This window comes from Burkholderia sp. BCC0405 (genome assembly GCF_902833075.1).
Taxonomy (GTDB): domain Bacteria; phylum Pseudomonadota; class Gammaproteobacteria; order Burkholderiales; family Burkholderiaceae; genus Burkholderia.
Genome location: NZ_CADFEO010000017.1, coordinates 57672 through 111754 on the forward strand (window position 1 = coordinate 57672; position 54083 = coordinate 111754).

Consider the following 54083-nt stretch of genomic DNA (forward strand, 5'->3'; position numbering starts at 1 on the left):
CTGGAACAGCGGAGGCGCCTGCGTCTCCCACGTGGCCGCCTGGTTCGCCGTGTTGGCGAGCGTCGCGCGCTGTCCGGCATCCAGATACGGATCGAGCAGGCCGTGCGTGAGGAATGCGTTCGCCGCGCGCAGCGCGGCCGGCACGAGCACCGCGTTCACGTCGTACGGGTAGACGCCGCCGCCGAGTCCGTCGGTGCTGTCGCGCCAGTTGCCGACGATCTCGCCGGGCCGCAGGTGGATCAGGTTCGCGACCGACGGCTGCTGCGCGAACGGCTGCGCGGTCGTCGCGACGTGCAGCAGGTTGACGACCAGGCGGCTGCCGTTGGTCTGCCCGTCGCTGCCGCGCTGCGCGAGATACGCGGCCGCGCGGGCCTGGCCGCGCGTATCGTCGATCAGCCACGCGGCAGCGATCGGCGCGAGCAGGTAGTCACTGTCGATCATCTTGTAGTCGTAGGTTGGCGTCGAATCGTTCGGCCGCCCGTTCTTCTGGTTGTCGACGAGCGCGAATTCGCCGATACCTTCCTCGTGCGCGACCTTGCCGTCGGTCGACAGCCGGCTCAGCACCGACGACAGGCCGGCCTCGATCGCCGCGGGTTCGAGCACGGGCATCAGCATGCGCACCGAGATCAGCGTGTCGCGACCGAAGTAGGTGTCGTACTGCCACGAGCCGGCCAGCAGCTTGTCGTGGAAGCTCAGGAACTCGAGCACGTCCTGGCTCACCGGGTCGGGGTTGACGGACGGCGCGAGCAGGTCGGCACGCGTGATCGGCGACAACGGCGTCTCGCCCGACAGCGCATCGACATGCAGCCGCAGCTTGTGCGAGCCCGCCGGTGCGCTCAGGACGAGCTTGCCGCCCCCTGCCGGCACGATGCTGCCGCCGTCGCGCAGTGTAATGCACAGCGAATAGCCGGGCGCGCCGTCGATCCGGTCGCGTTGCCATTGCGCGGCGCTGCCCTGGACCGTCGGCGCGGTGAGGATCTGCTGCGGAACCGTTGCGCCGCCGTTGAAGTCGCGCAGGAAGCGCACGTTGCTGAGCACGCCCTGGCGGATCGTCAGCGTGTTGGTGTCCACCGACACGTCGGCACCGATACCGTACAGCGGGCGGCCGTGTGTGTCGGGCGCCGATAGCGCGGACGGCGGCGTGTCGAGGCTCCAGTTCACCGGCTGCGCGGTGTCGTCGAACCACAGCCCCGTGCCGCTGTTGCCGGCGGGGAAGACCACGAGCAGGCGCGGCTTCGTCGACGAGCGCACCAGAAGGTGCGCGGCGACCTTGTCCTGCCGGTAGAACGCGTTGATCTGGCCACCGGCGTCCATGCGGAACGACAGCGCAGCCTGGTTCGATGGCGGGCTGGCCGGCTGGATGTCATCGTCGTTGCAGGCGGCGAGCAGGCCGGCGCAGACGAATCCCGTGCACAGCGATTTCGCGAAGCGATGCATGTCACGTCCCTCCTGATAACTGGCGTTTTTATGAGAATTATCGAATGAGCGGGTGCTCGGTCTGCTTCGCCCGGCATTGTGGAATTCCTGGAAATCATGGAATTAATCCGGGCGTGCTTCTGGGATGAATTGAATGGGAAATAACCCGTTGTCGGTTAATTCCGGAATTGAAAACAAATAGGAGGCGCCGCCCCGGCCAGGCATGAAAGACTTCTCTGCTGGCGTCCCGGTGCAGTGCCGCCGTTGGCGTGTATGCGGCGTTAAAAAAACGTAAGCCGCCGTAGGGGATTCTAAAGTTCGGATAAAGTCGAAGTCAATAATGATTTTTTGGTTTTCGAATAATGTTCTGAAGCGAGGTTGCAATTATTGCTTGCCGGGTCGGTAAAATATGCGAATTCATGAGGGAGTGGAGGTATGCCGATTATCGAGTTCGGTGAAAATCGATTGGCAATCGATGTTCGTATTGTCGATTGATTTCGAACCGGGATTGAATCGTGACGGTTCGTCTGTCGCCGTGTCTCGGGCGATGCAAACGGAAGGCGCGGAATGCGATGGCTTCGGCGATACGGAGCGGCGAGCAACCGGCGTTCCTGCGACCGGGCCGGGGGTGATCCCGAGAACCGGATTCCATGCGATCGCGCCAACCGCATCGGCAAGTTTGGTAGGCTGGGGGCCCGCCTCCGTTTACCGAATTGACGCCGTCGGTCATCGATGCGATTCGATATCCGTCATTGGCGGGGCTGACGATTTTGCGACAGAGCGACTCTTCATCGATGGTCGATGGTGGTTGACGTCGCCTTCACTCCGGAGAATGCGCCGTGCTGCACTTGCCCGACGATTCAGTGGTCGTATTGGTTGATTTTCAGACGCGGCTGATGCCGGTGATCCACGAAGGGATATCCGTCGTCACGCAGGCTGTCCGACTTGCCCGTATTGCGCAGATAGTCGGGGTGCCGGTGATGGGTACCGAGCAGAGCCCCGTCCAGTTGGGCCGGAACGTCCCGGACATCCAGGCGCTGTGCTCGAACACGATCGTCAAGGACCATTTCGACGCGTGTGCCGAGGGACTGGTCGATGCATTGCCGGCCGGGCGCAATAGCGTCATCGTCGCTGGTTGTGAGGCGCACGTGTGCGTGTTGCAAACGGCGTTCGGGCTGTTGCGAAGCGGCCGCAACGTCACGGTGGTCAGCGATGCAGTGGGGTCGCGCAAGAGGATCGACCGGGACGCAGGGATCGCTCGGCTCGCGGCGGCGGGGGCGCACATCGCGACGGTCGAGATGATCGGGTTCGAGTGGCTGGGGTCCAGCCGGCATCCGCGTTTTCGCGATGTGCTGCGCCTGATCAAGTGAGTCGCGGCGCCCCGCGCGCTGACGGAAGCAGCGTTCCTGGAACCGGCAGGTTGGGTAGGTTTGCTGCCGGTGGTCGCGGGCGGGATCCTCGCGTCGGCGGGCGACACGGAGAAAATCGGGCATCGTTGCCGCTGGCAGGAAATGATGCCCGTTTCGATCCTTGCCTTTCAGCGCCCGGGCGCGCTGTCCGGCACGCGAGTGAATGGCGGGGCGGAGGAGCATGCGTGATCGGCTGGGGTTTCAGCCGGAATGGCGGATCAACGCGAACTGAAGCGAACGAAGGGATTAGACATATTCAGTTCTTGCAATCCCGCCGATAACCAGATTGAACCGTCTCGTGCCAGGGGTGTCCGTTTCATATTTTCCGCCCTCACGCATCCTCCCGAGGGCGGGATTCTTTGCATGTAGGGCGGGTCCGGCAAAGCGACTTTGTTCCCAAATATTGATCGGCTATATTGAAGATGCCTCGGGGGCGGAGCACAGGACGGGCACAAAATGAAATACACGAACAATGCGAACGCAGACCCCATCTGGGGAGTAGTCGCTGGTCTTATCTTGACTGCGGTTGGGCTAGGCATGGGTATCTTTCCCAAGCTCCTGGACAGCACCGGCTCGCTTAACGATTTCGTCTCGTCCGGCGTTACGATGGTTGGCGTTTTTCTGATTGTTTACGCCATCCGCGAGACGCGGCGAAAGCATCAGCGCTGAAGGCTGGCGCTGCGTGTTTCGACCAGTAGGCCGTCGATAATCTCGCCCGCAGAACGGCCGGCGCGCAACGAGCCACGTGCCTCCGAAATACGACATGAATATTGCCTATGGGCGTAGGCCAGCACGATGATTTTCTTCGCAGGAACACTTGCGTGCAATTTTGCGAGCGCAGTCTGATTGAAACGGCCAAGCTGAACGGCATTGATCCTGAAGCATGCCCGCACCGGGTGCCGGAACGCATTGCCGAGTATCCTGTCAACCGAATCGAAGACCTGCTTCCCTGAAACATCGAGATGCAACCTGCTCTGCAAGAGGCCGCGTGAGATGACGGTACGAAAAACGACTTCCCGTTCATCGGGACAACTGCTGCAACTGAAAATCGAGCTGTTGAGAATTAAGCCACCGATCTGGCGCCGAGTCGTGGTGCCGGAAACGATAACGCTCGCCAAATTGCATCGAGTGATCCAAGCCGCTCTGGGCTGGACCGACAGTCACCTGCATGAGTTCGAGATTGCGGGGGAGCGCTACGGCATCCCCGATCCGGAGTTCGGCTTCGACGAGCCGGTGATCTCCGAAGCCCGGGCGAGGCTGGGAAAATGCCTGGGCGGTGCCGCGGCACTGAGTTACCTCTACGACTTCGGCGACGACTGGGAGCACAAGATCACGGTCGAAAAGGTTCTGCCGGCAGATACCTGCCTGTATCCCTTGTACCTCGGTGGTGCCAACGCGTGCCCTCCCGAAGATGTCGGGGGGCCTTACGGATACGATGCATTCCTCGAGGTGATCGCCGACTCCACGCACCCCGAGCATGAACACATGCTCGACTGGCACGGCGGGCCTTTCGATCCCACCGCAATCGACCACGACCTCATTCAGACCCGCCTTCAGCGCATCAAGCTCTGAGCGTCAAGACGGCCTTCGTTGGACGATTACTTCTCTCGACAGTTGGAGCCGCCACAAAACTCGGGGCGGTTCAAACTTCGCTCGGAACGGAAGTTTCAGAGATTGGCTAGCAACCGTAACTGATGCTGAGTCTCGGTCCCCATGACAAGTACATAGAATCGCGCCTCGCGACGCTCGGGCGCTGAAAGGTTTTGTGCGTCGGAAAACGTGTTCCATTCGTCACCGTCGATGCGCTCAAGTTTGCCATGGGTCCGTGCAAAGGCAAGCAACAACCGACTGGCATCGCGTCGGATAACGATGCGGTCCACATTCAGTACGTAAGGGCGCCAGCCGTCCAGAAGCACCACGTAGTGAGGTACGTAACTTCGGTCGACCATCATCGTCGGCGTTGCCATTCCTCGAGATCTGGTTAGCAAATCAGACTCCTTCCAACGTGGCCATCCGCATGGGGTTTTCAGTGTGGAAGAATGGTTCCGTCAGCTATGTTCGCATCGCTCGTCAACCATACTGTGACGTTAGCCATTCTTCTGCCCATTTTTTTGCGTATGCAACTGCATCGTCACGACTGTAGAAGGCAGCCAAATCGCTGCTATTGTGTACTTCTTGCTCCGTGCCGTTCATCAGCGTTGTGGTAATCCGCACATGCGCGACATACTGAACATCGGCTCTGCGCGGTGTCGAATCGATCCGGAATCGTGTCGAATTGAAGCGCATTTTTCCTCCAAATCCTGTATTTCTGTGACCGAGTCAACGACTGACGATTTCTTCTCGTTAGCTTGCTGCCGTTGCTCGAGTGCTCGCCCCATGAGGGGACGGTTACTATCAGACACGCTCACGAAGATACTGGATGCACTTTAGTCGTAGACCTAATCGATTTGCGGGCGCACCTCGCGGGTGGACTGTCGAGTCATATGCCACACCAGGGCGCTGTTCAGAAGGCGCGTCGCTATCCACCGGGTGGACGGACTTCGCTATCTGAAGAGCAGCATGACCTATCCAGACACGATCACGCCACTCGCATTTCGCTCGATGGACGATTAGCCATGCCTGCAATGATTCAACTAGCTGATGGGGCGACAGCCACTGACGAGTTTTCCTTTGGGTGACGAGTTGCAGCGCAACAAGGAAACAGAGCAAATCAACATACCTGGTTGCGACGCGCATGGTTGGTCTTCTGGCTTTCAATGTTCGTGAACGCGTCGGCGTGAGCTCATCCTCGGATACTGAGCGCCTTCTCTATTGCGGCGATCAATTTGAATGCGTCGTCCCGACCGATCAGAAAACCCCGGCTGGTGTACTCGCACCCGAATGCATAGAAGCTAGGTAACAGTGTCACCATGTCTTTCTGCTGATTGAAATCGACTTCGCATTTAGTCAGCGGAAAAAACGGAGGCGCCTCGGTCGGCATGTTGTACACGATGCTCTCCTAGTACATTTTCCGGGGCGGCAACATGCGTTTCGCACGCAAGCGCTGCCTGGCAACGGCGCTGGCCTTTTTTCGCTTGCGTTCCGTCGTGGGCTTTTCATAGCCGGTGCGGCTGCGCAACTCGCGAATCAACCCGGTTTTCTCGATGCCACGCCGGAATCGCCGCAGCGCGACATCGATCGGTTCGTTGAGCTTCAGAGTAATTGTCGTCATGTAGATCCTGTTTTGAAAGGTTCGAGCGTACAGCTAGCCGAGCCGTGTCATGACGGCGCTCGCTATCCCGTCGGATTCGAATTCCGAATATCCGGCCCCGATCGATAGTGCACGTATAGCCACGAACATTTGCAGTTCATGTGGATGGCACATCGCTGAATCGGCGATTCTGGCGGGCACGACGGTGTCGATCCGGGTGACCTCATGTCGTCCGATCAAGCCGAGTAGTTCGTCGATGATCATTTCGCCCTCCAAACGACCGGGAAATTGTGTTGCGCTGAGGAGTCGCTTCAGCGTGCGCTGGAAAAGAAACCCTGTTTGTCGCGATTGTCGTCGATGATGTTCTCGGCATAGCGCACCGAGGCACGACGGGCGTCGCCGGCGCTGTCAAACGGCGAGGTGTCGCGCAACCTGAAAGTCTGGCTCTGTGTCAGCGTATCGGTGGTCCCGCGAAGGCAAATCTTGACGGCCGCGTCGAACCCGGCGTCGTAGTTATGCGGGCTGCCATTCGGCGCCAGCACATGAGGGTAAATCAATGGATAAATCTCGAATCCACGGTAGACGTGCATGCTCATGACAAACTCCTGGCGTTCGGCCACGACGAGTCGCATGGGCGAACACATCCAGCCGGTATCCCTGTTGCGGAGCAGGCTGGTTGGTGAAGGGGACTACGTTGCAGCGCGAAGGAGGGGCGTTGCAGCAAGAGGGCGGACGGAGGGGCGAAAGATCAGAGGACTGGTGATCTCCCTGATGAACCCATCATACGCGCATCGTTTGATGCACGTATGATTTATTTTGGGGTACGTACAAGAACGTGTCGGCATGCGGTGCGACAGGCGTGCGATATCGGCTTGCGAGTGGCAGGCGGTGACGTTGTCACGTGTCGACTCGATGACGCCCGCGATCGGGCTAGCGTCGAACGAATTGCTTTCCCGTCGAAGCGGTCGGCGCCTGGTCGTCTCTGTGCCGGAAATTGATGCGGCCTTCGGTCAGATCGTAGACGGACAACTCCGGCCTTACGTCGACAACGCCGTCCAGTTCCAAGCGTTCTTCTTTTGCCGTGCCGATGTCTTCCGTCAGAGCGATTGTCTGCATTCGAAGGCAGGTCCGCTGTTATAACCGGCTCAATTCGCTATTGCGGCGCAAGCGGGCGCCTCTTCGGGCGCGAGTTCGTGCCAGAGGGCGGCTTGGGCGGTACCCAGTTCAATGCGGTGCCCAGCTTGGGCAGGATCACGGCCTGCTTGGCGCGCGGAGGGGCCTTGTTACTGCGAGGCTGGCTTCGGGTCATGCGGATTCTCCTGATGTGCGGCTTGCGCGGGGCGGTGAGCATGACTCGCCCGATCGCATTCGTGCGGCTGAATACGCGCGCTACGAGCGATGTTTGCATATCGACCCTATGCACTGAGTTGACGGCCGGATGTGAGACGGATGGTCGAGCCTGGGCTGCGTCGAGTCGCGTTGCATCTACGATCGAGGGTATAGCAATTGAAGCGGCAGTGAGGTGCCGCTTCGTGAGCAGGACGGATGGCGTCGGGCGATTACAGCGGGGTAATGTTCGATGCTTGCAGACCCTTGGGGCCGTTCTTTGTCTCGTAGCTGACTTTCTGACCTTCCGCGAGGGTCTTGAAGCCGTCGCCGCGAATTTCCGAGAAGTGGGCGAACAGATCGTCGCCGCCGCTGTCGGGGGTGATGAAGCCGAAGCCCTTGCTGTCGTTGAACCACTTGACGGTACCGGTATCCATGGCAGATCTCCTGAAAATGGGCGAGCACATGCGCCTCGAATGGACGACGAAAAGAAATCAAGGAGGGAGAGGACAACGAATACCGCAGGTTGCGGTCGATGATGAGCAGCAATCGCGCTTCTTGAATACTTCAGCGACCGACAGTACGCGTCGTCAAGAAATGTGTCAAGCGCTTTTGGCCGGGGCGGAGCCCGCTACTTTTCTCGGCTGGCGACTGATCGCGGGCTGGAGTGCACGTCGCGCAGTGCGACGAGATGCAAACCGTCGAGTAACCGGGACTCATTTGCCAAAATCGATGCAGGCGTCATGCACCGACCGACGTTGATCAATTGTTCGAATTGCGAATGATTTCGAAACTGCAGGCATCGTCTGCGTGCCGTGCGTCCGTCTCGGAGGCTGACGGTTGGATATTCGCCGATCGCGAAGAGATTCTCCTTCCCGGCGATTCTGTACTTGTATCGCCAGAGCTTGGAGCCGGGCGGCTTCACCAACAGATACAGTCCATTGCCGTCGGTAAGTTTGGTAGGCTTGTTGCCTGCCTTCGCTTGTCGGATCTGGATGTGGCAAGTGGCACGGTGAAAAAGGGGGTATCGTCTTTTGACGGTCGAAATGATACCCCCCTTTTTTCTCGGCTGGACACGATTTCCGGCGAACGCGAGCGAACGGTGGAAGGGCCTGAAACGCCCGACTGGCAAGCGGTTGCGGCAGATTGCCGAACCATCACGAACAGGAGCGAACGAAGTGATCAGACATATTGTCATGTGGAAGTTGAAGGAATCGGCCGAAGGCGCGACGCGTGCACAGAACGCGCTGAAGCTGAAGGAAAAGCTCGAAGGCTGCCGCGACCTCGTGCCAGGCACGCTGCAGATCGACGTCGGCGTGGCGACGCCGGGCCTCGATGCGACCGCCGACATCGTGCTGGTATCCGATTTCGCGGACAAGGCCGCGCTCGATGCGTACCAGGTGCATCCGGTTCACCAGGAAGTGAAGAAATTCGTCGTCGCGGTGGCCGAATCGCGCGAGTGCGTCGACTACATCGTCGACACCGCACGATGAGCGATGCGGCAACCCCGACGGACGTCCCGTCGATCGAAAGCCCGTTCGTCGACCTGCTCGGTGTGCAGCTCGTGTCCGCGAAGGACGGTGCGAGCGAGCTCGTGTTGCCGCTCGAAGAGCGGCACATGAACACGTGGAGCATCGCGCACGGCGGCGTGACGATGACGCTCGCGGACATCGCGCTCGCGATGGCTGCACGCAGCCTGACCGATGACGGTGTCGGCGTCGTGACGGTCGAGATGAAGGTGAACTTCATGCAGCCGGGTCGCGGCGAGTTGCGCGCTTACGGGCGCGTGATGCATCGCTCGACGACGATGGCCTACTGCGAGGGCGAAGTGCGCGACAGCGACGGCAATTTCGTTGCGAAGGCGCTCGGCACGTTCAAGTACATGCGGCGGCTCGCGGTGGGCCGCGACATCAAGCGGCAACGCTCGCGCACGGCGCCTGACGCCCAGCCCGGCCCGAGCGACGCGTAAGCGCCCGGATGCACGGCCCTGCCTCTTCACAGGCAGGGCCGTCCTGTTTTGCGAGGCGTCTTGGCGCACCGGAATGTCGATACGCACGGCGCGTGACGCTTGCCTGACGCGCGCATGGCATCATGCACGCTTGTCCGTTCACGGTGCCCCGCAGGCGCCGTCCTAACCGATGCCGCTGAATCCGAAGATCGCCCAGGTGCTCGACATGATCGAGCGTGCGAAACGTCCGTCCTATCACCACCAGACGCCGCAGCAGGCGCGCGCCGCGTACGAGAAAAGCGCGCCGATCCTCGACGTCGCGCCGGCGCCGATGCATTCGGTCGAGGAATGCGTCGTGCCGACGCGCGACGGCCGCACGATCGGTGCACGGCTGTACCTGCCGGTCGCGCCGAGCCTCGCGGAGCCGCTGCCCGCGCTCGTCTACTACCATGGTGGCGGCTTCACGGTCGGCAGTGTCGATACGCACGACGCGCTCTGCCGGATGTTCGCGCACGATGCGCAATGCGCGGTGCTGTCGGTCGGCTACCGGCTCGGGCCGGAACACCGGTTCCCGACCGCGGTGAACGATGCCGACGACGCGTTGCAATGGCTGCATCACGAGGCCGCCACGCTAGGTATCGACGCCGAACGGTTGGCCGTCGGCGGCGACAGCGCGGGTGGCACGCTCGCGACCGTATGCGCGGTGCTCGCACGCGACGCAGGCATTCGCCTGGCGCTGCAGATGCTGATCTATCCGGGCGTGATGGGCTACCAGGACACCGAATCGCATGCGCGGCTCGCGAGCGGATACTTGCTGACGCAGGACACGATCCAGTGGTTCTTCACGCAATACGTGCGCGATCGGGCGGACCGCGACGACTGGCGTTTCGCGCCGCTCGACGGCATGCGCGATGCGCCGTCGTTCTCGGGCGTCGCGCCGGCGTGGATCGCGACGGCCGAATACGATCCGCTGAGCGACGAAGGCGCCGCGTATGCGGACAAGTTGCGCGCAGCGGGCAACGCGGTCACGCTGGTCTGCTATCCGGGGATGATCCACGAATTCTTCAAGATGGCCGGCTACGTGCCCGAGGTACGGGCCGCGCATGCCGATGCCGTCGCGGCGCTGAAGGCCGCATTCGACGACGTTTGATGGCGATGGTTGAGCGGCGTACGCGCCGCATGGGAGCTGCGATGACGGACGGCGTGGTGGAAACCGGCGACTGGACGGTACTGGGCGGCGACGCCGCGCGGATTCGCGACGCGGTGTTCGTGCGCGAGCAGCAGATTCCGCCGGAATGGGAGCTCGATGAAGACGATCCGCTGTCGCTCCATGCGGTGGCGTATCGGGTCGATGCGGCGACCGGTATACGCCGCGCGGTCGCGACGGGGCGGCTGCTGCCGTCCGGCACGATCGGGCGCGTCGCGGTGTTGGCCGACGCACGCGGGCAGGGCGTCGGGTCGGCCGTGCTCGACGCACTGCTGGAGGCGGCGCGGCGGCGCGGCGAAATCGTCGTGCGGCTCTACGCGCAGGATTCGGCCGTGTCGTTCTACTTGCGGCACGGCTTCGCGGCGGTCGGTGAACCGTTCGTCGAAGCCGGCGTGCCGCACGTCGAGATGGCGCGCGCGCCGTAGCACGGCGCCTGTTCGCGCGCTCAGCGCGGCTGTGTCGCGTCGAGGTCGAACGTGAATGCGCGCTCGAACGTGCCCGGGCGGACGGTTCGGTGCGAGCCGTCGTCGTCGCAGCGTTCCTTGATCTCGACCGTCAGCCGCACGCCTTCCTTCATCGTGACACGCAGCGCGGTCGTGCCGCGCGTCCCGTATTCGGGGGTCTCGATGAACGCGGCCGACAGCGCACGCTCGCGCTCGATCGGAATACCCGTGTGCGGAAGTGCATCGTCGTCCGCGACATGCGGGTCGCGCATCAGCGCGATCAGCTCGTCGAGCGTCGGGGTTGGATTGTCGGTGAGCAGCGTGCCGAGTTCCGCGCGCTTGCGCATCACTTTCGGCCAGGGCGTATCGAGCCGCGCATTCGACAGCGCATGCACGCCGGGCGCGATCGCGACGGGCGCGGCGACACCGCTTTCGCCCTCGGGCGCGCGATTGCAGAACCACGCGAGTTCACGCCGCCGCCAGTCGCCGACGAGCAGGTTGAAGCCGTTGTAGACGGCCGCATGCTCGGCGAGCTGCCCGAGGTAGTCGAGCGGCGCGGCGGACGGCCCGCCGAGGAAATCGGACACGAGCTTGCCGCGGGTCGGCGCGCCGGCGCGAATGTCGAACGGTGCGCGGTAGTTCGTCAGCGCGGCGAAACGGCCGTCGCGCGATACGCCGAGCCACGTGCCGCCTGCTTCGAGATCACGGCCGGCAAGCACGCCCGGTACATCTTCCCACCACGAGAGCGGCGCGCTCGTCCGACGAAAGAACTCGTCGCGATTGGCGGTGAGGGTAAAGACGGGACCGGCGGCGGCATCGGGCTGCCAGTCGAAGGCAATCAGACACATCGGGCGAATCTCTCGCAGGAAACGTCGGGCGCCGGCTGCGACTCGCAAGCCGGCGCGCGAACGGGTTGTCGGTGCATCACGCTTCCGTCGGCCAGGCGTACGGCAGCGTATCGAACGCAAGCACCGGGCCGTCGGCCGAACCGAGGTGCACCGTGCCGTTGTCGAGCGCGGCGAGCTTGATCTCGACGAGCGCGTCGACGCCACCCGCGGGCGCGGCCGCCGCGTTGACGATCATCCCGCACGGCTGGCCGGGATCGTCGCTGTGGAACAGCTCGATGCCGGCATGCACGGTATCGGTCTCGCCGGCGAGGTGCGCGAGCGCGGTGCGGCGCTTGATCGTGCCGCGGTACTGGCTGCGCGCGACGATTTCCTGGCCCGGGTAGCACCCCTTGCGAAAGTTAACGGCGCCGATCACGTCGAAGTTGACCATCTGCGGCACGAACTGTTCGACGGCAGGCTGCGTGATGCGCGGTTCGCCCGCGCGGATGTCGAGCCAGTCCCAGACGGCCGGCGACACGACCGGGAGCGTGCCGCCGAGCGCGGCGATGCGCGCGTCGACTTCCGCGCGCGGGCCGATCCACAGATAGCGCTTGCGGCCGGCTGCATCGGGCACGCGGATCAGCGTGCCGGCGGGGCCGTCGACCTTCACGTGCACGCCGTCCGGCAGCGCGTCGAAGATGCCCGACAGCGCGTCGCGCACGTCGCCCGCGAAACCGACCACCGCGAGCGCGTCGCTCGCATCCGTCAGCTTCGCTTTTGCGCGCAGCACGAACATCGACAGCCGCTTCTGCACGGCGGGCTGCACGTCCTTCGACACCAGCAGGCGCACGCCGTGGCCGGCGCGCCACGTGAGGAACGAGCCGAGGAGGCGCCCCTTCGGCGAGCAGTAGCCGGACAGCCGCGCGCTCGCGGCGTCGAGATGTTCGATGTCGTTGGTGAGCTGGCTGTGCAGGAACGTCGCGGCATCGTCGCCGGCCACGTCGATCACGCCGAACTGCGGCAGCGGCATGCAGGCGCCCGGCGCGTCGAAATCGGCGGCGGACGGGCGGGGGAAAACGGGGAGCGAGGCGGGTGCGGCCTGGACTGCCGGTGAAGCGAACGGTGTGCTCATGGAATGAGGGAACAGTCAACCCTGACTTTGACGGAGGCGAGCAAGTATTATATGGGTCTTACCTGAGTCACGTTTCCATGTCCCTACTGAAGAAATGCGCCGCGACGATCGCGGCGCTGGCCGTCGTTGTGGCCGCTGCCGGCGCGGGCGGCGGATATTACTGGGCAACCCGGCCCTTGCTGCTGGGTTCGGCATCGCTCGACGTCACGATCAAGCCGCGCAGCAGCGTGAAGAGCGTCGCGCTGCAACTGAAGCGCGGCGGCGTGCCGGTCGAGCCGCTCGGCTTCGTCGCGATGACGCGCGTGCTCGGGCTGTCGAGCCGGCTCAAATCCGGCAACTACGAATTCAAGACCGGCATCACGCCTTACGAGGTGCTGCAGAAGATCGCGCGCGGCGACGTGAACGAGTATGTCGCGACGGTCATCGAAGGCTGGACCTTCAAGCGGATGCGCGCGGAACTCGACTCGAACCCCGATCTTGCGCACTCGACGGCCGGCATGAGCGACGCCGAACTGCTGCGCGCGATCGGCGCGTCGGACAGCGCGGTGCAGCGCGGCAGCGGCGAGGGGCTGTTCTTCCCCGATACCTATCTGTTCGACAAGGGCACGAGCGACCTGAACATCTACCGGCGCGCGTACCATCTGATGCAGACGCGTCTCGACGAGGCCTGGGCCGCGCGCGTGCCGGGCCTGCCGTACAAGACACCTTACGAAGCGCTGACGATCGCGTCGATCATCGAGAAGGAAACCGGCCATGCGGCCGACCGCGCGTTCGTCGCGGCGGTGTTCGCGAACCGGCTGCGCATCGGCATGCCGCTGCAAACCGATCCGTCGGTGATCTACGGGCTCGGCGATCTGTACGACGGCCGCCTGCGCAAGCGCGACCTGCAGGCCGACACTCCTTACAATACCTACACCCGACGCGGGCTGCCGCCTACTCCAATCGCGTTGCCCGGCGTGGCCGCGCTGCAGGCGGCGATCAATCCGGCACAGACGAGCGCGCTTTATTTCGTCGCGAAAGGCGACGGCACGAGCGTGTTCTCCGACACGCTCGGCGACCACAACAAGGCCGTGGACAAATACATACGAGGGCAATAATGGCGAGCGGTAAATTCATCACGTTCGAAGGCATCGACGGGGCGGGGAAGACCACCCACCTGCAATGGTTTTGCGAACGCCTCCAGGGCAAGCTGGCCGCGGCCGGCAGGCAGGTCGTCGTCACCCGTGAGCCGGGCGGCACGCAGCTCGGCGAGAAACTGCGCGAGATCCTGCTGAACCAGCCGATGGATCTCGAGACGGAAGCGCTGCTGATGTTCGCCGCGCGCCGCGAGCACCTGGCGCTCGTGATCGAGCCGGCGCTCGCGCGCGGCGACTGGGTCGTGTCCGATCGCTTCACCGATGCGACGTTCGCGTACCAGGGCGGCGGCCGAGGGCTGCCGCGCGACAAGCTCGAGACGCTCGAGCGCTGGGTGCAGGGCGGTTTCCAGCCCGACCTGACGGTGCTGTTCGACGTCGCGCCGCAGGTTGCGAGCGAGCGCCGCGGCGCCGCGCGCATGCCCGACAAGTTCGAAAGCGAGTCCGACGCGTTCTTCAAGCGCACGCGCAGCGAATATCTGCGACGCGCGGAAGAGGCGCCGCACCGCTTCGCGATTGTCGACGCGACGCAGACGATTCCCGAGATCCGCCAGCAGCTCGAACGCGTACTCGCCGCGCTGTAATTCGCAAGGAGCGCCCCCCATGATCTATCCGTGGCAGACCGACGACTGGACCCGCCTGCAGCAGCTGCGTGCGCAATGGCCGCACGCGCTGCTGCTGCATGGGCAGGCCGGGATCGGCAAGCTGCAGTTCGCGCAGCATCTCGCGCAGGGCTTCCTGTGCGAATCGCCGCAGCCGAACGGCGAGCCGTGCGGCACCTGCGCGGCCTGCACCTGGTTCTCGCAGGGCAACCATCCGGACTACCGGATCGTGCTGCCCGAGGCGCTGGCGGGCGAGGCGCCGGGCGCCGCGGACGACGCGAAGGCGGCCGACGCGGACGAAGGCGGCAAGAAGACGCGGGCGCCGAGCAAGGAAATCAAGATCGAGCAGGTACGCGCGCTGCTCGACTTCTGCGGGGTCGGTTCGCATCGCGGCGGCGCGCGCGTCGTCGTGCTGTATCCGGCCGAGGCACTCAACGTCGCCGCGTCGAACGCGCTGCTGAAAACGTTGGAGGAACCGCCGTCCGGCGTCGTGTTCCTGCTCGTGTCGGCGCGCATCGACCGCCTGCTGCCGACCATCATCAGCCGCTGCCGGCAGTGGCCGATGATGGTGCCGGCGCCGGACGCGGCCGCGGCCTGGCTCGCCGCGCAGGGCGTCGATCATGCGCCTGCGCTGCTCGCCGAGGCCGGCGGCGCGCCGCTCGCCGCGCTGGCGCTCGCGAGCGACGAGAATCGCCCGCTGCGCGACTACACGCTCGGGCAGCTCGCGGCCGGTGCGGCTTGCGACCCGTTCGCGTGTGGCGAGACGCTGCAGAAGCTGCCGGTGCCGCTGGTGCTTGGGTGGCTGCAGCGCTGGCTGTACGATCTGCTCGCCCAGCGGATGGCGGGCACGCCGCGCTACTTCCCGATGCACGCGGCGGCGCTCGCGCGCTGCGCGGAAGCGGTCGATGCGAACGCGTTCGCCCGCTTCATGAAGGCCGTGACGCGGCAGCGGACGGTCGAGAACCATCCGCTCAACGCGCGGCTTGTATTCGAGGAATTATTTCTCGGCTATCGGGAAATTTTCGCGTGATCCGGCATTGTTTCGCGTGAGTTGTGAAGCGATGACCGGCTCACACCGCGACGCGACCGTGGCGGCCGGTCCGCGAACGCCATCCGTTGCCGCATGCCGGCGCGCGCATGAGCGCCCGCCTTACGTATTCAGGAAACACGATGTTCGTCGATTCTCACTGTCACATCAATTTCAAGGGCCTGGCTGACCGCCTGCCGGCTGTTCTCGAGAACATGCGCGAGCACGACGTCACGCACGCGCTGTGCGTGTCCGTCGATTTCGAGACGCTGCCGGAGGTCCTTGCAATCGCGGACGCGCACGACAACGTCTATGCGTCGGTCGGCGTGCATCCCGATCACGAGGACGCGCGCGAGCCGACGCTCGCGGAGCTTGTCGAGCTGGCCGCGCACCCGAAGGTCGTCGCGATCGGCGAAACGGGCCTCGACTACTACCGTCTCGAAGGCCGCTCGATCGACGATATGGAATGGCAGCGCGAACGCTTTCGCACGCATATCCGCGCGGCGACCGCGACGATGAAGCCGCTGATCATCCACACGCGCTCGTCGTCGGAGGACACGCTGCGGATCATGGCCGAGGAGCGCGCGGACGTGCCGGGCGGCGTGATGCACTGCTTCACCGAGCCGTGGCCGGTGGCCGAACAGGCACTCGCGCAGAACTTCCATATCTCGCTGTCGGGCATCGTCACGTTCAAGAACGCGACCGACGTGCAGGACGTCGCGCGGCGCGTGCCGCTCGACCGGCTGCTGATCGAGACCGACTCGCCGTACCTCGCGCCGGTGCCGTATCGCGGCAAGCCGAATGAACCTGCGTACGTCAGCCATGTCGGACGCTTTATCGCATCCGAGCGCGGGATCGCCGTCGAGGCGCTCGCCGATGCGACGACGCAGAACTTTTTCCGGCTGTTCAAGATCGCCCGCTAACGACGTGCGCGCAGCCGACAACCCAGGGAAGGAGCCCACAACAATGACGAAGCCGACCAACCATCTGCCGAAACGCGTACTCGTTGCCGCCGCGCTTGTCGCGAGCGGCCTGTTCGCGACCGCCGGCGCGCATGCCGAATCGCTCGATGCGATCGTCAAGGCCGTCAAGTTCGACGACATCGCCGACATCGGCCAGCAGCTCAAGAGCGGCAAGCTCGATCCGAACACGGTCGCACCGAACGGCGACCCGCTGATCGTGATCGCCGCACGCGAGAAGTCCGACAAGGTCGCGGCGGCGCTCGCCACGACGCCGAACGTCGACCTCGAGAAGGAAGACAAGGCCGGCGAAAATGCGCTGATGCTCGCGTCGCTGAACGGCGACCTCGGCCTCGCCAAGCTGCTGATCGACAAGGGTGCGGAAGTCAGCAAGAAGGGCTGGGCGCCGCTGCACTACGCAGCGACCAACGGCCAGGACGCAGTGGTGAAGCTGTTGCTCGACCACGACGCGTACATCGATACCGCGTCGCCGAACGGCACGACGCCGCTGATGATGGCCGCGCGCGGCAACCATGCGTCGACGGTCACGCTGCTGCTCGATCAGGGCGCCGATCCGCAGGTGAAGAACCAGCTCGGCATCACCGCGCTCGAATTCGCGAAGCACTACAACGCGCCGGACGCGATCGAGATCCTGAGCAAGCGGACGACGCGCATCGGGGCATCGACGCCGGCAGATGCGCAAAAGAGTGCAAAATAGCGGTTTTCGGTGCGGCAGACGGTGCCCGCCCGGCCGGATCCCGGCCGGCGCAGGGCGTCCCGGCGCCGCGCCGGCCAAGGCAGCAGGCGGTCTCGGGCCGCATTGACATAAGGAACACCATGTTGCGCGCAATGTTTTGTGCCGCGGCGTTTGCCGTGCCGTTGTCGGCGGCGGCTTTCACGGGCGCTGATCTCGACCGGCTGTGCGCGAAGACGGACGTCAAATCGCGGGCGTCGTGCGCGGCCTACATCGAAGGCGCCGCCGACGGCGTCTACAACACCATCGACGCGATCGGCGGCACGACGGGGCCGCGGGTCGGCCAGTATTTCTGCCTGCCGCCCGACATCCGGGCGCAGCAGATGACCGACGCGGTGCGCAAGTACATCGCGGAAAATCCGAAGCTGGCCGACTACAATGCGAGCACCGCGGTGTCGCTCGGTCTCGGCAAGGCGTTTCCCTGCAGGAGCGGCAGCTGACCTGACGCCGTGTCCGGGCCCGCGCGTGGCCCGGGCGTCGCCGACGCATCCAGGACGAGGCGTGCGCGCCTCATAACCCACGGGCGCCGATGATTTCAATCGAGGAACTGCAGCGCATCACCGATGCGCCGCTGCATTCATGGCTCGGCACGCTGGCCGTGTCCGTCATCGTGTTGCTGGTCGTCACGGTCGTGCACCGTCTCGGCGCACGCATCGTCAAGCGCATCGCGCAGCCGTATCCGCTGATGAGCGCGATCCTGCGCTACATCGACAGGCCGTCGCTCGTCGTGCTCGCGCTGCTGGCGCTCGAATTTCTGTGGGTCCAGGCCGACGACGGCATGTCGTTCGTGCGCGGCATGCGCACGGCGGCGGCGGTCGGCTCCATCATTTCACTCACGTGGCTGCTGGTGCGGCTCGCGGCCGGCGTCGGCGACGCCATCATCCAGGCACATCCGATCGATACGGCCGACAACCTTCAGGCCCGGCGCATCCATACGCAGGCCAAGGTGCTCGTGCGGACCGTGATGGTGCTGATCGTGATCATCGGCACCGGCGCCGCACTGATGACGTTCCCGAACGTGCGCCAGGTCGGCGCGAGCCTGCTGGCGTCGGCTGGTGTTGCGGGCCTGGTCGCCGGTATCGCCGCGCGGCCGGTGCTCGGCAACCTGATTGCCGGGCTGCAGATCGCGCTGACGCAGCCGATCCGGCTCGACGACGTGGTCGTGATCCAGGGCGAGTGGGGGCGCATCGAGGAAATCACCGGTTCGTTCGTGTCGGTGCGCCTGTGGGACCAGCGGCGCCTCGTCGTGCCGCTGCAATGGATCATCGAGAACCCGTTCACGAACTGGACGCGCAGCAGTTCGGAAATCATCGGCACGGTCTACCTGTCGGTCGACTACCGCACGCCGCTCGCGCCGCTGCGCGAGGAACTCGCGCGGCTCGTCCACGCGGCACCCGAGTGGGACGGTCGCGTGCAGGTGCTGCAGGTGACCGACGCGACGGAACGCACGATGCAGCTGCGCGCGCTCGTCAGCGCGGCCGATTCGTCTTCATGCTGGGACCTGCGCTGCCGCGTGCGCGAAGGGTTGATCGCCTACCTGCAGGAGCGCTATCCGCAATGCCTGCCGCGCAGCCGGATGGAACTGTATCCGCACGATTCCGCGTCGGATGCGCCGAATCCCGAACGGCCGCACGCGCGCTCGCCTGCCGCCAGTACGGCGGCCAATACCGCGGCCGATCCGCAGGCCGCCGAAGGCCGCTGACAGCGGCCCGCATGCTCACCCTCCCTCGTCATGACCGCGCTGAACACGCTCGCCATCGCCAATTACCGCTCGCTGCGCGAGCTGATCGTGCCGCTCGCGGCGCTCAACGTCGTCACGGGGCCGAACGGCAGCGGCAAGTCGAGCGTGTACCGTGCACTGCGGCTGCTCGCCGATACCGCGCAGGGGCGCGTGATCCCTTCGCTCGCCCGCGAAGGCGGGTTGCCGTCGACGCTGTGGGCCGGCCCGGAGCGTTTCTCTCGGGCGATGCTGGACGGCGATGCACCGGTTACCGGCACGGTGCGCAAGGGACCCGTGAGCCTGAAGCTCGGCTTTGCCTGCGACGATTTCGGTTATTCGATCGATCTCGGCATGCCGATCCCGAGCAGATCGCAGTTCTCGCTCGATCCGGTGGTCAAGCGCGAGTGCATCTGGGGCGGCACGCTGTTGCGCCCGTCGACGTTGCTGGTCGACCGGCAGGGCGCGCAGATCCGCGCGCGCACCGCATCGGGCGAATGGCGGACGATTCCGCAGCCGGTGGCCAGCTTCGACAGCATGATGACCGAATTCGCCGATCCGAGCGGCGCACCCGAGATGATCGCGGTGCGCGAGCGGATCCGCTCGTGGCGCTTCTACGATCACTTCCGGACCGATGCGCAGGCGCCGGCGCGGCAGTCGCACATCGGCACCCATACGCCGGTGCTCGCGGACGACGGCGCCGACCTGGCCGCCGCGTTGCAGACGATCCGCGAAATCGGCGACGGCGCGGCACTTGATGCGGCGCTCGACGACGCGTTTCCCGGTGCGTCGATCGAGATCGACAATCCGGGCGGCCGCGGCCGCTTCGACGTGCTGATGCGCCAGCCGGGGCTGCTGCGGCCACTCGCGGCGGCCGAGCTGTCGGACGGCACGCTGCGCTACCTGCTGCTCGCGGCTGCGCTGCTGACACCGCGGCCGCCGGCGCTGATGGTGCTGAACGAACCGGAGACGAGCCTGCACCCCGATCTGCTGCCGGCGCTCGGCCGCCTGATCGCGCAGGCGGCGCAGCGTTCGCAGGTGCTTGTCGTGTCGCACGCGGCGCGGCTCATCGCGACGCTCGAGCGCGAGGCCGGCTGCGAATCGCTGGTGCTCGACAAGCAGCTCGGTGCGACGGGGCTCGTCGATGCCGCTACGCGCGACCTGCCGGCATGGAAGTGGCCGTCGCGCTGACAGGCAGGGTGGCCTTCGTCCGGGCTCGATTGTCGCGTTGGGGGCCGGATCGGCCCGACGGGCGGAATGTATCCTGCCTGTAACAACTTCCATAAAATGAAAGACGGGCGGTTCCGGGCACCGGGATCGCGAATAATGAAGGGATATCCGGCTGGCCCCGTGCCGGCCGGCGCTGCAAGGGGCGAGCGGGGCGCGAAAGCCTAGAGGCCCGCCGGTCGTGCCGCAACGGACAGGACACAGGAGACGTGGACCATGAGAATTGCCCAGATCGCGCCGCTGACCGAATCGGTGCCGCCGAAGCTGTACGGCGGCACGGAGCGCGTCGTGTCCTACATCACCGAGGCGCTCGTCGAGCTCGGCCATGATGTGACGCTGTTCGCCAGCGGCGATTCGACGACGCGGGCGAAGCTCGAGCCGGTCTGGCCGCGCGCGCTGCGGCTCGACGCGTCGATCCGCGACCGGGTCGCGCCGCATATGCTGCTGATGGAGACGGTCGCGCGCCGCGCGAAGGATTTCGACGTGCTCCATTTCCACATGGACTACTACTCGTTCTCGGTCTTCAACCGGCAGGAGACGCCTTACGTGACGACGCTGCACGGCCGGCTCGACCTGCCCGAGCAGCAGCCGGTGTTCGACACGTTCAACATGGCGCCGGTGATCTCGATTTCGAACTCGCAGCGCCAGCCGCTGCCGCAGGCGAAATGGCTGACGACCGTCTACCACGGGCTGCCCGATACGCTGTACATGCCGCAGCCGGTCGAGCCGCGCTACCTCGCGTTCCTCGGCCGTATCTCGCCAGAGAAGCGCGTCGACACGGCGATCCGCATCGCCCGCCAGTGCGGGCTGCCGATCAGGATCGCCGCGAAGATCGACGCGGCCGACCAGGAATACTTCGAGCGCGAGATCAAGCCGCTCTTCGCATTGCCGCACGTCGAATTCATCGGCGAGATCGCGGATCACCAGAAGGCCGAATTCCTGTCGGGCGCGCATGCGCTGCTGTTTCCGATCGACTGGCCGGAGCCGTTCGGCCTCGTGATGATCGAGGCGATGTCGTGCGGCACGCCGGTGATTGCGTTCAATCGCGGCGCAGTGCCCGAAGTGGTGGACGAGGGCGTGTCGGGTTTCATCGTCGAGGATGAAATCAGCGCGGTGGCCGCCGTGAACCGGTTGCACCTGCTGCCGCGTGCGCGCGTGCGGCAGCGCTTCGAGGCGCGCTTCACGTCGCGCCGCATGGCGCAGCAGTATGTCGACGTCTACCAGTCGGTGATCCGCGCGCAGAAACGCTCGCGCTTCAAGGTGATCGACTCGACGACCTGACGCGCGCGGCGCACGGCGCGCGCGGATAAAAAAACGGCGATGCCCGCAAGGACATCGCCGTTTGCGCATCGCCCCGCGCGCCGTGCGCACGGGCGGTGCGCCAGCGTCAGATCTTCAGCTTCGTGACTTTCGTGCCGTTGATCGACACGTCGCCCATCAGGCCCGCGTTCGTCAGCACGACGACCTGGACCGGTGCGGTGGCCGTGGTCGTGTCGACCGCGCCGTTCGCGCCCATCTTCACGAGCGCGACCGACGCGCCGGCGCCGGCTGCCCAGCCGTCCGAGCCGCGGAATTCGTCGAGCGCTTCCTGCGTCATGAACAGGAACACGATCGCCTTCGACTGTGCACCGGCCTGCAGGCCGACCGACAGCGACGACGTGTTGTAGTAGCCGACCGTGCTGCCGCCGACGCGCAGTGCGCCATTGCCGGACTGGCCGCCGACGATGAAGCCGGCCTGGATGACGTCCGGGAAGACGAGAACGCCGCGCGACTTCGCGACGAGTTCACGCGAACCCTTGACCGTGGAGTACATGCGCGACAGCGTGGCGTCGACGCTCGAGTCGATTGCCTGGCGCTTCGACGCGTTCGTTGCGGCGTTGTCCGGCTTGTCCGGGGTGGTGGTGCAACCGGTGAGCGCGAGGCTACCGACGATGAGCGCAGCGGCGGCTTTCAGCACAAGATTCCGTTTTTGCATCGTTCTTCTCCATCGGATGATGTTCGGAGTGAGTCTCGCTCAGGGAGCGGATCACGTCGGCAGTTATATCACAGCGGATTACAGCCTTTTTTCATTGCAGCGTGAAAAAGCGTCAAATCGCTCGGAGATGTCGCGGTGCGCCAACGGACGAACCGGCGCCCGCGCGCTGACTCACGTCGGCATGCGGGAAACACGGTGGTCGATCGGACTGCGGCGCCCGCCGCGCGCGTCAGTGCGTGACGGGCGGAACAGGCGGCTTGATCGGGGGGCGGCGCAGCGCGCGGCGGATCAGCGCGATCACGACCCCGCAGGCGAACAGGAACGCGGCCGGCACGACCCAGTAGCCGACGAACGCGTGCCACAGGTAGCTCGCGAGCGTGCTGCGGCGCACCACGTATTCGTCGCGGGCCGCCTGCTGGCGCGGCGCATTGGCGGCGAGCACATCGGCCGGGCAGCCGGCCGCGCGCGCCTCGTCAGGATCCCCGTGGCACTTCGCGGCGGCGCCGGTTCGCTGCTGCGCGTCGGTGAGCTGCCAGGTGGTCAGCGCGAGCTGCAGGTCCGCCTTGTTGTATGCCATTTCCTCGCGGATTTCGCGCACGGCGACGATCGCAACGGGCACGGCCCAGAATACGATCACGATCAGCCAGCGGCGGAACCAGCGGTGTTGTCTCCATGCCATCCATGCCTCCGTTTGACGCGCGTGCGCGTCTGTCTCGAGGGCGGCCCGATGGCGCTTCTTGTACTTGGATGGGCCGCGTTGCAGCCATCATAGAAGAAATCGCGGCGAATTGCCGCACCATGTGGCGGCGCCGGTACGGCAAGCCGGGACAGCGGGGCAGGCGGCGTGGTAAAAGCGCGGGGCGGGGCGCGTCGATGCGCGTGCAACGAAAACAAAAATGCCGCGCCCGCCGAAGCGGTGCGCGGCATTCGATACGGGAGCGCCGGAACTCAGGCTGCCGGCTGGCTGCTCAGGCAACTCTTCATGAACGCCTTGCGGTCGTCGCCTTTCTTGCCGGTGGCCTGCGTGTTGCACGCCTTCATCTTGTCCTGCTGCGACATTGCCTTCGCGGGCTTTGCCGACAGGCAGTCCTTCATGAACGCCTTGCGTTCGTCGCCCGTCTTGCCGGCTGCCTGGGTGTTACAGGCTTTCATCTTGTCCTGCTGGCTGTTCGCCGCGAACGCGGGGGAAGCCAGCATGCCGCCGAGAAGCACTGCGGCTACGAGCGATTGGATTTTCATTTCGACACTCCCATGGGGTGAATTGCGTGTTATCGACGCCGTCACGAAGCACCGCGCAATGAGGAAGGGGCCGCATCGCACAGCGCGCTCCGATTATGGCAAATCAATGTGAAAACACCAAAACGGCACTTTCTATAACGTTGCGGACACCACGGCCGTTGACGGCACGTGTTACGTGTTGCCGGACGATCGGGATAAACCATGACGTGCGGCGGTCAGTCTCGGTCGCCGTACCGGAACCTGCCGGATCCCGGCCACAAGCCTTTACAATCGCGGCCATGAATACTCAGAATCCCGCATTTCGTTCGTCCGCGGCGACCCTGCCGCGCATCGCCGTGCTCGCCACCGGCGGCACGATCGCCGGCGCCGCGCCCGACGCGGCCAGCACGGCCGGCTACCAGGCCGGCGCGCTCGGCGTCAATTTGCTGGTCGACGCGGTGCCGGCGCTCGCGTCCATTGCGCGCATCGACGCCGAGCAGATCGCCAGCATCGACAGCAAGGATCTCGCGCCGCCGCTGTGGAATACGCTCGCCGCGCGGATCGACGCGCTGATGGCCGATCCGGCGGTCGACGGCATCGTGATCACTCATGGCACCGACACGCTCGAGGAAACCGCGTATGCGCTGCACCTGGTCGTCAACGGCGACAAGCCGGTCGTGCTGACGGCCGCGATGCGCCCGGCGACCGCGCTGTCGTCCGACGGCCCGCTGAACCTGCTGAACGCCGTGACGGTGGCCGCGCATCCGTCCGCGCGCGGGCAGGGCGTGCTGGTCGCGTTCAACAACCGGATCCACGGCGCGCGCGACGTCGTGAAGACGAGCACCTATGCGGTCGACGCGTTCCAGTCGCCGGAACTTGGCGCACTCGGCTGGGTGCAGGACGGCCGGGTCGAATTCGCGCGTCGCATCACGCGTTCGCGCGACACGCAACTGGCGATCGCCGCCGCGTGGCCGCCCGTCGAAGTTGTCGCGAGCTACGCGGGCGTGACGCGGACGGCCGTCGACGCGCTCGTCGCGGCCGGCGTACGCGGACTCGTCGTCGCGGGCACGGGCAACGGCTCGATCCATGCGACGCTGCAGGCGGCGCTGGCCGATGCGGTGAACGCAGGTGTCGCGGTGGTTCGCGCGTCGCGCGTCGGGTCGGGGCACGTGATGCGCAACGGCGCCGCGAACGACGATGCGCTCGGCTTCGTGAGCGCAGGGTCGCTGAACCCGTTCAAGGCACGCGTGCTGCTGATGCTCGCGCTCGCGAACGGCATTCATGGCCGCGACGAACTGCAACGCATGTTCGATACGTTGTAACCGGCGGATTGATCCGCGTAGCCCGGCCCGCCGCGCGTCACCATGAAAAAAAGCAGGCCGATGGCCTGCTTTTGTCGCATCAGTCCGGCGGAAATGCTCAGGACTGCGGCGGAATCACGAGCTTCTGGCCCGGGTAGATCCGGTCCGGGCTCGACAGCATCGGCTTGTTCGCCTCGAAGATCGCCGGGTACTTGTTCGCGTCGCCATAGACTTCCTTGGCGATCGCCGACAGCGTGTCGCCCGGCTTCACGTCGTGGTACTGCACTTCCGGATCGTCCGGTTGCAGATCGTCGTCGTTGACGCCCGCGACACCCTGCACGTTACCGGCCGCGACCTTGACCTTGGCCTTCGTGTCGAGGTCGGCGACGCTGCCCGACAGCGTCACGGTGCGCGATGCGCCGTCGAACGCGACGGTCAGGTTCGACGTATCGAGACCCTGCGTGTTGATGTAGTTCTTGATGGCATCGGCCGCGGTCTGGTTTGCGGCATTCGGATCTTCCGCTGCTTGCGCATCGGCATGACCCAGCAGTTTTTCACCCGCCTCTTTGATAAACGAAAGAAGACCCATCGTTGCACTCCTTTGGTGGTTGAAAAGAAAACGCGCCATGAAGTGGCGAAAAAAACACCGCGCTGGGCGCGGTCACCGAAGTGACCGCAAGCGCGGCGGTTTTCTCGAAAGGCGTGGCGAAAGTGTAGGCGTTCATGACGACGATTGCATGAAAAATCGCACGCTTGAACGTAAAGAAATGTAATACGCGAAATCCGACAGGCGGACACCCGACGACGACGTCTGACCGACCAAGGCTTCCCCGGCGTCGCCGGGTGCCGCTGCGGACCCCACCACGCCGCTCTCAGCCCAGAGCGGCGTTTTTCGCCCCGTTCCGCATGCCGTTGGCAGTGCAGGGCGGGGCGCCCCACCGTGATGCGCGAGTGTGCCGCGCATCGATGCGACCGGCCGGGCCGGTCGCGTATGTCTGTCGCGCGCCTCCGCCATCGCAGCGGAAACGCGCATCGCCGCAGCGAGTCAAGCGGCCGGCGTCTGGCCGATCTCGAAGTTCGACATGATCTCGAGCGCACGCACGAGTGCCGAGTGATCCCATGCCTTGCCGCCGTGCGATGCACACACGCTGAACAGCTGCTGCGCGCTCGCCGTGTGCGGCAATGCGAGGCCGAGCTTGCGTGCGCCGTCGAGCGCGAGGTTCAGGTCCTTCTGGTGCAGTTCGATGCGGAAGCCCGGATCGAACGTGCGCTTCGTCATCCGCGCGCCGTGCACTTCGAGGATGCGCGATGCGGCGAAGCCGCCCATCAGCGCCTGGCGCACGCGCTCCGGATCGGCGCCCGAACGTGCGGCGAACAGCAGCGCTTCGCCGACCGCTTCGATGTTCAGCGCGACGATGATCTGGTTCGCGACCTTGCAGGTCTGGCCCGCGCCGTTGTCGCCGACGAGCGTGATGTTCTTGCCCATCTTCTCGAACAGCGGCCTGGCGCGCTCGAATGCCGCCTCCGGGCCGCCGACCATGATCGTCAGCGTCGCTTCGCGTGCACCGACTTCGCCGCCGGACACCGGCGCGTCGAGGTAGTCGCAGCCGAGTGCGTTGATCTGTTTCGCGAATTCCTGCGTGTCGAGCGGCGAGATCGAGCTCATGTCGATCACGAGCTTGCCGGCCGTCAGGCCCTTCGCGACGCCGTCGTCGGCGAACAGCACGTTACGCACGTCCGGCGTATCCGGCACCATCGAGATGATGATGTCCGCGTTCCGTGCGACTTCGGTCGAGTTCGCGACGACCTTCGCGCTCGCGCGCAGGTCGTCCGGGATCGGGAACGCGCCGTTCACGACGAGCTGGTGGTCGCCCTTGAGCAGGTTGCGCGCCATGTGCGCGCCCATGATGCCGAGGCCGATGAAACCGATGGTTGCCATGTGAAAGTCTCCTAGAGGGCTGAAAACGGGAAGGGCGCTACTCAGGCCGCGCGACGCGCCGAGCCCGGTGCGCAGCCGGCGACGCCTTGCAGCCAGCCGAGGCCTTCCGTCGTGGTGGTGCGGGGCTTGTACTCGCAGCCGACGTAGCCGGCATAGCCGAGCCGGTCGAGCAGCGCGACCAGGAATGCGTAGTTGATCTCGCCGGTGCCTGGCTCGTTGCGGCCCGGGTTGTCCGCGAGCTGGACGTGGCCGATCGATGCGAGGTTGCGTTCGATCGTCGCGGCCAGTTCGCCTTCCATGCGCTGCATGTGATAGATGTCGTACTGCAGGAACAGGTTGTCCGAGCCGACCGCGCGGATCACGTCGAGTCCTTCCGACGAGCGGTTCAGCGCGAAGCCCGGGATATCGAAGCTGTTGCACGGCTCGACGAGCAGGCGGATGCCTTCGCGCTTGAGCGCGTCGGCGGCAAAGCGCAGGTTGTCGACGATCGTGACGAACGTCTTGTCGCGTGCCGTGCTGGCCGACGGGATGCCAACGAGGCAGTTCAACTGCGGCACCTTCAGCGCCTTCGCGTACTCGATCGCACGGCCGACCCCTTCCTGGAATTCGCCGACGCGATCGGGCAGGCACGCGATGCCGCGCTCGCCCTGGTCCCAGTTGCCCGCGGGCAGGTTGTGCAGCACGAGGCGCAGGCGATGCGTCTCGAGCCGCTCGGCGAGTTCCTCTTTCGCGTACGGATACGGGAACAGGAACTCGACGGCGTCGAAGCCCGCGTCGGCGGCCGCCTTGAAGCGGTCGAGGAACGGCACTTCGTTGAACAGCATGGTCAGGTTTGCAGCAAACTTCGGCATGAGCTAAGCCTCTTCGGTCGGTCAGTCAAAAATGTCGTGCGGTTCAGTCGAGCATCGAGATCGCGGTCGGCGCGTGCTCGGCCTTTTCGGCGAGATCCTCGAATTCGTTGATCGCGTCGATTTCGGCGCCCATCGAGATGTTCGTCACGCGCTCGAGGATTACTTCCACGACCACCGGCACGCTGAACTCTTCCGCGAGCGTTTGCGCCTGACGCAGCGCCGGCTCGATCTCTTCCGGCTTGAACACGCGCAGCGCCTTGCAGCCGAGGCCTTCCGCGACGGCCACGTGGTCGACGCCATAACCGTTCAGTTCCGGCGCGTTCACGTTGTCGAACGCGAGTTGCACGCAGTAGTCCATGTCGAACGCGCGCTGCGCCTGGCGGATCAGCCCGAGGTACGAGTTGTTCACGACGACGTGCACGTACGGCAGCTTGAATTGCGCGCCGGCAGCCAGTTCCTCGATCATGAACTGGAAGTCGTAGTCGCCGGACAGCGCGACGATCGGGCGGCTCGGGTCGGCCGCACGCACGCCGAGCGCGGCGGGAATCGTCCAGCCGAGCGGGCCGGCCTGGCCGCAGTTGATCCAGTTGCGCGCCTTGAACACGTGCAGGAACTGCGCGGCGGCGATCTGCGACAGGCCGATCGTGCTGACGTAGCACGTATCGCGGCCGAACACCTTGTTCATCTCTTCGTACACGCGCTGCGGCTTGACCGGCACGTTGTCGAAGTGCGTCTTGCGCTGCAGCGTACGCTTGCGTTCCTGGCATTCCGAGACCCATGCGCTGCGGTCCTTCAGCTTGCCGGCGGCCTTCCATTCCTGCGCGACGGCGACGAACAGTTCCAGCGCGGCCTTCGCGTCCGACACGATGCCGAGATCCGGGCCGAACACGCGGCCGATCTGCGTCGGTTCGATGTCGACGTGCACGAACTTGCGGCCCTTCGTGTAGACCTCGACGCTGCCCGTGTGGCGGTTCGCCCAGCGGTTGCCGATGCCGAGCACGAAGTCCGACGCGAGCATCGTGGCGTTGCCGTAGCGGTGCGACGTCTGCAGGCCGACCATGCCGGCCATCAGCGGGTGGTCGTCCGGAATCGCGCCCCACGACATCAGCGTCGGGATCACCGGCACGCCGATCGTTTCCGCGAACTGGACGAGCAGGTCTTCGGCCGCCGCGTTGAGCACACCGCCGCCCGACACGATCAGCGGCTTGTCCGCGTCGTTGAGCATCGCGAGCGCCTTCTCGATCTGCGCGCGGGTGGCCGCGGGCTTGTAGACCGGCAGCGGTTCATACGTGTCGATGTCGAATTCGATTTCGGCGAGTTGCACGTCGATCGGCAGGTCGACCAGCACCGGGCCCGGACGGCCCGAGCGCATCAGGTGGAACGCCTGCTGGAACACGCGCGGCACGAGCGCCGGCTCGCGCACGGTGACGGCCCACTTCGTGACGGGCTTGGCGATGGATTCGATGTCGACGGCCTGGAAGTCTTCCTTGTACAGGCGGGCACGCGGTGCCTGGCCGGTGATCGCGAGGATCGGAATCGAGTCGGCCGATGCGGAATACAGGCCCGTGATCATGTCGGTGCCGGCGGGACCCGACGTGCCGATGCACACGCCGATGTTGCCCGGGGCCGCACGAGTGAAGCCTTCGGCCATGTGCGACGCGCCTTCGACGTGGCGTGCCAGCACGTGGCTGATGCCACCCGACTTGCGCATCGCGGAGTAGAACGGGTTGATCGCCGCACCCGGCACGCCGAACGCGGTCTGGATGCCTTCTTTCTCGAGCACGAGCACAGCGGCGTCGACGGCTCTCATCTTGGCCATGAATGTCTCCTTGAATGGGGTGGATCTTGCGAATGGGTCTGTTGGGGACACTTTAGGGATGCAGGAAAGGTTTGATAAGATCAGCCGAAGTCGCTTATTTCGAAACTAAAAGTATGGAATGACGGCTGGGCGAGGCTTTTCGCCGGTGCCGGAACAGAGACGGAGACGGGAGATGGATCGCTTCAAGCAGATCGAGACGTTCGTGCGGGTGGCCGATGCCGGCAGCCTCGCGGCGGCGGCGCTCGAGGAGGGCGTGTCGCCGGTGGTGCTCGGGCGGCGCATCGACGCGCTCGAAAAGCGTCTCGGCGTGAAGCTGATGTACCGCTCGACGCGGCGCCTGGTGGTCAGCGAGGAGGGCGCCGCGTTCCTCGAGCGTTGCCGCGGTCTCTTGTCCGAATGGGACCAGGCCGAGAACGAGCTGGCCGCCGGGCGCCGCGCGGTCAGCGGGCACCTGATCGTGTCCGCGCCGGCCGCGTTCGGGCGCAAGCACGTCGCGCCGCACGCCCCCGGCTTTCTGGCCGACAAGCCCGAGATGCAGCTGTCGTTCAACCTGACCGACCGTGTCGTCGATCTCGTGCGCGAAGGCTACGACCTGTCGATCCGGATCGGCGGCGCCGTCGATCCGAACTTCGTCGCGGTGAAGCTCGCATCGAACCGGCGCGTCGTGTGCGGCACGCCCGAGTATTTCCGCCGGCATGGCCGGCCGAAGTCGCTCGACGACCTGCTCAAGCACAACTGCCTCGCGTTCAACCTGCAGGGCGGGCAGAACCGCGGCTGGTATTTCCAGCGCCACGGCAAGATCGCGACGATGCGTGTGGCCGGCAATCTCGACTGCAACGACGGCGAACTGCTGCACCGCTGGGTGGCCGAGGGTCTCGGGCTCGGCTGGCGCTCGACGTGGGAAATCGCCGCGCAGCTCGAGACGGGCGCGCTCGAGACCGTGCTCGACGAGTATGCATTGCCCGACTACGACATCCTCGCGGTCTACCCGCAGCAGCGCTACGTGCCGGCGCGCGTGCGCTACTTCATCGACTACCTGCGCGCCGCTTACGCGAGCCCCGGCTACTGGAACACCACGCCGTAACCGGCGCGGCCGGCCCGGCCACGGCGGCACCGGCCATTTTTTACGCATCGGGCGCGCGGCGCGGGAATAAACTCGACGTAACGACGGTAAGGTCATCGAGTGCGCGCGTTGCCGGTCTGCCCGGGCACCGGGCGCGGAACGGGCGCGGCTTCGGCCGCCGGAACCAGGAGGCGATGTGGGGCAAGCCGGACAGGCGGTCGATGAGCGGTCGGCGGACGACGCGCTCGCGCGCGGCGAGCGGTTTCGCGCGCTGGTGCTGCCGCATCTCGACGCCGCGTACAACCTCGCGCGCTGGCTGAGCGGCAACGCCGGCGATGCGGACGACGTCGTCCAGGACGCGTGCATGCGTGCGCTGCGCTTCGTCGATTCGTGTCGCGGCGACAACGCGCGGCCGTGGCTGCTGACAATCGTGCGCCACACCTGGTACACGGAATGGCGGCGGCGCACGCATGCGCACGAGGTCGCGCTGCCCGACACGCTCGACGACACCGACGTGCCCGACGACTGGCAACCGGCGACCGAGGATCCGCTCGCGCACCTGCTGCGCGGCGAGAACGTGCGGCTCGTGAATGAAGCGCTGGCGAAGCTGCCGCCCGAATACCGCGAGGTACTCGTGCTGCGCGAGATGGAGGACCTGAGCTATCGCGAGATCGCGGCGATCGCAGACGTGCCGGTCGGTACGGTGATGTCGCGGCTCGCACGCGGCCGGCGCAAGCTCGCCTTGCTGCTGGGCGGCGCGCCGGCACCGGCGGCCGAAGGCAGGCCGGGCCGTACGCCGGCGGGCGGAACCGCATCGGAGGCTATCGATGGACTGTAACGAAGCGCGAGCGTTGCTGGACGCGGACGTCGACCGCGAGCTGTCGGCGCCCGACGCGTTGCGGGTCCAGCAGCATGTCGAAGGGTGCGAAGCGTGCCGCCGTGAACGCGCGCGGATCGTCACGCTGGTTCAGGCCGTGCGTCAGGCCGACTATCACCGTGCGCCGGATGCGCTGCGGGCGAGCATCCTCGCGAGCCTGCCGGCAGCGGCCGATGCGCCTGCACGCGAGCAGGCGCGGGCGGAGCCGCAGCCCGAACCGCGGTCACGGCCGCAGCCGCGTCCGCGTGGCCGCCGCTGGTTCTCGTGGCTGACGGATCAAGGCGCAGCGGCGCGCCCGGCGCCTGCCGGTGCGGGGCCGCGGGTCGCTGCGCTGCCCGGCCTCGGCTGGGGTGTCGCGCTGCTGGTGGCGCTCGCGGCGGCGGGCGGGATGGCATTGTCGGCGCGTCACGCCGACATCGACCGCACGGTCGACGAACTCGTGTCGAGCCACGTGCGGGCCGACCTGTCGGCGCGCGACATCGACGTGATCTCGACCGACCGGCACACGGTCAAGCCGTGGTTCAACGGCCGGCTCGACTATGCGCCGCCGGTCGAGGATCTCGCGGCGGACGGCTTCGCGCTGGTCGGCGGCCGGCTCGACTACGTCGGGCGCCGCCGCGTCGCGGTGCTCGTCTACCGTTACCGGCAGCACGTGATCGACGTCTACGTGCGGCCGGCCGGCGAAGGGCCGGGCACGCCGTACGCGACGGTGTCGCAGGGCTATGCGCTCGACCGCTGGGACGCGGCCGGGATGACGTGGTGGGCCGTGACCGACGCCGAGCCGCCGGCGCTCGCGGCGTTCAGGACCGCGCTCGATGCGCGGCTCGCCGGTACGCGCACCGAGTGAGCGCACGGCGGCGGGAGGCGGGCCCGCTGCGCGCTTCTGTTCCGACCCTGACCGGGAAAAGAGCCGAAGCGCGTCCCGCCTGCGCGGGTTCGCCTCTTCAAGTCTTTGAAAACATGGCCGAATCCGCGCGCGAATCGTCGATTGGCCTTGCATGCGCCCCGTATCCGGGTTAGAATCTTCGGCTTCTCACTTGCCACACCGGTTCAGACGCCCGGGTGGCTTCAATCCACAAGGAGTGTGTAATGCGTCATTACGAAATCGTATTCATCGTGCACCCCGATCAAAGCGAGCAAGTGCCCGCGATGATCGAGCGTTACAAGACCACGATCACGTCGCACGGCGGTCAGATCCACCGTGTCGAAGACTGGGGCCGTCGCCAACTGGCCTACATGATCGAGAAACTCGCGAAGGCTCACTACGTCTGCATGAACATCGAGTGCGACCAGACGACGCTCGACGAACTCGAACACGCGTTCAAGTTCAACGACGCCGTGCTGCGTCACCTCATCGTCAAGATGAAGAAGGCCGAGACCGGCCCGTCGCCGATGATGAAGGAAGTTCAGCGCGAAGAAGCCAAGAAGGCGGCTGCAGCTCAGCCGACCGAAGCGCAGGCTTAAGTTCGTCATTCATTAAGCCATCAAGGAGCGCGCCACTCACGTGAACAGGTTGCAATTGACGGCAAGCGTCGTCGAACGCGCGCCGGTGCGATATACGCCGGCTGGTGTTCCGATCGCAAGCGCCACATTGCATCACCGCACGGAAGTCGTCGAAGCAGGCATTCCCCGTCAGGTCGAAATGACGATCGAGGCGGTGGCGGCCGGTGAGGCGAGCGGCAGGCTGGAGAGTCGTGAAATGGGCGTCGAAACGCTGTTCACGGGCTTCCTGGCAAAGAAGAGCCGCAACGCGAGAACCTTGGTGTTTCACATCACAGCATTGCAGGACATTGGAAAGGACTGAAATCATGCCCCGCCCGACTGGTAAGAAATTCGACAAGCGTCGTCAGCAACAAAACCCGCTCTTCAAGCGCAAGAAGTTCTGCCGTTTCACGGCTGCAGGCGTCGAGCAGATCGACTACAAGGACACGGAAACGCTGAAGGACTTCATCGGCGAAAACGGCAAGATCACGCCGGCTCGTCTGACGGGTACGAAGGCGCACTATCAGCGTCAGCTGGATACGGCCATCAAGCGTGCGCGTTTCCTCGCGCTGCTGCCGTACACCGATCAGCACAAGGCGTAATCAGGCGACGCAATAAGGAGAATTCGAATGCAAATCATTCTGTTGGAAAAAGTCGCCAATCTGGGTAACCTCGGCGACATCGTCAAGGTCAAGGACGGTTACGCTCGCAACTTCCTGATCCCGAACCGCAAGGCTCGCCGTGCAACGAAGGAAGCGATCGCCGAATTCGAAGTTCGCCGCGCCGAACTCGAAAAGATCGCCGCTGAAAAGCTGGCGGCATCGCAGGCAGTCGGCGAGAAGCTGAACGGCCAGTCGTTCGAAATCACGCAGAAGTCGGGCGTTGACGGCCGTCTGTTCGGCTCGGTCACGAACGGCGACGTCGCGGAACTGCTGAAGAAGGCAGGTTTCGAAGTCGAGAAGCTGCAAGTTCGCATGCCGGAAGGCCCGCTGAAGATGATCGGCGAGCACAACGTCCAGGTCGCGCTGCATACGGACGTCATCGTCGACGTCACGATCAACGTGATCGGCGACCACGCGTAAGCGTACGCAAGCTTTCCGGGCGGCTTCCGTCGTCCGGACAAGGGCAGGCGTCCGGGCAACCGGGGCCTGCCTTTTTTATTGCCCGCTCGCCGGCGACTGTCTCTGGCGTCGTCGTAGGTTATTCGCGATAATCCCAACCCATGAACGCGCCGCAAGATCCTCAAATCGAATCGCTGAAAGTCCCGCCGCACTCGGTCGAAGCCGAACAGTCGGTGCTCGGCGGCCTGTTGCTCGACAACGCGGCCTGGGACCGGATTGCCGACTTCCTGTCGCAGGGTGATTTCTACCGCTACGACCACCGGATCATCTACGAGCACATCGGTCGCCTGATCGCGTCGACGCGCCCGGCCGACGTCGTGACCGTGTACGAAGCGCTGACCACGTCCGGCAAGGCCGACGACGTCGGAGGGCTTGCGTACCTGAACGCCCTCGCACAGAACACGCCGAGCGCGGCGAACATCCGCCGCTATGCGGAAATCGTGCGCGACCGCGCGGTGCTGCGCCGGCTCGTGTCGGTCGCCGACGAAATCTCGGCCGATGCGTTCAACCCGCAGGGCAAGGAAGTCCGCCAGCTGCTCGACGAGGCGGAGTCGAAGGTGTTCTCGATCGCCGAAGAGGGCGCGCGCGGCAACCAGGGCTTCCTCGAGATCGGCCCGCTGCTCACGCAGGTCGTCGAGCGCATCGATACGTTGTACCACACGGCGAACCCGAGCGACGTCACGGGCACGCCGACGGGCTTCGTCGACCTCGACCGGATGACGTCCGGGATGCATGGCGGCGAACTGATCATCGTCGCAGGGCGTCCGTCGATGGGTAAGACAGCGTTCTCGATGAACATCGGCGAATACGTGGCGGTCGAGTACGGGCTGCCGGTCGCGGTGTTCTCGATGGAAATGCCGGGCACCCAGCTCGTGATGCGTATGCTCGGCTCGATCGGCCGGCTCGACCAGCACCGGATGCGGACGGGCCGCCTGACCGACGAGGATTGGCCGAAACTGACGCACGCCGTGCAGAAGATGAGCGAGGCGCAGCTCTTCATCGACGAAACGGGCGGCCTGAATCCGATGGAATTGCGCTCGCGCGCGCGGCGTCTTGCACGGCAGTGCGGCAAGCTTGGCCTGATCATCGTCGACTACCTGCAGCTGATGTCGGGTTCGTCGCAGGGCGAGAACCGCGCGACCGAAATCTCGGAAATCTCGCGATCGCTGAAGAGCCTGGCGAAGGAGCTCGACGTGCCGGTGATCGCGCTGTCGCAGCTTAACCGTGGCCTCGAGCAGCGTCCGAACAAGCGTCCGGTGATGTCGGATTTGCGCGAATCAGGCGCAATCGAACAGGACGCGGACGTGATCCTGTTCATTTACCGTGACGAAGTTTACAACCCGGACAGCCCCGACAAGGGCACGGCCGAAATCATCATCGGCAAGCAGCGTAACGGTCCGATCGGCCCTGTTCGGCTCACGTTCTTGGGGCAATACACGAAGTTCGATAACTTTGCAGGGGCGCAGACGTTCTACGGCGAGTAACGCCGGTTGTAAAGCCCTAAATCGCCAAACGTTGTATCCAATCCCGGCGCGCGCATGTGCGCGCGTCGCGGCGCGACCGAAAACGGTACAATGTCGCCCGTTTTCGTGACAGTAGTTTGACAATCTCTCAGGAATCCCATGTTCGGTCGATTCATGCCCACCGAGGGCAAGTTCTTTGAACTCTTCAACGCGCACGCGAAGCACATCGTTTCCGGTGGCCGCGAGCTCGAACTGCTGATCGACAATCTCGCCGACGCCGAGATTCACAAGCAAAACGTGCAAATCGCCGAGAAGGCCGCCGACAAGCTCACGCACGAGGCGATCGATCTTCTGCACAAGACTTTCATCACGCCGCTCGATCGCGACGAGATCCACAAGCTGATCACGACGATGGACGACATCCTCGACCTGATGGAAGACGTCGCGACCGCCGTGTCGCTGTACGACGTGCGTTCCGTCACGTCGGAAGCGAGCCAGCTCGCGCACATCGTCACGCAGTCGGCCCAGCACGTGCAGCAGGCGGTCGGGTTGCTGTCCGACATGAAGCAGTCGGCGCAGATCCTCAAGCAGTGCGAGGAGATCGACCGCTGGGAGTCGGAGGCCGATCGCGTGCTGCGCGCGGCAATGTCGAAGCTGTTCCGCGAAGAAGATGACGTGAAGACGCTCATCAAGCTGAAGGCGATCTACGAGCTGCTCGAAGAGATCACCGACAAGTGCGAAGACGTCGCGAACATCATCGAAGGCATCGTGCTGGAAAACGCCTGAGCGGACCACGATGCATTCGATACAACTTGCCCTATGGATGGTCGCGACGCTGGTGCTCGTCGCGCTCGTATTCGACTTCATGAATGGCTTTCACGACGCGGCGAACTCGATCGCCACCGTCGTGTCGACCGGGGTGCTGAAGCCCCAGCAGGCCGTCGTGTTCGCGGCGGCGTTCAACGTCATCGCGTATTTCATCTTCCACCTGAAAGTCGCGCAGACCGTCGGTAAAGGCACGATCGATCCCGAGATCGTCGACCACTACGTCGTGTTCGGTGCGCTGGTCGGTGCGATCGGCTGGAACGTGATCACCTGGTACTACGGGATTCCGTCGAGTTCGTCGCATGCCCTGATCGGCGGCCTGGTCGGCGCGGCGCTCGCCAAGTCGGGCTGGAGTTCGCTGAACATCGACGGGCTGCTGAAGACCATCGCATTCATCTTCATCTCGCCGCTGCTCGGTTTCATCCTCGGCTCGCTGTTCATGCTCGGCGTGTCGTGGCTGTATTTCCGCACCGCGCCCAGCAAGGTCGACCGGCGCTTCCGCCGGCTGCAACTGCTGTCGGCCGGGCTGTACAGCCTAGGCCACGGCGGCAACGACGCGCAGAAGACGATCGGCATCATCTGGATGCTGCTGATCGCGTCGGGCTATGCGTCGGCGACCGCCGATGCGCCGCCGGCGTGGGTGATCGGCGCGTGCTACCTGTCGATGGGCCTCGGCACGCTGTTCGGCGGCTGGCGCATCGTGCGCACGATGGGCCAGAAGATCACGAAGCTCAAGCCGGTCGGTGGTTTCTGTGCGGAAACCGGCGGTGCGATGACGCTGTTCCTCGCATCGTTCCTCGGCATTCCGGTGTCGACCACACACACGATCACCGGCGCGATCGTCGGCGTCGGCGCGACGCAGAAGCTGTCGGCCGTGCGCTGGGGCGTGGCCGGCAACATCGTGTGGGCATGGGTGCTGACGCTGCCCGCGGCTGCGTTGTTCGCGGCCGGTGGATGGTGGCTCGGCCACCGGATCTTCTGATCGCCGATACCGTCGAACGGATATGAAATGCGCCGCAAGCCGAAAGGCTGCGGCGCATTTTCATTTGGCGTGCGGGAATGGGCGGCGAATGGCGGGTGCAGTCGCGGGCGAAGCGGGCTAGTAGCTTCCGTTCGCGAATCGGGCAATCGGATCGTCTGCGGTGGCGGTGCGCGGGCTGACGGGCGCAGATTGGGTCGACGCACGCAATACCTGAACAGGGGCGGGATCGATACTGCGTGGTGACGCCGCGGCGGTGGCGGGCGGCGGTTCCGCATCGAAAGCGGCAGCCTGGGCGGCAGTCAGCGCCGTCGTCGGAATCTGCGTGCCGACCTCGGCCGGGCCGGGCGGTGCGGCATTCGCCGTGATGGCAGTGGTGCCCGTGCCGTCATTCACGGACGTAGCCTGCTGCTGAGCCGTCTGCATGCGCGGCGGCGGCGGTTCATACGGGTCGGCCGACGCGGTTGCGGGGGCAACCGCTGCGGTCGATACGACCGGTGCGGCCGGCGTGACCGGTGCAGGTGCCTGGGGCGCGGCAGCTCGTGACGACGCATAGGCCGGCTGTCGCGGCGCGGCGGCAGTCACGACCACGGGAGCGGGCGCAACGACCGGCGCGCTGCGCGGCTCGTCACGCTTCGCCTCGTAGGTCGGCGCATCGAACGGCGTAGGCGCCCCGCGCGGCGGCGCGACGCGGCGAATGCCGTCGAAACGCTTGGCCCAGTAAGGGTTCGTCAGGTAGTCGAGCCGCACGGTGCCGCCCGTCGACGGCGCGTTGACGAAGCGCAGCTTGCCGACATAGATGCCGACATGCGAATGCGGCCGCCCGGTCGTATTGAAGAAGATCAGGTCGCCCGGCGCGACCTGGTCGGGCTCGATCGATATGCCGCGGCCGCTCATGTCGGCCGTCGTGCGCGGCAGGTTCACGTCAGCCGCACGGCCGATCACGTAGCGCACGAGCCCGCTGCAGTCGAAGCCGCTCGTCGGTGTGTTGCCGCCCCAGCGATACGGGACGCCGACGAGGCTCATCGCCTGGATCGAGATTTCTTCCTGGCCGACGCTGTGATCGACGAACTTCGGGAAATTGGCGGGGGCGGGGAACGCGCGTGGCGTCGTGATCTTCATGCCCGAGGCGGGGCGCGATGCCGACTGCGGCGGCACGCTGGAGCAGGCCGCAAGCAGTGAAACGACAGCAACGGGAACCCAGATTCGAAGCATGGCAAGGCGGGCAAGCGCGGCGCGCTCGCGAATCGTATGACACCAGACAGGCCCGATGGTAGACGCTCTGGCAGGGCTTAGGCAACCACTCTTGAGAATTTACTTGAAGTTTCGCGCGTAAACCGGGTTGTTGCGTGACGATGTGTTACTTGCGTTTTCGACCCCAAATAAAAACGGCGCTCCGGAAACGGAGCGCCGCGATGCGTCGAAAGCCGGCCGGGCGGCCGGCTTGTCGCGTTACAGGATGTCCGACGCGTAGTCCGCGAGCCGCGAGCGTTCACCACGCGCGAGCGTCACGTGGCCGCTGTGGCCCCAGCCCTTGAAGCGGTCGACGACGTACGTGAGCCCCGAACTGCCTTCGGTCAGGTAAGGCGTGTCGATCTGTGCGATGTTGCCGAGGCACACGATCTTCGTGCCCGGGCCCGCGCGCGTGACGAGCGTCTTCATCTGCTTCGGCGTCAGGTTCTGCGCCTCGTCGATGATCAGGTACTTGTCGACGAACGTGCGGCCACGCATGAAGTTCATGCTCTTCACCTTCAGGCGCGAACGGATCAGTTCCTGCGTCGCGGCACGGCCCCATTCGCCGGCCGCGTCGTCAGTCTTCTGCAGCACTTCGAGGTTGTCGTCGAATGCACCCATCCAGGGCTGCATCTTCTCTTCCTCGGTGCCGGGCAGGAAACCGATGTCCTCGCCGACGGGCACGGTCGCGCGCGTCACGATGATCTCGTTGTAGCGCTTGTCGTCGAGCACCTGCGCGAGGCCGGCCGCGAGCGCGACGAGCGTCTTGCCGGTGCCGGCCTGGCCGAGCAGCGTGACGAAGTCGATCTCGGGGTTCATCAGCAGGTTCAGCGCGAAGTTCTGCTCGCGGTTGCGCGCGGTGATGCCCCACACGTTGTTCTTGTGGTGACTGTAGTCGCGCAGCGTCTGCAGCAGCGCCGTCTTGCCGTTCAACTCGCGGACGATCGCGTGGAATGTCGGCTCGCCGTTCTGCGGCTCGAGATAGACGAACTCGTTGACGAGCATCGACGCGACGAGCGGGCCGGTCACGCGGTAATACGTGGTGCCCGTCTTCGTATCCTGCCAGCTCTCCATGCCCTTCGCGTGCTTGGTCCAGAAGTCCTGCGGCAGTTCGCGCACGCCGTTGTACAGGAGATCCGAGTCCTCGAGGACCTGGTCGTTGAAGTAGTCTTCCGCGGGCAGGCCGAGCGCGTGCGCCTTGATCCGCATGTTGATGTCTTTCGACACCAGCACGACCTGGCGGTCGGGCCGGTCGCGCTGCAGCGCGCGCACGACGCCGAGGATCTGGTTGTCGGCCTTGCCTTCGGGCAAGCCTTCGATCGGCGCGATGTCGGCAAGCTTCGTCTGGAAGTACAGGCGACCGAGCGCCTCGCGGCTGCCGAGGCGCGACAGCGGAATGCCGGCCGTGATCGCACCGGCATCGGCGACGAGCGCGTCGAGCGTGCGGCTGACCTGGCGTGCGTTGCGCGCGACTTCGGACATCCCCTTCTTGTGGTTGTCGAGTTCCTCGAGCGTCATCATCGGCAGATAGACGTCGTGTTCCTCGAAGCGGAAGAGGCTGCTCGGGTCGTGCATCAGCACGTTGGTGTCGAGCACGAACAGTTTCTGCAGTTCGGCGTCGGCGGGCTTGCGGCCGCGCGATTTCGTCGCCGCGCCGGCATCGCGCGCGGGCGCGGCGGCCGGTTTGTCGGCGGCCGGCTTGTCGTTGCGCGCGACGACCGGCGCCGCGGGTTCGGCAGGCGCCGGCATCGGCTGCAACAGTGCGGCCGTCTGTCTGGTCTTGCGGCCGCGTGCGGGTGCGCTCGCGGCATCTTGCGTCGAAGACGCGACGGCGCGCAGCGGCGCGGCCGTATTCGCGGCTTCGATCATCGGTTGGGCCACGCTGGCCGGACCATAGTCACCGGCTGTGGATGCGTCCCCTTCGGCGGATTTCTTCGCGGCTTTCGCGGGCCGCGCTTTCGCCTTGTATTCGTCGGGCGGCAGCAGGCTGCCGAGCTTGCTGGGGGGGGTAGGCAAAGGCATGGTGTCCCTCGGGAGGAATCGTGTCGCAAGGCGTGCGCCGCTGATCGCATCCTGCGTGACGTAGACGCATGCAGTTTGCGCGCGGTGGCGCACAGGAAGTTCGTCTAGCCGGTTCGCCTAAGTGTCGATCAGCTCCTTGACGGGGTGAGGGCCGGACCGAGGGCCGGCGCGCAATCCATAAAAAAAGCCGCTGCCCCGTCGACAGGGACATGCGGCTCGGCTGATACCGTCGTGATGCGCGTCAGGTGCCGGGAAGCGTCGCATCGGGCACCGGCGCAGCTACGAGAAATATGGGGCGAACTGGCATTCATTGCGGCCCAATATAACGCGCCTCAAAGCGCTTGTACAGCACTTAGCACGTCGTCCACATGACCCGGTACCTTGATGCCGCGCCATGCCTGGCGAAGCACGCCGTCGGCGTCGATCAGGAACGTCGAGCGCTCGATTCCGCGCACTTCCTTGCCATACATTTTCTTCATCTTGATGACATCGAACAGCGCGCACAGCGCTTCGTCGGCATCGGAGATCAGCGGGAACGGCAGTTCGAGCTTTGCCTTGAAATTGTCATGCGAGCGCAGGCTGTCGCGCGACACGCCGATGACTTCCGCACCGGCTTTCTTGAACTTCGGATAGAGATCGCGGAACTGCAGCCCTTCGGTCGTGCAGCCCGGCGTGTTGTCCTTCGGATAGAAGTACAGCACGAGCTTCTTGCCCTTCAGGCCGGACAGCGAAATGTCGCCGCCCGTGGCCGGTGCGGTGAAATCGGGAACTTGACGGTCAACTTCGACAGACACGTGTTTCTCCTGTTGTTATGGAAAGGCGCCGCTGCGGCGGCGCGGTTCGGCGCGGCGTCGCGGCGGCGCCGCAAGGGCGCTGCGGGCGACGCCGGCTCGCGCGCGAACTCAGTCGGGCTGGACGATCAGTTCGCCGGAGCGGCCGGGGATTTCGCCCCACGTGACAGGGTACGATGGCAGCGAGTCGCGGTCCAGCGTCGCGTGGTAGTCGCCCATCGTCGCAAACGTATGGCCTTGCGCGCGCCAGCCGGCGAGCAGTTGCTCGAACACGGGCGCGAGCTTCTGGCCTTCCAGTTCCGCATGCAGCGTGAACACCTGATCGTGCGGATTGGTTTCGGTGAACTTGAGGATGTGCGCGGCGACATTGTGCGTGTCGATGCCGTCGATGCCGAGCACTTCGTCGAGCGTCGGCAGCGTGGTGGGCATCTGCACGTGCGACAGCGTTCGGCCGTTGACGACGGGCAGGTACGGCGAATGGCCGCGGCCGTCGGATGCGTAGCGCATCCCCCATGCGTCGATCTGCTCGAACGCGGAATCGTTCATCTGCCAGCCGGCCGCGCCGTGCGTGACGGGCGGCGCGCCGAAGACCTCGATGAAGCGCGCGTGACTCTTCTGCATTTCACGCGCAGTCCAGTCGCGATCCCGTGCGCGGACGTTGTCCTGCCAGTACACGTGATCCCAGGTGTGGATCCCGCATTCGAAGCCGGCCTCGTGGATCGCGCGCATGTCGGCGATCGCGCGGCGGCCGATGTCGGGACCCGGCAGCAGCACGCCGTACATCAGCTGCTTCACGCCGTAGTGCTCGACCACCGACGTGCGCGATACCTTCTTCAGGAAGCCGGGGCGGAACACGCGCCGCAGCGCCCAGCCCGTGTGATCGGGCCCGAGGCTGAAGAGGAAGGTCGCGCGCGCATTGAAGCGGTCGAAGATGCGCGCGAGGTTCGGCACGCCTTCGCGCGTGCCGCGCAGCGTGTCGACGTCGATCTTGAGGACGATGCGAGCCAAGCGAACGTCCCGGTCAGCCTTGCTGTTCGACGAGCGCGCGCGCGTCGGCAACGTGGCCGCGATACGCTTCGAAGATGTTGCGCAGCGCGTCGTCGAACGTCGCTTGCGGCGCCCAGCCGAGTTCCTGCATCGTGTTGTCGATCTTCGGCACGCGGTTCTGCACGTCCTGGTAGCCGTTGCCGTAGTAGGCGCCGGACGTCGTTTCGACGAGCTTCACCTGCTTGGCCGAATCGGCGTACTCGGGGAATTCCGCCGCCAGTTCGAGCATCTTGTGCGCGAGTTCCCGGACCGAGAAGTTGTTCTTCGGATTCCCGATGTTGTAGATCTTGCCCGACGCGACGCCGTCCTTGTTTTCGATGATCTTCATCAGCGCGCTGATGCCGTCGCCGATGTCGGTGAACGCGCGCTTCTGCGAGCCGCCGTCGACGAGGCTGATGTTCTCGCCGCGCACGATGTGGCCGAGGAACTGCGTGACCACGCGCGAGCTGCCTTCCTTCGGCGTGTAGATCGAGTCGAGGCCCGGGCCGATCCAGTTGAACGGACGGAACAGCGTGAAGTTCAGGCCTTCCATCCCGTAGCCCCAGATCACGCGGTCCATCAGCTGCTTCGAGCATGCGTAGATCCAGCGCGGCTTGTTGATCGGGCCGTAGGTGAGGGCCGATGCATCCGGATCGAACTGCTCGTCCGAGCACATGCCGTAGACCTCGGAGGTCGACGGGAACACCAGGTGCTTGCCGTACTTGACGGCCGAACGCACGATCGGCAGGTTCGCCTCGAAGTCGAGTTCGAACACGCGCAGCGGCTGCTGGACGTAGGTGGCGGGCGTCGCGATCGCGACGAGCGGCAGGATCACGTCGCACTTCTTCACGTGATACTCGACCCACTCCTTGTTGATCGTGATGTCGCCTTCGAAGAAATGCATCCGCTCGTGCTTGACGAGGTCGCCCAGCCGATCGGTCTGCATGTCCATGCCGAACACTTCCCAATCGGTGGTTTCAAGAATGCGCTTCGACAGGTGATGGCCGATGAAGCCGTTCACACCCAGGATCAGGACTTTTTTTGCTTTCATGAATGACGGGAAGAATGAATGAACTGCGCGAATTCCGCGGGCGTCACGACGGTTTCGCTGCCGTCGCGTTGCTGCCACAGCTCGAGAATGGATAGGGCGCGGCTGTCGCCGCAGACGCCGAATAGCGCATTATCGCTTACGTGCAGGCCGGGCGGCAAATCTGCAGCGGCGGCCGCTACCGCGCTGCCGGGCGCCGCGAGGCGCGCGCGCGCGATCACGAAACGCGTGCCGTCGACGTCCGTAAACGCGCCCGGATACGGGGGCGCGACCGCGCGCACCAGGTTGTAGACCTGCGCGGCCGGCTTCGACCAGTCGACGCGGCCGTCCTCGGGCTTGCGCCCGCCGTAGTAGCTGCCGGTCGCGAGATCGTTCGGCAGGTGCGGCGCCTCGCCCGCGAGCAGCGCAGGCAGCACGCGCCAGAGCGTCTGCTCGGCGGCTACCGTGACCTTGTCGAACACCTGCGCGGCCGTGTCGTCCGGCAGGATCGGCACCGCGGTCTGCCCGACGATCGCGCCCGCGTCGGGCTTCGCGGCCATCTCGTGCAGCGTCGCGCCGGTTTCGGTTTCACCGTTCAGCACCGCCCAGTTGGTCGGTACCCGACCCCGGTATTTCGGCAGCAACGAACCGTGCATGTTGTACGCGCCACGCGGCGCGATCGCGAGCAGGTCCACCGGCAGCATGTGCCGGTAGTAGAACGAGAAGATGAAGTCCGGCTGCGCGTCGGAAACCGCGCGGCGCAGCGCCGGATCGGCAGGATCGGCCGGCGTGATGACCGGAATGCCGTGCTCGGCTGCGACGGACGCGACGCTGCCGAACCAGATGTTCTCGTTCGGGTTGTCCTCGTGCGTGACGACGAGCGCGACGTCGACGCCGCGCGCGAGCAGCACCTGCAGGCACCGGACGCCGACGTTGTGATACGCGAAGACGACTGCGCGCGGCTTCATTGCGCGGCCTCCGTGCGGTTCGCGTCGGCCGGCACCGCCGGCACGCCGTCGTGCTGCTCGAGCACGGCCTGGATCAGGTAGCGCGGCCGTGCGCGCACCTGCTGGTAGATGCGGCCGACATATTCGCCGAGCAGGCCGAGCGCGAAGATGATCACGCCGAGCAGGAAGAACGTGATGGCGAACAGCGTGAACACGCCTTGCACTTCCGCGCCGACGATGAAGCGTCGCACGAGCAGCAGCACGAACAGCGCGGCGGAGCCGAGCGACAGGATCACGCCGATGAACGACAGCCACTGCAGCGGCACGACCGAGAAACCCGTCACGAGGTCGAAGTTCAACCGGATCAGGCTGTAGAGCGAGTACTTCGACTCGCCGGCGAAGCGTTCCTCGTGCGCGACCTCGATCTCGGTCGGTTTCTGCGCGAACGTGTACGCAAGCGCGGGGATGAACGTGTTGACTTCGCCGCACACGTTGATCGTGTCGATGATGCGGCGGCTGTACGCGCGCAGCATGCAGCCCTGGTCAGTCATCTTGATGCGCGTGATGCGCTCGCGCAGGCGGTTCATCATCTGCGACGCCTTGCGCCGCCACAGGCTGTCCTGGCGCTGCTTGCGGATCGAGCCGACGTAGTCGTAGCCCTCGCGCATCTTCGCGATCAGCTTGCCGATTTCCTCGGGCGGGTTCTGCAGGTCGGCGTCGAGCGTGATGACGATCTCGCCGCGCGATTGCGCGAAGCCGGCGAGGATCGCCATGTGCTGGCCATAGTTGCCGTTGAGCAGCACGATGCGCGTCGTGTCGGGGCGTACGTGGAACTGATCGGCGAGCATCGCGGCCGAGCGGTCGCGGCTGCCGTCGTTGATCAGGATCACTTCGTATGACGTGTCGAGTGCGTCGAGCGCCGGATACAGCCGCGCGAACAGCGCGGCGAGGCCGTCTTCCTCGTTATACACGGGGATGATGACCGATACTTCGGGCCGGCCGGCGTCCAGGTGCCCGGCGACCGGATGCCCGGCGCGTGCTTCAAGGTGACTCATGTACGCTTATTTTCCGTATTGTTCACAAATCTGGTTGATGGCGTCGACCACGCGACGCACATCGCCTTCCGTCATCTGCGTGAAGAGCGGCAGCGTGACGGTCGACGCGCCGTACCGTTCGGCGTGGGGGAACATGCCCTCCTTGAAGCCGCGTGCACGGTACAGCGTGAAAAGATGGATCGCCGGGTAATGGATGCCCGTGCCGATGCCGCGTTCCTTCATCTGCGCCATGAACTCGGCGCGCGAGATCGTCAGCCGCTCGAGCGGCAGCGTGATCAGGAACATGTGCCAGTTGCCGTTCTCGAATTCGGCGATCGGCAGGCCGACGCCGAGCTTCACGGCCGCGCTGCCGTCGAACGCGGCGAAATAGGCGCGCGCCAGCGCGCGGCGCTGTGCGGTGAAGCGTTCGAGGTGCGGCAACTGGCCGAGGCCGACGCGTGCGGCGACGTCGGTCAGGTTGTACTTGCCGCCGAGCACGTCGCAGTCCATCCCGTCGAAGCCCGTGCGCGTGATGCCCTGCAGCCGGTATTTCTGCGCGAGCGTGGCTTCTTCCTCGTTGTTCAGCACGAGTGCGCCGCCTTCGACCGTCGTCAGGTTCTTGTTCGCGTGAAAGCTGAACGACACGATGTCGCCGATCGCGCCGATGCGCTGGCCGTTCCACGTCGAGCCGAACGCCTGCGCCGCATCCTCGATCACGCGCAGCTTGTGCGCGCGCGCAATGGCGTACAGGCGGTCCATGTCGACCGGCAGGCCGGACAGGAACACGGGGATGATCGCCTTCGTGCGCGGCGTGATCGCCTGCTCGAGCTTGTCGAGGTCGATGTTGCGCGTGACGGGATCGATGTCGGCGAACACGGGCGTCGCGCCCGTCTCGAGGATCACGTTGCTGGTCGAGACCCACGACGCCGGCGTCGTGATCACCTCGTCGCCGGCACCCACGCCCGCGATGCGCAGGCCGATCTCGAGCGTGCAGGTGCCCGAATTGAACGCGCGGACCGGACGGCCGCCGCAGTACTCGGACAGCGCCGCTTCGAATTTCTGGCTCTGCGGGCCGGTGGTGATCCAGCCCGAGCGCAGCACTTCGACGACGCCCTGGATGGTTTCCTCATCGATCTCGGGGCGGGTGAACGGCAGAAACGGAGCGGTAGTCTGGCTCATGGACGCTTTGGTCTGTAATGGCGTGTAATAAAGGGGTCGGGCGATCCCGGCCGAAACCGGCATTAAACACCGGTTGGCGGAATCGCACCGTGATTTTTTGTAGGCGGACGCTTAACGCACGCGGCGGGGCGCGATCAGCTTCGCGCGAGCACCAGCACGCCGATCAGGATGATGCCGATGCCGACGAGCCGCTGGACCGACAGCACTTCGCCGAACAGGTACCAGGCCGCGAACGCGTTGACGACGTAGCCGAGCGACAGCATCGGGTACGCGATCGACACGTCGACCCGCGACAGCCCGACGATCCAGACCACGACGCTCAGCACGTAGCAGCCGAGGCCGCCGATGATCGGCAATTGGGTCGCGATCTTCAGGCCGACCGGGATGATGTTCGCACGGCTGAATTCGAAGTGTCCAACGGCGTTGACGCCGGCTTTCAGCAGAAGTTGCGCACAGGCGTTGAGCATCACGCCGGTGATGATGCAGACGAACGAAACGGGATTCATGCGGCGGGCGTCCTTACGATTGCGGTTTCTCGACGATCACGCGGCGGTTGTCGCGCGCAATTACGCGCATCGGCACGCCTTGCCTGACCAGGGCGTCGTACTGGCCGGGCGGCATGATCGCGAGCGCATGGGTTTCCTGCTCCCAGCGCTTGACCCACTCGTCGACGGTCGGAATCCACTTGTTCGGCTCCATCGATATCCCGAACGCGAGCTCGTCCTGGCGCTGGACCATGATCGTCGTGTGGCCCATGTAGAACGGGAACGTGTGGTCGAGCATCTCGATCGAGTAGAACGGCGTGTCGGCCGGCAGTTTCGCCAGTTCGGCGCGCACCGCCGGCGCGAGCAGCGCGCCCGAGCTGTAGCGGCCGAATTCATCGTGACCGGTGCCGCCGATCGTGCCGAACACGAGCCACGCGGCGCCAAATGCGGCGAGCGCGGCGGCGACGCCCGTGCGGCGGTTCAGCCATGCGGCCGCGAGCGTCAGCACGGCTGCAACCGCGAGGCCCGCGTACAGCCACATCTGGAACGCACGGTACAGCGCGTTCGGCGTGCGGGCGTCGCCCTGGTATGCGAGGAAGATGATCCCGAACGCCGCGACGACGAGGAACACGAGGTAGCCGAGCAGGTGGCGGCGGAACCGGTCGGCGCTCATCAGCGGCAGGTACGCGCCGATGATGAGCGCGAGCGCCGGCGCGACCGGCAGCACGTACGAGATCAGCTTCGAATGCGATGCGCTGAAGAACAGGAAGATGAATGCGCTCCAGGTCAGCAGCACGAGCATCGGCGAGAAACCGTTCGGCTGGCGCGGCATCCGCAGCGCATGGCGGAGGCTCTGCCACGCGACCGACAGCCACGGCAGGAAGCCGACCAGCAGCACGGGCACGAAATAGTAGAGCGGGCCCGGGCGGTTCTGTTCCGGCGTCAGGTACCGGCGGAACTGCTGGACGATGAAGAAGAAGTTGAAGAACTCCGGGTTGCGCTGCTGGACGAGCACGAACCACGGCGTGACGATCGCGAAGAAGATCACGAGGCCGCTCACCAGGTACAGGCGCTTCCAGAGCGCCCAGTCGCGTGCGATCAGCGTATAGAGCACGAGCACGGCGCCAGGCAGGATCAGGCCGACCAGGCCTTTCGACAGCACCGCGAACGCCATCGCGGCCCAGCATCCCCACATCCAGCCGCGCGCCACGGCCGGGCGCAGCCCGGGCCGCTGCGCGAGCAGCAGCGAGCACAGCGACAGCGACATCCAGAACGCGAGCCCCATGTCGAGCGCGTTGAAGTGGCCCATCAGGTTCCAGTAAGGCGACGACGCGAGCACGACGGCGGCGAGGAAGCCCGACAGCGGGTTGAACAGGCGCGCGCCGGTGTAGCCGACCAGCAGGATGCCGGCGAAGCTCGCGACGGCCGTGTAGAGGCGTGCCTGCCATTCGCCGATGCCGAACCACGCGAACGTGAGCGCGTTCAGCCAGGTCTGCAGCGGCGGCTTCTCGAAATACTTGTAGCCGTTGTAGCGCGGCGTGATCCAGTCGCCGGTGACGAACATCTCGCGCGCCATTTCCGCGTAGCGGCCTTCGTCGCTCGGGATCAGATGGCGCAGCCCGAGCGGCGCGAACCAGACGATCGCGAGTGCGACGACGAGGAGGACGAGCGTGATGCGATTGAGCGGTAGCCTCGACGGCGTATCGTTCATGGATTTTCAGCCTGTTGGTTATTGTGACGGGCCGCCGGCGGGTTGCGCCGGCGGCGGGCGGCCTGGCCGGGGCGATCCGGGGGATCGACCCGCTGAGCCGGCCCGAGTTTTACCGCATCGGGGATTAACGTTCAATTAAGAGCGCGGCGGCGACTTTGCGGCCCTCGGCCATCAGGATGTTGTAGGTGCGGCAGGCGGCCTGGAAATCCATCGTCTCGACGCCGATCCGCTTGGCCGTGAGCGCCGCGACGAGCCGCGGGTGCGGGAAGCGCAGCCGCGCGCCGCTGCCGAAGATCACGAGTTCGGGCGTCGGGTCGAGCAGCATCGCGAAATGCTCGGGCGCGAGCGCGTCGAACGACGATACGGGCCATGCCTGGACCGGCGCGCCGGGCAGTACGATGACGCTCGTTTCGTGGCGTTCGAGATTGACGTCGACATAATCGGGGCCGTAGCCGGTGACGGTGTTGAGCGCGCCGCTCGTGTCCTGGTGCAGTTTCAAATCGGTATTCCGCGGTTCCGTAGGGGAATGTATCGCAGGGCCGCACGGGCCCGGATGGCCGGTTTCGCTCGCCCGGGCACGCGGGACGCCTGACGGCGCGGGCCCGGCGCGGCTATGGTGCATTGCGAAAGTCGGCCAAAATCCGCTAAATTATAACTTTTTGGTCGCCCCCGGGCGCCACTTGCGTCGCGCGTCGCCACAAGCCGCGCCCGACCGCCCGCTTTTTCCCAGTCTAGACAGCGCGCACAGACCGGCCGCTTTCCAGTTTTGATCCCGTCCCCCGGCCGCAAGGCCAACCCAGGAACCGTGTCGTCGTGAAACCGATTCAGAAGTCGAACAAGCTGCTCAACGTCTGCTACGACATCCGTGGCCCGGTGCTCGAGCACGCGAAGCGCCTCGAGGAAGAAGGCCACCGCATCATCAAGCTGAACATCGGCAATCTCGCGCCGTTCGGTTTCGACGCGCCGGACGAAATCATCCAGGACATGATCCGCAACCTGCCGACGTCGTCCGGCTATTCGGATTCGAAGGGCGTGTTCTCGGCGCGCAAGGCCGTGATGCACTACACGCAGGAAAAGGGTGTCGTGGGCGTTGGCCTCGACGACATCTACATCGGCAACGGCGCGTCCGAGCTGATCGTGATGGCGACCCAGGCGCTGCTGAACGACGGCGACGAAGTGCTGCTGCCCGCGCCCGACTACCCGCTATGGACGGCGGCGGTCAGCCTGTCGGGCGGCACGCCGGTGCATTACATCTGCGACGAGCAGAACGCGTGGATGCCCGATCTCGACGACATCCGCCGCAAGATCACGCCGAACACGAAGGCGATCGTCGTGATCAACCCGAACAACCCGACGGGCGCGCTTTATTCGGACGAATTGCTGCTCGAGCTGCTCGAGATCGCGCGCCAGCACGGGCTGATCGTGTTCGCCGACGAGGTGTACGACAAGATCGTCTACGACGGCCTCGAGCACACGGCGCTGGGTTCGCTGTCGGAGGACGTGATTACCGTCACGTTCAACAGCCTGTCGAAGAGCTATCGCTCGTGCGGCTACCGAGCGGGCTGGATGGCCGTGTCGGGCCTCGGCGGCGACAACCGCCGGCGCGCGAAGGATTATCTCGAGGGGCTCGGCATCCTGTCGTCGATGCGCCTGTGCGCGAACGTGCCCGGGCAGTTCGCGATCCAGACGGCGCTCGGCGGCTACCAGAGCATCAACGAACTGATCGTGCCGAGCGGGCGCCTGTACAAGCAGCGCGAGCTCGCGTACGACATGCTCACGTCGATCCCGGGCGTGACCTGCGTGAAGCCGCAGGCCGCGCTGTACATGTTCCCGCGCCTCGACCCGAAGCTTTATCCGATCCAGAACGACCAGCAGTTCATTCTCGACCTGCTGCTCGAGGAGCGCGTATTGCTCGTACAGGGCACGGGCTTCAACTGGACGACGCCGGATCACTTCCGCGTGGTCTTCCTGCCGAACCTCGACGACCTGACCGATTCGATCAACCGGATCGCACGCTTCCTCGACGGCTACCGCAAGCGCCATTCGGCCTGAGCGGCAGAACCACACGACACTCACTACTTCTTACTCAGCGATCACACGCAGCATGGAACCGATCAAAGTTGGCCTGTTGGGCTTCGGCACGGTGGGCAGCGGCACCTTCACGGTGCTGGGCCGCAACCAGGAAGAAATCAAGCGACGCGCGGGGCGCGGCATCGAGGTGACGCGCATTGCGGTGCGCAACCCGGCCAAGGCGCTGGCCGCGCTCGGCGGCAACGCCGGCGACGCGCGGATCACCGACGATTTCAACGCAGTCGTCGACGATCCGTCGATCGCGATCATCGCCGAGATGATTGGCGGCACGGGCATCGCACGCGAGCTCGTGCTGCGCGCGATCGCGAACGGCAAGCACGTCGTGACGGCCAACAAGGCGCTGCTCGCGGTGCACGGCACCGAGATTTTCGAGGCCGCGCGCGCGCAGGGCGTGATGGTCGCGTTCGAGGCGGCCGTCGCCGGCGGCATCCCGATCATCAAGGCGCTGCGCGAAGGCCTGACCGCGAACCGCATCCAGTACATCGCGGGCATCATCAACGGCACGACCAACTACATCCTGTCGGAAATGCGCGATCGCGGGCTCGACTTCGCGACCGCGCTGAAGGCCGCGCAGGAGCTCGGCTACGCGGAAGCCGATCCGACCTTCGACATCGAAGGCGTCGACGCCGCGCACAAGGCGACGATCATGAGCGCGATCGCGTTCGGCGTGCCGGTGCAGTTCGAGCGCGCGTACGTCGAGGGCATCAGCAAGCTCGACGCGACCGACATCCGCTATGCGGAAGAGCTCGGCTACCGGATCAAGCTGCTCGGCATCACGCGGCGCACCGAGCGCGGCATCGAGCTGCGCGTACACCCGACGCTGATCCCGGAGAAGCGCCTGCTCGCGAACGTCGAGGGCGCGATGAACGCGGTCGTCGTGCACGGCGACGCGGTCGGCACGACGCTGTACTACGGCAAGGGCGCGGGCGCGGAGCCGACCGCATCGGCCGTGGTCGCGGATCTCGTCGACGTCACGCGCCTGCACACGGCCGACCCCGAGCATCGCGTGCCGCACCTCGCGTTCCAGCCGGACAGCCTGTCGAACACGCCGATCCTGCCGATCGAGGAAGTCACGAGCGGCTACTACCTGCGCCTGCGGGTGGCCGACCAGACGGGCGTGCTCGCCAACATCACGCGCATCCTCGCCGAATCGGGCATCTCGATCGACGCGCTGCTGCAGAAGGAATCGGAGCAGGTCGACGGCGCGAACGGCGAGACCGACATCATCCTGATCACGCACGAGACGCTCGAGAAGCGCGTCAACACGGCGATCGCGCAAATCGAGAGCCTCGCGACGGTCGTGTCGAAGGTGACGAAGCTGCGCATGGAAGCGCTGAACTGAGCTGAGGACGACATGAACTACATCTCCACGCGCGGCGCCGGCATCGGCGAGCGCCACACGTTCTCCGACATCCTGCTCGGCGGTCTCGCGAAGGACGGCGGGCTCTACCTGCCGGCCGAGTATCCGAAGGTGTCCGCCGACGAGCTCGCGCGCTGGCGCACGCTGTCGTACGCGGATCTCGCGTTCGAGATCCTGTCGAAGTTCTGCGACGACGTGCCGGCCGACGACCTGCGCGCGATCACGCGTCGCACGTACACGGCCGACGTGTACCGCAACACGCGCCATGGCGAGAACGCGTCCGACATCACGCCGCTGAAGACGCTCGGCACCGAGCACGGCGCGCCGATCTCGCTGCTCGAACTGTCGAACGGCCCGACGCTCGCGTTCAAGGACATGGCGATGCAGCTGCTCGGCAACCTGTTCGAGTACACGCTCGCGAAGCACGGGCAGACGCTGAACATTCTCGGTGCGACGTCCGGCGACACCGGCAGCGCGGCCGAATACGCGATGCGCGGCAAGGCCGGCGTGCGCGTGTTCATGCTGTCGCCCCACAAGAAGATGAGCGCGTTCCAGACGGCCCAGATGTTCAGCCTGCAGGATCCGAACATCTTCAACCTCGCGGTCGAGGGCGTGTTCGACGATTGCCAGGACATCGTGAAGGCCGTTTCGAACGATCACGCGTTCAAGGCGCAACAGAAGATCGGTACGGTCAACTCGATCAACTGGGCGCGCGTCGTCGCGCAGGTCGTGTACTACTTCAAGGGCTATTTCGCGGCCACGCAATCCAACGACGAGCGCGTGTCGTTCACGGTGCCGTCGGGCAACTTCGGCAATGTCTGCGCAGGCCACATCGCGCGGATGATGGGGCTGCCGATCGCGAAGCTCGTGGTCGCGACCAACGAGAACGACGTGCTCGACGAGTTCTTCCGCACGGGCGCGTATCGCGTGCGCAGCGCCGAGAACACGTATCACACGAGCAGCCCGAGCATGGACATCTCGAAGGCATCGAACTTCGAGCGCTTCGTGTTCGACCTGCTCGGCCGCGATCCGGCGCGCGTGATGCAGCTGTTCCGCGACGTCGAGGAGAAGGGCGGTTTCGATCTCGCGGCGAGCGGCGATTTCTCGCGCGTCGCCGAGTTCGGTTTCGTGTCGGGCCGCAGCAGCCATACGGACCGCATCGCGACGATTCGCGACGTGTTCTCGCGCTACGACACGATGATCGATACGCATACGGCCGACGGCGTGAAGGTCGCGCGCGAGCATCTCGACGCAGGCGTGCCGATGGTCGTGCTCGAGACCGCGCAGCCGATCAAGTTCGGCGAGACGATTCGCGAAGCACTCGATCGCGAAGCCGAGCGTCCGGCTGCATTCGACGGGCTCGAGGCGCTGCCGCAGCGTTTCGAGGTCGTGAAGGCCGACGCGCAGCAGGTGAAGGACTTCATCGCCGCCCATACGGGCGCATGACGCACGGCCGGGCCGCGGGCCCGGCTGCGCAGGACGGCCGGAATGCCGATTCGTCGAACGGATCGGGGTTCCGGCCGTTTCGTTTGGCGGCGCCGCGCGGGTACCGCCGCACTGTACTCAAAACAAGTGCCAGACCGGGGCGCTCGCGCCGATCACAGTTTCCGCATGTCGGCCATATCGCGCGCCCGTGCGACGGCGTCGCTACAATGACGGTTTGAATCCAACGATCCCCGATTCCATCGATGTCGAATCCGAATCCCGCGGCGCCGCGCGCGCCGATGCTGTCGACCGCCGAGGCACTCGCCGCGCTGCTCGATGCCGCGAAGCCGTTGCCCGGCGCCGAAACGGTCGCCACGCTCGACGCGCTCGGCCGCGTGCTGGCAACTGACGTGAGCTCGCCGCTCGACGTGCCGCCGATGCATACGAGTGCGATGGACGGCTATGCGGTGCGCGTCGCCGACCTGCTGCATGGCGAGCGGCGCTTGCCCGTGTCGCAGCGCA

The 54083-nt window shown here is 65.3% G+C and carries 63 protein-coding genes and 2 pseudogenes (2 of these 65 cut by a window edge); 34 read left to right on the forward strand and 31 right to left on the reverse strand.

Translation table 11 applies throughout. From position 1 onward, the window contains the following. Positions 1 to 1437 carry the 5' portion of a hypothetical protein gene (locus HWX36_RS25520; RefSeq protein WP_175955882.1) on the reverse strand. Its footprint begins 708 nt before the window's first position, so 1437 of the gene's 2145 nt are visible here — the first part of the coding sequence; it begins with the start codon at positions 1435 to 1437; the stop codon falls past the left edge of the window. Positions 1438 to 2255: 818 nt separating this feature from the next. Here HWX36_RS25520 and HWX36_RS25525 point away from each other — a divergent pair. The 5 genes and pseudogenes from HWX36_RS25525 (at position 2256) to HWX36_RS25545 (ending at position 4397) form a co-directional block, all read left to right on the forward strand. Beyond that, positions 2256 to 2786 (forward strand): isochorismatase family protein, encoded by a 531-nt coding sequence (locus HWX36_RS25525; RefSeq protein WP_175955883.1) that lies wholly within the window; start codon positions 2256 to 2258, stop codon positions 2784 to 2786. Positions 2787 to 2846: 60 nt separating this feature from the next. Then, positions 2847 to 3014: a hypothetical protein gene (locus tag HWX36_RS25530; RefSeq protein ID WP_175955884.1), complete on the forward strand. Its 168-nt coding sequence runs from the start codon at positions 2847 to 2849 to the stop codon at positions 3012 to 3014. 267 nt (positions 3015 to 3281) lie between these two features. Beyond that, positions 3282 to 3494, forward strand: a complete 213-nt coding sequence (locus HWX36_RS25535) for a hypothetical protein (RefSeq protein WP_175955885.1) — start codon at positions 3282 to 3284, stop codon at positions 3492 to 3494. 170 nt (positions 3495 to 3664) lie between these two features. Next, a pseudogene (locus tag HWX36_RS25540) lies at positions 3665 to 3778 on the forward strand (transposase domain-containing protein); the annotation flags it as partial. Positions 3779 to 3818: 40 nt separating this feature from the next. Beyond that, positions 3819 to 4397, forward strand: coding sequence for a plasmid pRiA4b ORF-3 family protein (locus HWX36_RS25545; RefSeq protein WP_175955886.1), 579 nt, complete (start codon positions 3819 to 3821; stop codon positions 4395 to 4397). A gap of 95 nt (positions 4398 to 4492) precedes the next feature. Here HWX36_RS25545 and HWX36_RS25550 read toward each other — a convergent pair whose 3' ends face one another. The 9 genes from HWX36_RS25550 to HWX36_RS37335 form a co-directional block, all read right to left on the reverse strand. After that, complete coding sequence (locus tag HWX36_RS25550) at positions 4493 to 4792, reverse strand: hypothetical protein (protein WP_244136512.1); 300 nt, start codon at positions 4790 to 4792, stop codon at positions 4493 to 4495. Positions 4793 to 4895: 103 nt separating this feature from the next. Next, on the reverse strand, positions 4896 to 5111 hold the full coding sequence (locus HWX36_RS25555) for a hypothetical protein (RefSeq protein WP_175955887.1): 216 nt from the start codon (positions 5109 to 5111) through the stop codon (positions 4896 to 4898). A gap of 496 nt (positions 5112 to 5607) precedes the next feature. Next, positions 5608 to 5814 (reverse strand): hypothetical protein, encoded by a 207-nt coding sequence (locus HWX36_RS25560; protein WP_175955888.1) that lies wholly within the window; start codon positions 5812 to 5814, stop codon positions 5608 to 5610. A 9-nt stretch (positions 5815 to 5823) separates the two neighbouring features. After that, positions 5824 to 6036 carry a 30S ribosomal protein S21 gene (gene rpsU / locus HWX36_RS25565; protein WP_009906956.1) on the reverse strand — a complete coding sequence of 71 codons (213 nt, stop codon included), beginning with the start codon at positions 6034 to 6036 and terminating at the stop codon, positions 5824 to 5826. A 33-nt stretch (positions 6037 to 6069) separates the two neighbouring features. Continuing rightward, on the reverse strand, positions 6070 to 6279 hold the full coding sequence (locus HWX36_RS25570; protein WP_175955889.1) for a hypothetical protein: 210 nt from the start codon (positions 6277 to 6279) through the stop codon (positions 6070 to 6072). A gap of 47 nt (positions 6280 to 6326) precedes the next feature. Continuing rightward, positions 6327 to 6611: a hypothetical protein gene (locus tag HWX36_RS25575; protein ID WP_175955891.1), complete on the reverse strand. Its 285-nt coding sequence runs from the start codon at positions 6609 to 6611 to the stop codon at positions 6327 to 6329. Positions 6612 to 6945: 334 nt separating this feature from the next. Next, positions 6946 to 7131, reverse strand: a complete 186-nt coding sequence (locus HWX36_RS25580; protein ID WP_175955892.1) for a hypothetical protein — start codon at positions 7129 to 7131, stop codon at positions 6946 to 6948. Between the two features lie 443 nt (positions 7132 to 7574). Beyond that, positions 7575 to 7778 (reverse strand): cold-shock protein, encoded by a 204-nt coding sequence (locus tag HWX36_RS25585; RefSeq protein WP_175005330.1) that lies wholly within the window; start codon positions 7776 to 7778, stop codon positions 7575 to 7577. Positions 7779 to 7972: 194 nt separating this feature from the next. Continuing rightward, positions 7973 to 8539: an Arm DNA-binding domain-containing protein gene (locus tag HWX36_RS37335; RefSeq protein WP_244136513.1), complete on the reverse strand. Its 567-nt coding sequence runs from the start codon at positions 8537 to 8539 to the stop codon at positions 7973 to 7975. Between HWX36_RS37335 and HWX36_RS25595 the strand changes: the two genes are divergently transcribed. The 4 genes from HWX36_RS25595 (at position 8520) to HWX36_RS25610 (ending at position 10921) form a co-directional block, all read left to right on the forward strand. Then, the gene (locus HWX36_RS25595) at positions 8520 to 8834 is read left to right on the forward strand and encodes a Dabb family protein (RefSeq protein ID WP_119337996.1); all 315 of its coding nucleotides are present in this window, start codon (positions 8520 to 8522) and stop codon (positions 8832 to 8834) included. The two genes, HWX36_RS37335 and HWX36_RS25595, sit on opposite strands and share 20 nt — an antisense overlap. Then, positions 8831 to 9310 carry a PaaI family thioesterase gene (locus HWX36_RS25600; RefSeq protein ID WP_175955894.1) on the forward strand — a complete coding sequence of 160 codons (480 nt, stop codon included), beginning with the start codon at positions 8831 to 8833 and terminating at the stop codon, positions 9308 to 9310. The genes HWX36_RS25595 and HWX36_RS25600 overlap by 4 nt, the downstream gene beginning before the upstream one ends. Before the next feature lie 169 nt (positions 9311 to 9479). Beyond that, positions 9480 to 10439 (forward strand): alpha/beta hydrolase, encoded by a 960-nt coding sequence (locus tag HWX36_RS25605; RefSeq protein ID WP_175955896.1) that lies wholly within the window; start codon positions 9480 to 9482, stop codon positions 10437 to 10439. A 41-nt stretch (positions 10440 to 10480) separates the two neighbouring features. Next, a complete protein-coding gene (locus tag HWX36_RS25610; RefSeq protein WP_175955898.1) occupies positions 10481 to 10921 on the forward strand; it encodes a GNAT family N-acetyltransferase in 441 nt (146 codons plus the stop codon). Between the two features lie 20 nt (positions 10922 to 10941). Here the strand turns inward: HWX36_RS25610 and HWX36_RS25615 are convergent, their stop codons facing one another. Then, entirely contained in the window at positions 10942 to 11787 is an 846-nt protein-coding gene (locus tag HWX36_RS25615; RefSeq protein ID WP_175955900.1) for an NRDE family protein, read from the reverse strand. Positions 11788 to 11863: 76 nt separating this feature from the next. Then, positions 11864 to 12898: a folate-binding protein YgfZ gene (locus HWX36_RS25620; RefSeq protein ID WP_175955901.1), complete on the reverse strand. Its 1035-nt coding sequence runs from the start codon at positions 12896 to 12898 to the stop codon at positions 11864 to 11866. 77 nt (positions 12899 to 12975) lie between these two features. Here HWX36_RS25620 and mltG point away from each other — a divergent pair, with 77 nt between their 5' ends. From mltG to HWX36_RS25665, 9 genes are all read left to right on the forward strand, one after another. Further along, positions 12976 to 13995 carry an endolytic transglycosylase MltG gene (gene mltG, locus HWX36_RS25625; RefSeq protein WP_175955903.1) on the forward strand — a complete coding sequence of 340 codons (1020 nt, stop codon included), beginning with the start codon at positions 12976 to 12978 and terminating at the stop codon, positions 13993 to 13995. Beyond that, positions 13995 to 14615 (forward strand): dTMP kinase, encoded by a 621-nt coding sequence (tmk, locus tag HWX36_RS25630; protein WP_175955906.1) that lies wholly within the window; start codon positions 13995 to 13997, stop codon positions 14613 to 14615. Before mltG ends, tmk begins: the two co-directional genes overlap by 1 nt. 19 nt (positions 14616 to 14634) lie before the next feature. After that, positions 14635 to 15663, forward strand: a complete 1029-nt coding sequence (locus HWX36_RS25635; protein ID WP_175955908.1) for a DNA polymerase III subunit delta' — start codon at positions 14635 to 14637, stop codon at positions 15661 to 15663. Between the two features lie 140 nt (positions 15664 to 15803). After that, positions 15804 to 16583, forward strand: a complete 780-nt coding sequence (locus HWX36_RS25640) for a TatD family hydrolase (protein WP_175955909.1) — start codon at positions 15804 to 15806, stop codon at positions 16581 to 16583. 43 nt (positions 16584 to 16626) lie between these two features. Beyond that, positions 16627 to 17337 (forward strand): ankyrin repeat domain-containing protein, encoded by a 711-nt coding sequence (locus tag HWX36_RS25645; protein ID WP_175955911.1) that lies wholly within the window; start codon positions 16627 to 16629, stop codon positions 17335 to 17337. Between the two features lie 119 nt (positions 17338 to 17456). Next, complete coding sequence (locus HWX36_RS25650; RefSeq protein ID WP_059506076.1) at positions 17457 to 17813, forward strand: Rap1a/Tai family immunity protein; 357 nt, start codon at positions 17457 to 17459, stop codon at positions 17811 to 17813. Positions 17814 to 17902: 89 nt separating this feature from the next. Next, complete coding sequence (locus tag HWX36_RS25655; protein ID WP_175955913.1) at positions 17903 to 19075, forward strand: mechanosensitive ion channel domain-containing protein; 1173 nt, start codon at positions 17903 to 17905, stop codon at positions 19073 to 19075. 30 nt (positions 19076 to 19105) lie between these two features. Next, positions 19106 to 20281, forward strand: a complete 1176-nt coding sequence (locus HWX36_RS25660; RefSeq protein WP_175955915.1) for an AAA family ATPase — start codon at positions 19106 to 19108, stop codon at positions 20279 to 20281. A 252-nt stretch (positions 20282 to 20533) separates the two neighbouring features. Then, complete coding sequence (locus HWX36_RS25665; RefSeq protein WP_175955917.1) at positions 20534 to 21598, forward strand: glycosyltransferase family 4 protein; 1065 nt, start codon at positions 20534 to 20536, stop codon at positions 21596 to 21598. Between the two features lie 106 nt (positions 21599 to 21704). Here the strand turns inward: HWX36_RS25665 and HWX36_RS25670 are convergent, their stop codons facing one another. The 3 genes from HWX36_RS25670 to HWX36_RS25680 all read right to left on the reverse strand — a co-directional run bounded on the left by HWX36_RS25670 (position 21705) and on the right by HWX36_RS25680 (position 23531). After that, complete coding sequence (locus HWX36_RS25670) at positions 21705 to 22292, reverse strand: YSC84-related protein (RefSeq protein WP_039367021.1); 588 nt, start codon at positions 22290 to 22292, stop codon at positions 21705 to 21707. Positions 22293 to 22521: 229 nt separating this feature from the next. Next, a complete protein-coding gene (locus HWX36_RS25675) occupies positions 22522 to 22971 on the reverse strand; it encodes a hypothetical protein (RefSeq protein ID WP_175955919.1) in 450 nt (149 codons plus the stop codon). Between the two features lie 269 nt (positions 22972 to 23240). After that, positions 23241 to 23531, reverse strand: a complete 291-nt coding sequence (locus HWX36_RS25680) for a PsiF family protein (RefSeq protein ID WP_166965838.1) — start codon at positions 23529 to 23531, stop codon at positions 23241 to 23243. A gap of 278 nt (positions 23532 to 23809) precedes the next feature. Here HWX36_RS25680 and HWX36_RS25685 point away from each other — a divergent pair, with 278 nt between their 5' ends. Then, entirely contained in the window at positions 23810 to 24832 is a 1023-nt protein-coding gene (locus HWX36_RS25685) for an asparaginase (protein ID WP_175955921.1), read from the forward strand. Positions 24833 to 24929: 97 nt separating this feature from the next. Here the strand turns inward: HWX36_RS25685 and lysM are convergent, their stop codons facing one another. The 5 genes from lysM to gcl all read right to left on the reverse strand — a co-directional run bounded on the left by lysM (position 24930) and on the right by gcl (position 29420). After that, the gene (gene lysM, locus HWX36_RS25690) at positions 24930 to 25400 is read right to left on the reverse strand and encodes a peptidoglycan-binding protein LysM (protein WP_021162125.1); all 471 of its coding nucleotides are present in this window, start codon (positions 25398 to 25400) and stop codon (positions 24930 to 24932) included. Further along, positions 25366 to 25536 (reverse strand): hypothetical protein, encoded by a 171-nt coding sequence (locus HWX36_RS37340; protein ID WP_226196949.1) that lies wholly within the window; start codon positions 25534 to 25536, stop codon positions 25366 to 25368. The genes lysM and HWX36_RS37340 overlap by 35 nt, the downstream gene beginning before the upstream one ends. A gap of 320 nt (positions 25537 to 25856) precedes the next feature. Next, positions 25857 to 26750, reverse strand: a complete 894-nt coding sequence (locus tag HWX36_RS25700) for a 2-hydroxy-3-oxopropionate reductase (protein ID WP_175955923.1) — start codon at positions 26748 to 26750, stop codon at positions 25857 to 25859. Between the two features lie 41 nt (positions 26751 to 26791). Continuing rightward, complete coding sequence (hyi, locus tag HWX36_RS25705) at positions 26792 to 27601, reverse strand: hydroxypyruvate isomerase (RefSeq protein ID WP_175955925.1); 810 nt, start codon at positions 27599 to 27601, stop codon at positions 26792 to 26794. Between the two features lie 43 nt (positions 27602 to 27644). Further along, complete coding sequence (gene gcl, locus HWX36_RS25710) at positions 27645 to 29420, reverse strand: glyoxylate carboligase (RefSeq protein WP_175955927.1); 1776 nt, start codon at positions 29418 to 29420, stop codon at positions 27645 to 27647. A 172-nt stretch (positions 29421 to 29592) separates the two neighbouring features. On the opposite strand from gcl, the gene HWX36_RS25715 reads away from it, so the two are divergent. The 10 genes from HWX36_RS25715 (at position 29593) to HWX36_RS25760 (ending at position 37233) form a co-directional block, all read left to right on the forward strand. Then, positions 29593 to 30504 carry a LysR family transcriptional regulator gene (locus tag HWX36_RS25715; RefSeq protein ID WP_175955929.1) on the forward strand — a complete coding sequence of 304 codons (912 nt, stop codon included), beginning with the start codon at positions 29593 to 29595 and terminating at the stop codon, positions 30502 to 30504. Between the two features lie 175 nt (positions 30505 to 30679). Then, positions 30680 to 31321: an RNA polymerase sigma factor gene (locus tag HWX36_RS25720; protein WP_175955931.1), complete on the forward strand. Its 642-nt coding sequence runs from the start codon at positions 30680 to 30682 to the stop codon at positions 31319 to 31321. Further along, the gene (locus HWX36_RS25725) at positions 31311 to 32207 is read left to right on the forward strand and encodes a zf-HC2 domain-containing protein (RefSeq protein ID WP_175955933.1); all 897 of its coding nucleotides are present in this window, start codon (positions 31311 to 31313) and stop codon (positions 32205 to 32207) included. Before HWX36_RS25720 ends, HWX36_RS25725 begins: the two co-directional genes overlap by 11 nt. A gap of 242 nt (positions 32208 to 32449) precedes the next feature. Then, positions 32450 to 32824, forward strand: coding sequence for a 30S ribosomal protein S6 (gene rpsF / locus HWX36_RS25730; RefSeq protein ID WP_006402295.1), 375 nt, complete (start codon positions 32450 to 32452; stop codon positions 32822 to 32824). A gap of 40 nt (positions 32825 to 32864) precedes the next feature. Continuing rightward, complete coding sequence (gene priB / locus HWX36_RS25735) at positions 32865 to 33164, forward strand: primosomal replication protein N (protein ID WP_011657069.1); 300 nt, start codon at positions 32865 to 32867, stop codon at positions 33162 to 33164. A 4-nt stretch (positions 33165 to 33168) separates the two neighbouring features. After that, entirely contained in the window at positions 33169 to 33444 is a 276-nt protein-coding gene (gene rpsR, locus HWX36_RS25740; RefSeq protein WP_006486248.1) for a 30S ribosomal protein S18, read from the forward strand. 27 nt (positions 33445 to 33471) lie between these two features. Beyond that, positions 33472 to 33924 carry a 50S ribosomal protein L9 gene (rplI, locus tag HWX36_RS25745; RefSeq protein WP_175955935.1) on the forward strand — a complete coding sequence of 151 codons (453 nt, stop codon included), beginning with the start codon at positions 33472 to 33474 and terminating at the stop codon, positions 33922 to 33924. 140 nt (positions 33925 to 34064) lie between these two features. After that, positions 34065 to 35447, forward strand: a complete 1383-nt coding sequence (locus HWX36_RS25750) for a replicative DNA helicase (RefSeq protein WP_006486249.1) — start codon at positions 34065 to 34067, stop codon at positions 35445 to 35447. A gap of 138 nt (positions 35448 to 35585) precedes the next feature. Next, positions 35586 to 36212, forward strand: a complete 627-nt coding sequence (locus tag HWX36_RS25755) for a DUF47 domain-containing protein (protein ID WP_174388121.1) — start codon at positions 35586 to 35588, stop codon at positions 36210 to 36212. A 10-nt stretch (positions 36213 to 36222) separates the two neighbouring features. Beyond that, complete coding sequence (locus HWX36_RS25760; protein ID WP_011354200.1) at positions 36223 to 37233, forward strand: inorganic phosphate transporter; 1011 nt, start codon at positions 36223 to 36225, stop codon at positions 37231 to 37233. 117 nt (positions 37234 to 37350) lie between these two features. On the opposite strand, the gene HWX36_RS25765 is transcribed toward HWX36_RS25760, so the two are convergent. Together HWX36_RS25765 and HWX36_RS25770 are read right to left on the reverse strand one after the other, a co-directional pair. Continuing rightward, positions 37351 to 38445 (reverse strand): C40 family peptidase, encoded by a 1095-nt coding sequence (locus HWX36_RS25765; protein ID WP_175955937.1) that lies wholly within the window; start codon positions 38443 to 38445, stop codon positions 37351 to 37353. Between the two features lie 237 nt (positions 38446 to 38682). Continuing rightward, positions 38683 to 40485: a PhoH family protein gene (locus tag HWX36_RS25770; RefSeq protein WP_175955939.1), complete on the reverse strand. Its 1803-nt coding sequence runs from the start codon at positions 40483 to 40485 to the stop codon at positions 38683 to 38685. Here HWX36_RS25770 and HWX36_RS37850 point away from each other — a divergent pair. Further along, positions 40381 to 40625: pseudogene (locus HWX36_RS37850) on the forward strand (hypothetical protein); the annotation flags it as partial. The gene HWX36_RS25770 and the pseudogene HWX36_RS37850 overlap by 105 nt on opposite strands. A gap of 192 nt (positions 40626 to 40817) precedes the next feature. Here HWX36_RS37850 and HWX36_RS25775 read toward each other — a convergent pair. The 9 genes from HWX36_RS25775 to HWX36_RS25815 all read right to left on the reverse strand — a co-directional run bounded on the left by HWX36_RS25775 (position 40818) and on the right by HWX36_RS25815 (position 49184). Beyond that, positions 40818 to 41279, reverse strand: a complete 462-nt coding sequence (locus HWX36_RS25775; protein WP_011657063.1) for a peroxiredoxin — start codon at positions 41277 to 41279, stop codon at positions 40818 to 40820. A gap of 108 nt (positions 41280 to 41387) precedes the next feature. Next, positions 41388 to 42284: a polysaccharide deacetylase family protein gene (locus tag HWX36_RS25780; protein WP_089456348.1), complete on the reverse strand. Its 897-nt coding sequence runs from the start codon at positions 42282 to 42284 to the stop codon at positions 41388 to 41390. 13 nt (positions 42285 to 42297) lie between these two features. Beyond that, complete coding sequence (locus HWX36_RS25785) at positions 42298 to 43353, reverse strand: bifunctional UDP-4-keto-pentose/UDP-xylose synthase (RefSeq protein ID WP_175955940.1); 1056 nt, start codon at positions 43351 to 43353, stop codon at positions 42298 to 42300. After that, a complete protein-coding gene (locus tag HWX36_RS25790; RefSeq protein WP_175955942.1) occupies positions 43350 to 44297 on the reverse strand; it encodes a formyltransferase in 948 nt (315 codons plus the stop codon). Before HWX36_RS25790 ends, HWX36_RS25785 begins: the two co-directional genes overlap by 4 nt. Continuing rightward, positions 44294 to 45331 (reverse strand): glycosyltransferase, encoded by a 1038-nt coding sequence (locus tag HWX36_RS25795; RefSeq protein ID WP_175955944.1) that lies wholly within the window; start codon positions 45329 to 45331, stop codon positions 44294 to 44296. The genes HWX36_RS25790 and HWX36_RS25795 overlap by 4 nt, the downstream gene beginning before the upstream one ends. Positions 45332 to 45337: 6 nt before the next feature. Further along, positions 45338 to 46489: a DegT/DnrJ/EryC1/StrS aminotransferase family protein gene (locus HWX36_RS25800; RefSeq protein ID WP_175955946.1), complete on the reverse strand. Its 1152-nt coding sequence runs from the start codon at positions 46487 to 46489 to the stop codon at positions 45338 to 45340. Between the two features lie 134 nt (positions 46490 to 46623). Continuing rightward, on the reverse strand, positions 46624 to 46995 hold the full coding sequence (locus tag HWX36_RS25805; RefSeq protein WP_011352303.1) for an EamA family transporter: 372 nt from the start codon (positions 46993 to 46995) through the stop codon (positions 46624 to 46626). 13 nt (positions 46996 to 47008) lie between these two features. After that, positions 47009 to 48685, reverse strand: a complete 1677-nt coding sequence (locus HWX36_RS25810; RefSeq protein WP_175955948.1) for a glycosyltransferase family 39 protein — start codon at positions 48683 to 48685, stop codon at positions 47009 to 47011. 124 nt (positions 48686 to 48809) lie between these two features. Then, positions 48810 to 49184, reverse strand: coding sequence for an Mth938-like domain-containing protein (locus HWX36_RS25815; protein ID WP_012328660.1), 375 nt, complete (start codon positions 49182 to 49184; stop codon positions 48810 to 48812). Positions 49185 to 49498: 314 nt separating this feature from the next. Here HWX36_RS25815 and HWX36_RS25820 point away from each other — a divergent pair, with 314 nt between their 5' ends. The 4 genes from HWX36_RS25820 to glp all read left to right on the forward strand — a co-directional run. Further along, a complete protein-coding gene (locus HWX36_RS25820; RefSeq protein ID WP_021156506.1) occupies positions 49499 to 50737 on the forward strand; it encodes a pyridoxal phosphate-dependent aminotransferase in 1239 nt (412 codons plus the stop codon). Between the two features lie 52 nt (positions 50738 to 50789). Further along, on the forward strand, positions 50790 to 52118 hold the full coding sequence (locus HWX36_RS25825) for a homoserine dehydrogenase (protein ID WP_175955950.1): 1329 nt from the start codon (positions 50790 to 50792) through the stop codon (positions 52116 to 52118). 12 nt (positions 52119 to 52130) lie between these two features. Further along, positions 52131 to 53582, forward strand: coding sequence for a threonine synthase (gene thrC / locus HWX36_RS25830; protein ID WP_175955952.1), 1452 nt, complete (start codon positions 52131 to 52133; stop codon positions 53580 to 53582). Positions 53583 to 53824: 242 nt separating this feature from the next. Further along, positions 53825 to 54083 carry the 5' end (the start) of a gephyrin-like molybdotransferase Glp gene (glp, locus tag HWX36_RS25835; protein WP_175955954.1) on the forward strand. Its footprint extends 989 nt past the window's final position, so only the first 259 of its 1248 coding nucleotides appear in the window; it begins with the start codon at positions 53825 to 53827; the stop codon falls past the right edge of the window.

Excerpts from the sequence above, each read along its gene's own strand:
- HWX36_RS25535 (WP_175955885.1), top strand. The coding sequence starts at position 3,282 with ATGAAATACACGAACAATGCGAACGCAGACCCCATCTGGGGAGTAGTC.
- HWX36_RS25545 (WP_175955886.1), top strand. The coding sequence starts at position 3,819 with ATGACGGTACGAAAAACGACTTCCCGTTCATCGGGACAACTGCTGCAA.
- HWX36_RS25550 (WP_244136512.1), bottom strand. The coding sequence starts at position 4,792 with ATGGCAACGCCGACGATGATGGTCGACCGAAGTTACGTACCTCACTAC.
- HWX36_RS25555 (WP_175955887.1), bottom strand. The coding sequence starts at position 5,111 with ATGCGCTTCAATTCGACACGATTCCGGATCGATTCGACACCGCGCAGA.
- rpsU (WP_009906956.1), bottom strand. The coding sequence starts at position 6,036 with ATGACGACAATTACTCTGAAGCTCAACGAACCGATCGATGTCGCGCTG.
- HWX36_RS25570 (WP_175955889.1), bottom strand. The coding sequence starts at position 6,279 with ATGATCATCGACGAACTACTCGGCTTGATCGGACGACATGAGGTCACC.
- HWX36_RS25575 (WP_175955891.1), bottom strand. The coding sequence starts at position 6,611 with ATGAGCATGCACGTCTACCGTGGATTCGAGATTTATCCATTGATTTAC.
- HWX36_RS25580 (WP_175955892.1), bottom strand. The coding sequence starts at position 7,131 with ATGCAGACAATCGCTCTGACGGAAGACATCGGCACGGCAAAAGAAGAA.
- HWX36_RS25585 (WP_175005330.1), bottom strand. The coding sequence starts at position 7,778 with ATGGATACCGGTACCGTCAAGTGGTTCAACGACAGCAAGGGCTTCGGC.
- HWX36_RS37335 (WP_244136513.1), bottom strand. The coding sequence starts at position 8,539 with ATGACAATATGTCTGATCACTTCGTTCGCTCCTGTTCGTGATGGTTCG.
- HWX36_RS25600 (WP_175955894.1), top strand. The coding sequence starts at position 8,831 with ATGAGCGATGCGGCAACCCCGACGGACGTCCCGTCGATCGAAAGCCCG.
- HWX36_RS25605 (WP_175955896.1), top strand. The coding sequence starts at position 9,480 with ATGCCGCTGAATCCGAAGATCGCCCAGGTGCTCGACATGATCGAGCGT.
- HWX36_RS25610 (WP_175955898.1), top strand. The coding sequence starts at position 10,481 with ATGACGGACGGCGTGGTGGAAACCGGCGACTGGACGGTACTGGGCGGC.
- HWX36_RS25615 (WP_175955900.1), bottom strand. The coding sequence starts at position 11,787 with ATGTGTCTGATTGCCTTCGACTGGCAGCCCGATGCCGCCGCCGGTCCC.
- HWX36_RS25620 (WP_175955901.1), bottom strand. The coding sequence starts at position 12,898 with ATGAGCACACCGTTCGCTTCACCGGCAGTCCAGGCCGCACCCGCCTCG.
- mltG (WP_175955903.1), top strand. The coding sequence starts at position 12,976 with ATGTCCCTACTGAAGAAATGCGCCGCGACGATCGCGGCGCTGGCCGTC.
- tmk (WP_175955906.1), top strand. The coding sequence starts at position 13,995 with ATGGCGAGCGGTAAATTCATCACGTTCGAAGGCATCGACGGGGCGGGG.
- HWX36_RS25635 (WP_175955908.1), top strand. The coding sequence starts at position 14,635 with ATGATCTATCCGTGGCAGACCGACGACTGGACCCGCCTGCAGCAGCTG.
- HWX36_RS25640 (WP_175955909.1), top strand. The coding sequence starts at position 15,804 with ATGTTCGTCGATTCTCACTGTCACATCAATTTCAAGGGCCTGGCTGAC.
- HWX36_RS25645 (WP_175955911.1), top strand. The coding sequence starts at position 16,627 with ATGACGAAGCCGACCAACCATCTGCCGAAACGCGTACTCGTTGCCGCC.
- HWX36_RS25650 (WP_059506076.1), top strand. The coding sequence starts at position 17,457 with ATGTTGCGCGCAATGTTTTGTGCCGCGGCGTTTGCCGTGCCGTTGTCG.
- HWX36_RS25655 (WP_175955913.1), top strand. The coding sequence starts at position 17,903 with ATGATTTCAATCGAGGAACTGCAGCGCATCACCGATGCGCCGCTGCAT.
- HWX36_RS25660 (WP_175955915.1), top strand. The coding sequence starts at position 19,106 with ATGACCGCGCTGAACACGCTCGCCATCGCCAATTACCGCTCGCTGCGC.
- HWX36_RS25665 (WP_175955917.1), top strand. The coding sequence starts at position 20,534 with ATGAGAATTGCCCAGATCGCGCCGCTGACCGAATCGGTGCCGCCGAAG.
- HWX36_RS25670 (WP_039367021.1), bottom strand. The coding sequence starts at position 22,292 with ATGCAAAAACGGAATCTTGTGCTGAAAGCCGCCGCTGCGCTCATCGTC.
- HWX36_RS25675 (WP_175955919.1), bottom strand. The coding sequence starts at position 22,971 with ATGGCATGGAGACAACACCGCTGGTTCCGCCGCTGGCTGATCGTGATC.
- HWX36_RS25680 (WP_166965838.1), bottom strand. The coding sequence starts at position 23,531 with ATGAAAATCCAATCGCTCGTAGCCGCAGTGCTTCTCGGCGGCATGCTG.
- HWX36_RS25685 (WP_175955921.1), top strand. The coding sequence starts at position 23,810 with ATGAATACTCAGAATCCCGCATTTCGTTCGTCCGCGGCGACCCTGCCG.
- lysM (WP_021162125.1), bottom strand. The coding sequence starts at position 25,400 with ATGGGTCTTCTTTCGTTTATCAAAGAGGCGGGTGAAAAACTGCTGGGT.
- HWX36_RS37340 (WP_226196949.1), bottom strand. The coding sequence starts at position 25,536 with ATGAACGCCTACACTTTCGCCACGCCTTTCGAGAAAACCGCCGCGCTT.
- HWX36_RS25700 (WP_175955923.1), bottom strand. The coding sequence starts at position 26,750 with ATGGCAACCATCGGTTTCATCGGCCTCGGCATCATGGGCGCGCACATG.
- hyi (WP_175955925.1), bottom strand. The coding sequence starts at position 27,601 with ATGCCGAAGTTTGCTGCAAACCTGACCATGCTGTTCAACGAAGTGCCG.
- gcl (WP_175955927.1), bottom strand. The coding sequence starts at position 29,420 with ATGGCCAAGATGAGAGCCGTCGACGCCGCTGTGCTCGTGCTCGAGAAA.
- HWX36_RS25715 (WP_175955929.1), top strand. The coding sequence starts at position 29,593 with ATGGATCGCTTCAAGCAGATCGAGACGTTCGTGCGGGTGGCCGATGCC.
- HWX36_RS25725 (WP_175955933.1), top strand. The coding sequence starts at position 31,311 with ATGGACTGTAACGAAGCGCGAGCGTTGCTGGACGCGGACGTCGACCGC.
- rpsF (WP_006402295.1), top strand. The coding sequence starts at position 32,450 with ATGCGTCATTACGAAATCGTATTCATCGTGCACCCCGATCAAAGCGAG.
- rpsR (WP_006486248.1), top strand. The coding sequence starts at position 33,169 with ATGCCCCGCCCGACTGGTAAGAAATTCGACAAGCGTCGTCAGCAACAA.
- rplI (WP_175955935.1), top strand. The coding sequence starts at position 33,472 with ATGCAAATCATTCTGTTGGAAAAAGTCGCCAATCTGGGTAACCTCGGC.
- HWX36_RS25750 (WP_006486249.1), top strand. The coding sequence starts at position 34,065 with ATGAACGCGCCGCAAGATCCTCAAATCGAATCGCTGAAAGTCCCGCCG.
- HWX36_RS25755 (WP_174388121.1), top strand. The coding sequence starts at position 35,586 with ATGTTCGGTCGATTCATGCCCACCGAGGGCAAGTTCTTTGAACTCTTC.
- HWX36_RS25760 (WP_011354200.1), top strand. The coding sequence starts at position 36,223 with ATGCATTCGATACAACTTGCCCTATGGATGGTCGCGACGCTGGTGCTC.
- HWX36_RS25765 (WP_175955937.1), bottom strand. The coding sequence starts at position 38,445 with ATGCTTCGAATCTGGGTTCCCGTTGCTGTCGTTTCACTGCTTGCGGCC.
- HWX36_RS25770 (WP_175955939.1), bottom strand. The coding sequence starts at position 40,485 with ATGCCTTTGCCTACCCCCCCCAGCAAGCTCGGCAGCCTGCTGCCGCCC.
- HWX36_RS25785 (WP_175955940.1), bottom strand. The coding sequence starts at position 43,353 with ATGAAAGCAAAAAAAGTCCTGATCCTGGGTGTGAACGGCTTCATCGGC.
- HWX36_RS25790 (WP_175955942.1), bottom strand. The coding sequence starts at position 44,297 with ATGAAGCCGCGCGCAGTCGTCTTCGCGTATCACAACGTCGGCGTCCGG.
- HWX36_RS25795 (WP_175955944.1), bottom strand. The coding sequence starts at position 45,331 with ATGAGTCACCTTGAAGCACGCGCCGGGCATCCGGTCGCCGGGCACCTG.
- HWX36_RS25800 (WP_175955946.1), bottom strand. The coding sequence starts at position 46,489 with ATGAGCCAGACTACCGCTCCGTTTCTGCCGTTCACCCGCCCCGAGATC.
- HWX36_RS25805 (WP_011352303.1), bottom strand. The coding sequence starts at position 46,995 with ATGAATCCCGTTTCGTTCGTCTGCATCATCACCGGCGTGATGCTCAAC.
- HWX36_RS25810 (WP_175955948.1), bottom strand. The coding sequence starts at position 48,685 with ATGAACGATACGCCGTCGAGGCTACCGCTCAATCGCATCACGCTCGTC.
- HWX36_RS25825 (WP_175955950.1), top strand. The coding sequence starts at position 50,790 with ATGGAACCGATCAAAGTTGGCCTGTTGGGCTTCGGCACGGTGGGCAGC.
- thrC (WP_175955952.1), top strand. The coding sequence starts at position 52,131 with ATGAACTACATCTCCACGCGCGGCGCCGGCATCGGCGAGCGCCACACG.